Genomic DNA, 57,671 nt, shown 5'->3' with positions numbered 1-57,671 from the left:
AAAGTAGTTAAGTGCTTCAACGAATCACCGTTAGCAAAGGATAAGTAATATCTGGTTCGTCTGTGCACATACATCCTACACGTTAGAAAATGAACGATTGCTAAAAGACAAATCGTGATACACAATAACAGTGAGATCAATAATGTTCTATTATAATGGATCAGCTCATACATTCTATTGTATTGCAAAGTGAAGGTTGGGACTCCGAGTAAAGTGTAGTCATAAAATCCAGTTTCGTTTGCTATGGTTGAGAGCTGTTTTGTTAAGTAGTCTAGGCCTTTGTTTTGATCTATACTAATATCTCCATTTAACATGGCAAAATAGAGCATACCAACAAATTCCTTATTCTCCTTGGATACAGTACTTAATTTTTCAGGATACGGAAGAATAATATAGTCGTCCAAGTATTTGTTTAGGTCATTTTTGTAAAACACAGAGGTATTTTCTTTTAAAAAACCAATTATTTTAAAATCGAATGGCTTTAAATACAAACTTCCTTTCATCGTTTCGCCTACACTATAACTCTTTTTATAATTTGAACCTAATAATATCGGTAATGTATGATTCTCTATATCTAGGTCATCCCAATGGAATAAAGCTTTATTTTCTGTTTCAAGTTTATAGTAATCAAAGAAATTTTTGTTAACTTGAAAGCATTTGGCGTCAAAAACCTCTTTTTTGTTCATTGGGTCAATATAATTGCCAATAATCTCCATATCTGTACCATATGCTTCATTGAATTCTATGTCTCCTTTAAAATCTTCTATTTGTAGAGGTTGATCAAAGGAGGAGATAAAATGTAGATTCTCCTTTGTATTTAACTGTTCATAGAATGATTTCACAGTAGTTAACAATGTTTTTGATTGTCTGAAGTGATAAAAAGCATCAGGTTCCGTCAGTGTGTCGGTTAATGTAAATAATTTTTTATTGGACGATTCCTCAAGGTTGCTGGTTAGCTCTACATTGATGTTTACAGCAAACAATAAAAATAGATAGAGGAGAAAGAAAAAGACAGCAAGAATAGTGGTTTTTAATAAAATAAGTAAACCATTTTTTTTAAGATTATAAATTAACTCCATGTAAATTGCTCCTTTCTTCTTTAATAAAGAAGCATGTGAAGCTAAAACACATTAATAAAAGTTGCGTCAAAAAAAGTTTGTACATAAAGAAGTAATGAATGGAAATGAGTTGAAACAAAGGTAAAATCAATAAACAAAAAAACATAGGGATAATGCAAGTAGAGAGTAAATAAAATAGACTCGATTTATATTTTTTTAATGTAGATGTACCTAGTATATACTTGATGAAATTTTCCTTTTTTAAATCCGTAAAAATAAGATACGCGATCAAAACGGTACAGACAATTGCTATAAATAATGTCAGTGAATAAATAAGAGGAGAAAAATAATCACTATTTACTTTTCTATCTAATCCCATATTCTTTTGATAGGAATTGTTTTTATCGAATCGATCATAATAAATAGTATTGATTTTTTTTCCATCAATCGTTAAGTAGGTTGTTGGCATGTTGAAAAGAGAGGAATCGTTAATCAGCACAGATTCATCTAAAAAACTGGGCTTCGTAATTCCTAAATAACCGATAACTTTATATTTTTTGTTGTTGTACTCATAATAAGTGCAGTCATTTTCTGAAACCGTAGCAACCTCTTTTCCAACCAAAGCTTCTTTAGTATTCGATGTTGAAAAAAAAAAGCCATTGCTAAGTGGAAAATGGGTATCAGAATAATCCTTTGAAAAGTATCCTCGTACGTTGTCGTTGTTTTTACTTTCTAAAGAAATAAATACGCTAAGATTAGATGAGGTTTTAAATGTCTCTTTAATTAAGGTTTGGAACGTCTCTTTTACGAATAGATGATCTGTTGAATATAAATCATTGCTTTCAAAAAATAATGTATCCTGTTGTCTCTGGTATTCGCTAACAAATATGAGCAATAAATAAGTGCAGAGGATCAATATAGTTGAGACGAAGAATCTTTTCTTTTTCATTTGCCACCTCACTTGTGCTAATGGAAATAACTATCCTAACAGCAATAGCTCTTTTGAGAATCGTTAAATTGTCGTGAGGAGAAGCTTATCTTCCATAGTAAGTTCTTGCAGCAGCTGTATCTTCACCGTGTGACATTCTGTACCAAGGTGAAACAGCTTCCGTTCCATTCCAACCGTATTTTCGATTTGAAGTGGTTAAAACAATCCCACCACGGTGTTTTTCCATTCGAGCAGTAGTATAGTGATAAACGCCTTTCCAAGTTGTCCAACCATGAGCTCTGTACGCAGTATTTTTTGAGATAACTTTAGATTCTCTTTTACCTCTATGATTAACCGCCGCACGAGGTAAGAGTACATTGGGATTTAAGTAATTACCGTCTTCCTCTGACCAACCACCAACTTCTTCAGCATTCGCTAATGTAGGTATAAACGTCAGGACAATAGCCGCAACAACAACGAACGACAAACTAAATTTTTTCACGAGTAAAACATCCTTTTCTGTTTAATGTAAGAATAATATCACAAAAAGAATTTTAATGTCAATCGATTTTTAGATATTCTGCCTTTTTACCTCAAATAGGGAATGAACCAATCTGTTATGCCAAGATTGATTTTAGCTAGATTTCAGATAAATTTTTTTATACTATGTAAGAAGGAGGAAAATTTTAAATGGGCAAACGAAAAAGACGTTTTTTTGTCGTCGTTAGTTGTTTTATCTTAATTGTTATTGCCACAAGTATTGTAACAAATCGTTTCTTAGTTACAGAATACGAACCGTTTAGAAGTTGGAGGAGTGACGCTTTAATAAATAAGACTAGGGAGGAACTAAAAATAGCCGAAGTAATAAGAACATCTAAACAAATAAAAAAGCATGGCGATACATATATCACGTCCTTACCTAAAGAAGTAATCCAAGCATTGTCTCTAGAGAAAGAGGATAGACTAGATTTTATTGTTTGTGATGGACAAGTCTCGTTGGAAAAATCTCTAGCGATCAAACCAGAAAATAGTTCTAATGAATTTTCTGATGATATAAACTTTTTTATGAATAAGCATGATAAGGCATTTAGAAATTTGGTTGAGAAATAAGAAAGTATTTAATATATAGAAGGAGTAATTACAATAAATTATGTATTCATTAAGCGTTATAGTTTATTTGAGATTATTTGGCAGAGCATAAATAACTACAATTTAGGGGCTAACTTATAGAGCCCCTTTTATTATATAAGTGATTATAGTGTACCAATTTCTTGAATTTTCGATAATTGTTTTTCGGCAGTCAAATTGAGCTTTTCAAATTCTGCGTTAAATGTTTGAAATAGTTTTGAACATGCATAATAATCTTTCACAACCTGTTTCTTATTAATCGGCGTATTTGGATTCGTAAAATACTTCTCCAAAACCGTCAATGGTTCTTGCCATGATTGCAAACGTTCAACCGTATCTCTAAGATCAATAATATCCTGATAAGGAACAGCTTTAATACAACGTGCTGAATTTTTCATAAGTAAGTTCTCCTTTTTATTGTTTAGTTAAGCAACAATCAACAATTGAGAAAAAGAAAAAACGATAGAGATTGCCGCCTCTATCGTTGGGATGACTAACAGACTATAGCGCGTTTCTTAGCCCAATTTGAAGAAATTTCAAAAACTGTCTAGAAATTCTTACAAAAATTAGGTACAATAAAGAAGCTAGTGCTACGGTACTAGTAATCAGGCAACTTGGATAGATAGGTTGTGATGTCTATTCCGGGCTTCATTTACAGGGTGGTACCAGTAAATGAAGTGCCTATTTTGCTTTGAATCACTGCGATTGGCAATAAGACAGAGCAGATGATAAAAAGTACAAGGTGAATAAAATGAACGTTGTCACCATATTGTCAATTCTTTTTCTCAAAGTCTATAGGATAGCAACAAAAAAACGATTACAGTTACACCTGCAATCGTTGACAATAGGCACGTCAAAAAACGGTTATTTTTACGCATTTGTACTTGGAAGGAGAAGAATTGCGGTCTTCTGGTAGACAAAAGTATGTAAAAATAAGAATATGACTTACGCTATTGGCGATTTGCTTAAGCAGGTTGCACTGTTCAATCAAAACTTCTCTAGTTTGGTTGGTAGCCAGATCAGGAAGTGCCAATTATTTAGTTTTATCGTTAGGAGCAACAGCCTTACCATACACTTATTTCTGGCTAAGTATATAATCGCTGTTCTCACTGTTAATTATTTCTATCCTATAGCTATTAGTATACCGAAAAAAACAGCTGTTCGCAATAAAAAATCTTACATTCCTCAATTAAATAACACCTAAAACCCTCTCCCTTATATATAAGAAAAAATAACAAAAAAATTTTTTCTATGCTCTATTTTCAATCTAACGAAAGAGAGTTAAAAACTAAACAAAAGCTATTTTATATTCAAAAAGAAAGCCCCCATATTGAGGACTTTTCCATTAAATCATGATGTTAGTGATTCGATTATTTTCAAGCGTCAACTCGACACCAAAAAGTTGAGTTTCCCATAACCCAAGTAGCTTTAATGATGCCTTCTTTATTTTTTCTCATGTTATTTGGAATACCAAAGATATTGATTGCCTTTTTTAAGGAATCCCCTTCTTTAATTTTCCAAATTGTTTCATCATTCACAGTCGAAAGATGTTCTGGATCAGTAATAGAAAAAGTCAGGATTTCCCAATCTTCTTCTGAACTATCAAAATTTAATTGAGTAAATGTTGAAAGATCATTTTCTTTTTCCAAATTAGTCAATGTAATCGTTCCTTCTTGCTTATTTGGGATAATACTGGAATAATTATTTTTTTCGCCAAACCGTTGCAATGCCTGGATGTTCTTATTACTATTGTTATCAGCAAGATCGATTTTTAGAAATAGCTCCTCGACAGAGTGATAAGTACTGTAATAATGTGCAAAAAGGCTAGTGGCTATTATTACAAGCAAACCAATAATGATGGAAACCTTTTTCCTTTTTAGTTTATCGTTCATTTTCATCCTCCTGATACATAGTATAAACGATTACTATGCTATGTGCTTTATTTTTTTAATGATCCATTTGACACCCACCACTTCATCTGCTATTATAATTAAAAATAAATAAAAAAACACGTAGAAAAAGAAAGTAAAATTCTGTGGAATTTCTAAAAGAGAGCCTTGGTAGCTGAAAAGAGGTGAAAGAAAACGAATTTGAAAATGGCTTTTGAGTGGGCATTTCGAGATATTAATTTAGAGATGCACGGTTATTCCCGTTAGCAAGAATCCTAATATAAAGCGTTTGCGGCGTATTAGAGTAGAGGCAAAAATCGTAGGATTTTTGTGAATTAAGGTGGTACCATGTATGTTTAATACATCCTTAGAAGAGTCTTTGACTGTTCTAGGGATTTTTTTGTTTTCTATTTAAATAAAGAGGGGGAATTTAGTTATGTGTAAAAATTCAGTACATCATTATGAAATCGTAGGAAGTTTTTTACGTCCGGAATCGTTGAAAAAGGCAAGGGAAGATGTTGCTTCTGGTGTGATTTCAGGAGATGAATTAAAAACAATCGAGAATCAAGCGATTCGTGAGCTAGTTGCAAAGCAAAAAGAAATTGGATTAAAAGTGATCAGTGATGGTGAGTTCCGTCGTAGTTATTGGCATCTTGATTTTTTTTGGGGCTTTAAAGGTGTCGAACATAATGTGATGGATCAAGGCTATTTATTTCATGGAGAAGAGACACGCGCAGATTCAGCTCGCCTAACAGGAAAAATCGAGTTTAATCCAGATCATCCAGTTTTAGAAGAATATAAATTTTTAACAGAAATTGCTGATGGGACACCAATTCGCCAGAGTATTCCAGCACCTGCCCAGTTAGTAGCGGAATTAGTTCGTGGTTCTAACGAAGAGAAAGTCGATGAATTTTATCCAGACCGAGAAGCGTTTTATCAAGATATTGCAAAAGCATATCGCGAAACGATTTTGGCTTTGTATGATTTAGGGTGTCGAGATGTAAAATTAGATGATTGTACTTGGGGCATGTTAGTAGATAAAAATTTTTGGACAACGATGACCAATGGCGAATATGATACGCAAGCATTACAAGAGTTATATTTGCGTTTGAATAACGATGCTATTGTTGATTTACCGGAAGATTTACATGTAACAACTCATGTATGTCGTGGAAATTACCATTCAACTTGGGCCACTTCTGGTGGATATGAACCTGTTGCAGACACATTATTAGGGAATCAAAATGTTGAAGCATTTTTCTTAGAATTTGACGATGAACGTTCTGGAGATTTTGAGCCGTTACGTTTTGTACCAGAAGAAAAACATGTGGTCCTTGGATTAGTAACAAGTAAAGATGGGCAATTAGAAGAGAAAGAAACAGTAGTAAAAAGAATCAAAGAAGCAAGTAAATATGTGCCTTTGGAACGCTTGAGTTTAAGTCCACAATGCGGATTCGCTTCAACAGAAGAGGGAAATATTTTAACGGAGGAGGATCAGTGGAAGAAACTGAAATTAGTGATTGATGTGGCTGATGAAGTTTGGGGTTGATGAAATGATTTCTTGGAAGCAATCAGTCTCTTTGGATGTCAACGAAGAATAGTCTAGATGAAAGCATAGGAGGCTAGTATGAAAAAGTGGATTGGTTTTGGTATTATTTTGGCATTATTTTTAGTAACGGGTTGTAGCAATCAGAATAAAAATGATGCAGATGAGAAAAAGAATAAGACCACTAAAGTTGTTTTAGGCTCAGTCGACAGTGATGCGGATATTTGGCGATTTATTGCAAAATCAGACTTAGCGAAAAAGGCAGGTTTAAAAATAGAAGTCAAAGAGATCAGTGGTGGACCTCAGTTAAATAATGCGACGGTTGAAGAACAAGTTGATGTGAATGCTTTTCAATCGTTGGGGTATTTAAGCAGTTTTAATCAAGACAGCGACCAAAAATTAGTACCGATTGCGACAACCTATATGGAACCGATGGGTATCTATTCGTATAGATATCAATCTGTTGGGGACATCAAAGATGGCGCATTAGTTGCAATCGCTAATAATCCGGCAAATACTGCACGTGGATTAAGATTGTTGGAAACAGCTGGTTTGATCAAACTAGCCAAGGATTTTGACAATGGAACAGGAACGCCATCTGATATCATTGAAAATCCCCAAAATTTAGAGTTTAAAATGATCGATGATACGACTGGACCGAGAGTGTTACAAGATGTTGATTTAGCTTTGATTAGTAATACAATTGCGTTTGAAGGTGGTTTAAATGTTTTGAAAGATGCTTTGTTTAAAGAAGAAATTGATAAAAATACGCAGCAAAGTATCAATGTTTTAGTCACAACAGAAAATCGCCAACAGGATCAAGCGTTAAAAAAATTAGCAGAGCTCTATCATAGTCAAGCAGTAAAAGACTACATCCAAGAACAGTTTGGTGGGACAAAAGTCGATGTCCAAGAAGAGATTGGGAAGCTGTGGGAGGCAGATAAATGATTATTGTTATAGCAGCAGCAATGCAAGAAGAATTAGTGCCGTTTCGTGATACTTATCGAATACAATCCATTTTGAAGCGGGGTAAAACTGTGATTGAGGAAGTTTTAGATCAGCCTGACTATTCTTTATTTTTGGTGGAAACAGGGATTGGAAAAGCCAATGCAGCAGCTTCGGCAAGTCTGCTTTGCGAGATGATTCAACCTGATGTGATTATTAATACTGGCTCGGCGGGCGGTTTTTTGGGTGAGGTTGAAATTGGTGATGTTGTATATGGAACAAAGCTCGCTTATAGTGATGTGGATGCAACTGGGTTTGACTATACGTTTGGGCAAGTACCTCAAATGCCAAGAGACTACCGTTTAAGTCAAAGATGGTTGGAAATTTTTAACTCTTTGGAGAAGCCAAGCAATTATGATTTGTATAATGGATTGATCGTAACGTCTGATTCTTTTATGAGTGAGTCGGCATTCGTGACAAAGGTAAAAGAACATTTTCCAGAAGTGAAAGCCTCTGATATGGAAAGTACGGCAATCGCACAAGTTGCGAGTTTCTATGATATTCCTGTCCTAAATATTCGTGGCATTTCCGACATTGTAGGGAGTGAAGCAGCTGAGTCTTTTGAGATACATTTAAGGAAAGCTGCGCTACATGCATTTCAAGAAACGAAGCGCTTAATTCGTGTATTGGTAGAAGATAAGTAGTTGATTCTAAAGATGTTTGAGCTTCAAATAGCTGAACATCTTTTTTTGTTGCTGCGTTAAAGAAATTGTCGTAATGATTTGTATCAGTCAAAAAAAGTCCCCTAAAGAATCCGCACTCTTCAGATGTTTGGTGTATATCGTATGCTAAAGTCATTTGTAGTGTAATTGTGTTGTTTTTTGATGCAACCATACTAGTGCTCTCGATAAAAACAAATAATTCACTTTTTGTCAATATAGACAACGTATCGTCAGAATAAGAAAATAAGTTTTATTTTTAATGGAAAAAGAGATATATTTTTACAAAAACTTTCGCTATGATAAAGACAGGAGGGATCATATGTTAAAAGAAAAACTGTTAAACTATCTAAAAAACCAAACATCTTTTTTCAATCCTGAAAATGTAAGCGATATTTTTTCGGCATCTGATATTGCTGAAAAATTTTCAATCAAGCGAAATACTGCGAGCCATTATTTGAATCAGCTTGTAGACGAAGGGATCTTAGTCAAGGTCAATACACGCCCTGTCTACTTTTTTCATAAAAAAACATTTGAATTGCAAAACTATCCATTAACAAATTCGTTTTATCCAAACGTATCAGAGATTGAAAAAGAGAAACCGATTTTTGATAAAAAGATTGATTTTTTCCAGAATGTAATCGGTAATCGTGGTAGTTTAGCACAAACGATTCAACAATTGAAAATGGCGGCATTTTATCCTAATGGCGGGTTGCCGCTATTGTTAACAGGAGAAAGTGGTACGGGTAAAAGTTATCTCGTTCAATTACTCTATCAATTTTGTTTAGCGAATGACCTATTAGCGAACGACGCACCTTTTATCACAGTAAATTGTGCACAATATGCAGATAATCCTGAATTATTGACCAGCTATTTATTTGGTCATGTAAAAGGAGCATTTACTGGTGCAGATACTGAGAAAATGGGTGCTTTTTGAAGCAGCCGCAGATGGTTTTTTATTTTTGGATGAAGTTCATCGTTTAAGCGCTGAAGGACAAGAAAAATTATTCACATTTTTGGATCAAGGAGTTATTTATAAAATGGGTGAAAGCAATCATCCAATTGCTGTTAACTGTCGTTTAGCGTTTGCCACAACGGAAGAGGTGAATAGCACCTTTTTAACGACTTTTTTAAGACGAATTCCAGTACAAATCAAAATTCCAGCGCTTAATGAACGGACTCAGGCAGAACGAAAGCAGTTGATTATTCAATCTTTCTTTGAAGAACAGCAAACCATTTTAAAACCGCTACTCGTCTCACCACAAGTCATTAAAATGTTAGAAAATCGTTCATACAAAGGAAATGTTGGGGAATTGAAAAACCTGATCAAGATTATTACAGCTAAAAGTTTTACTGTAAATCACGAAAAAGAGCAAATTCCGATTACCTTACATTCATTGCCTACTTATTTACTAACAGAAAATTATGAATCCACTTTTTCAGAAGCCGAATCACTTTTGAGAATCGATGGTCAAAGTAGTTTGGAGTATTTACTTGAAGAAAGTGAACCAGAACAAAAAAGAATTATTCAAAGTTATGAAAAAATCTTGCTAACCTATCTAAATAATCAATCAGATATCAACACCTCAGTGGGCTTGATTTCAAAGGAAATCGATTATCTCTTTGATTATTTATTATTTGAAACAAAAAGAGACCAACAGCATGAAATGTTGCTATTCATTACACAGCACGTCCGACAGATGCTAGAAAAAATTGAATCTGCTTATCAAATTAGTTTTAATGGTAGTTTGGTTTATGCAATCAGTCATTATCTGTTTCAACGACGTTACGTGGAATGGCTACCAGAAAGCGAGATGATTCAGTTGATTGAGACCTTTTTAATGGATATCAAAGCCAAGTTACCAAATAGTTATCGATATGCAGAACAGATTTTAAACTTAGTTAAGATGTCATTGGACATTGAAGTTTCTAGTATGGATCGGATTATTCTATCTGTTTATATTGATAATCTAGGTTATACCAAAGAAACGTCTTATCCTAAAGCGGTGATTGTGGCACATGGTTACGCCACTGCTAGCAGTATTGCTAATGTGGCTAATCGGATGTTGAATGAATTGTTATTTCAGTCTTTTGATATGCCACTAGATGTTACGCCGAAGAAGATTGCTGAGAAACTGATACAATACATCGAGCGGAATGATACGTCAAATGGGTTGGTTATTTTATTTGATATGGGTTCTTTAAAAGAAATCCATCGTTATTTTTCAAAAGAAAGCGCGGCACCTATCTTATTGATGAACAATGTAACAACTAGTTTAGCGATTGCGGTGGGTGAAGCAATTCAAAAGAAACAACAACTTGGTGAAATTCCAGCTAATGCGATATGCAGCCATCCGTTTCAATGGGAGATGATTAAGCCAGAAACAACAAAAGAAAAAATCATCCTCACGACCTGTGCCACGGGTATTGGAACGGCTGTACAAATTAGTAATCTACTTGAAAAGAGTTTACCAGGTACGACTTCTGTCAAACTTATCCCATGTGAATTCCGTCAGTTACGTGATCCTGTGGAATTTGAAAAAGCTTTTTCGTTTTATGATGTGCTTGGTATTGTTGGTACAGCCAATCCAGTCGTAGAGAATGTTCCTTTCATTTCTTTAGAGGACTTAATTGCAGGAATTGGGATCGAAGAGTTGCTAGAGTGGTTGAAAAAAGAGTTAATATTGGATTCGAAGGAAGAATTTAGTAATCAATTGATTCGTAATTTTTCATTGGATCGTGTAATTCAATCTGTAACGATTTTAGATACAGAAAAAATCATTGAACAAATCGAAGGCTTTATGAAACAGTTAGAAGAACGACTAGGTCAGCGGATTAGCAATGATCGAAAGTTAGCTTTGTATGTTCATGTTAGCTGTTTGGTAGAACGATTGATCCGAAATGTGCCAATCGAAGTCTATAGTGGTTTTGACAGGTTGCAGGAGTGTCATGAAAAAGAGCTACGGGATATCAAAGAAGCATTTAGTGTCATAGAGAAAGTCTATAGTGTCAATATCCCAGATTCAGAACTTTCTTATGTTCATGATGTGTTAGTTGAAAACACCGAGTATATCAGTGATGAAAGTGATTTTTAATAAGCAAATGAAGGGTGCCACTAAAGTTGGCATCCTTTTTGCTATTAATAAAGTGTAAGTGAGGTGAACAGGATGGCAAGAAAAATTATTTTAGCGACACATGGAAATTTTGCGCAAGGGATTAGAACATCTTTAGAACTGATTTGTGGGAAATCAACAAATGTAGAAGTTATTTGTGCCTATATAGAAGAAGAGTTTGATTTAGGTCAAACAGTTGAAACGACTATTTTTGAAAATCAAAAAAATGAATTACTGGTTATCACAGATATTTTTGGTGGTAGCGTGAATAATGAATTTTTTAAGTATGTTGAACGACCGAATGTACATGTAGTTTCGGGATTAAATTTGTCTTTATTGATTGAGCTTTATACCCAATTGGAAATCACAGACTCCTTGGAGAAGTTGATTATACAAGCAATAAAAACGTCTCAAGAAACGATTCAGTATTGTAACGTATTGAAAGCAAAAGACGAAGAAGAAGAATTTTAAAAGAGAAAGGAAATCAATCATGATTAAATTAGTAAGAGTAGATCATCGTTTATTACACGGACAAGTTGCATTTTCATGGACCCAAAGTTTAGGGGTAGATTGTATTTTGATTGCGAATGATGATGTGCCGCAAAATGATATCCGCAAAACGACAATCAAGTTAGCCAAACCGGCAGGAGTTAAGCTGGTGATTAAAACTATTGAAGAGTCAATCAGTGCTTTACAAAGTGGCGTAACGGATAAATATAAGTTGTTTATCGTCGTTGAAAGTGTAGCGGATGCGTATAAATTAGCGAAAGTATGTCCAGAAATCAAACATATCAATCTTGGTGGAATGAAAGTGAGAGAAGGAACTAGAAATATCTCTAAGGCGATAAATATTACGCCTGATGAAGAACAGTTGGTCAAGGAATTAGTAAATGAAGGAGTCAATGTAGAAATCAGACAAGTACCCAATGATAAAAAAGTTGCTGCTTTAGATGCATTTTAGAAAGGAAGATCGAAATGATTGTACAAGCAATTTTGTTAGGTGTTATCGCATTTATTGCTCAGTCTGAGTATGCCTTAGGTACGTCACTTTTATCCCGACCGATTGTGACAGGATTGTTTACAGGGATTGTTTTAGGGGATATTAAAACGGGTATTATTATGGGGGCAACATTGGAATTAGCATTTATTGGTTCTTTTTCAGTAGGAGCATCAATTCCGCCAGACGTAGTAACAGGTGGGATTTTAGGAACGGCTTTTGCAATTACTGCGGGTGCTGGAACGGAAACGGCACTAGTTTTGGGATTGCCGATTGCAACCTTAACGCTGATTTTGAAGAATGTCTATCTAGGTTTGGTGATTCCAACAATGAGCCAAAAAGCAGATAATTACGCAGATGATGGGAATTATAAAGGGGTAGAACGAATGCATTTGGCGGCAGGTTTTGGGTTGTCTCTGATGTTAGCACTCATAGTTTCGATTTCATTTGCTGTAGGGAGTAACACGATCAAGGGATTATTAGATATGATTCCTGAGTTTGTTCAACACGGTTTATCCGTTGCGACGGGTATTATTCCAGCTCTAGGTTTTGCAATGTTGGCGCGTTTATTGATCAATAAACAAGTAGCACCATACTTCTTTTTAGGTTTTGCTTTAATGGCTTATTTAGAAATTCCAGTTACAGGAATTGCAATTTTAGGGGCGATCACAGCTGTAATCGTGGTCAATATCATGAATCACAATAAAGGCAAAGAAATGATCCAAACATCAAATGGGGAGGTTATTGACGATGACGAAGACTTCTAAAGAACAACCTGAAAAGTTGATTACCAAAAAAGAATTGAATAGTGTTTTCTGGCGGTCTTTCCAAATGGAATTTTCTTGGAACTATGAGCGTCAGATGAACATGGCGTATGTGTTTGCGATGATTCCGATTTTGAAGAAATTGTATCCCAAAAAGTCTGATATGGCGCATGCGTTGAAACGGCATTTAGCCTTTTTCAATACTACTCCCCATATTGTGACCTTGATTTTGGGGATCAATACGGCGATGGAAGAAGAGAATGTACTAGATGAACAATTTGATGTTAGCACGATCGACAGCATCAAAACATCATTAATGGGGCCTTTAGCAGGCTTAGGAGATTCATTTTTCTGGGGCACGTTACGTTTGATCGCAACCGGAGTTGGAACATCTCTGGCGTTACAAGGAAATATTTTAGGCCCGATTTTATTCTTGCTGATTTTTAACGTACCACATATTATTTTGCGCTACCTATTTACTGGTTGGGGCTATAAATTGGGAACTGGGTTTCTGAAAAAGATTCAAGCAAACGGGATGATGGAAAGCTTGACGTTAGGCGCTTCGATTATTGGATTGATGGTGGTTGGCGCAATGACGGCTTCGATGATCGATATTTCGATTCCAGTCACAATCAGTGGCAGTGGTGAAACAGCGGTAACAGTGCAGAGTATTTTTGATGATATTATGCCTAAATTGTTGCCATTAGCAACTTTTGGAGCAGTTTTCTATCTTTTAAAGAAAGAAGTAAAACCTCTAGCGATTCTTGGAGGAATGGCTATTGTTGGGATTTTGGGTTCTTTAGTGGGAATTTTTTAAGCAAATCCATAGTGAGGTGAGATTCAGTGGAAACAATGTTGGATTATATTAATCAAGAACAAGAAACATTGGAAAGCATTATTGAATCATTTGATGTTGCGCAAACCGATGTGAAGCATGTTAAACACTGCTTGATTTTAGCGACGGGGTCTTCTTATAATGCCTGCTTATCTGCAAAAAACTATATAGAAGAGACGGCGCCAGTCTACGTTCAAATAGAAGAACCGTTTAATTTTCTACATTATGGAAAAATTGATCCGAACATTGATTTGATCATTGCGGTTTCACAAAGCGGTAAAAGTACGTCTACCATTCAAGCAGTAGAAAAACTAACTCAGACGAGATCAATCAAAACAATTGCATTAACCAGTGATGCAAAAAGTCCAATCACAAAAGTGGTGGATGAAGTAGTAGAGTTAAATATGGGTATTGAGATGGTCGGGTTTGTCACAAAAGGTTATTTAGCAACTGTGTTGAATCTAATGTTGTTAGGGTTACGTATAGCGTATCAAAATGAATCAGTCGATCAAGTGAAATTAAAAAGTGAATTATCGGAATTAAAGAACGCTATTCGTCAAATCAATCTAGTTATTGAAAAAACGAACGAATTTTGGTTAAAGAATCAAGCAGATTTACTTGCTGGCTCCCGTTTTATTACGATTGGCTATGGACCAAATTTAGGGACGGCTAAAGAATTTGAAACCAAATTTACGGAAACGGTCCGTTTACCATCGCAAGGATTTGAACTTGAAGCGTATATGCATGGCCCTTATCTAGAAGCAAACGGTAACCATTCGCTATTTTTTATTGAAAATGACAATAGACTGCATGAAAGAAGCCACATATTAAAGACTTATTTAAGTGAATATGTTGCTGCCTGTTACACGATTACAACGAGTGCAATATCAGAACCTAAAACACTAAGTCTATCTATTGAAACACCTGAAAAAATCAGTCCACTTTTATTAGTGATTCCCTTCCAATACCTCGCGTATCAAATTGCTACAGGTAAAGGAATCGATTTAAATAAACGAATTTTTGATGATTTTGACCAAGTATTAAAAAGTAAAATTTAAGGAGCGTAAACCATGTTAAAATTTAACGAAACAAAGCAAATAGAAGATATCAAAGGGGCTTTAGCACTACGTCCACAAGTTGAAAAAATGGTGGATGAAGTTTGGGAAAAAGGGTTTGATTCTATTTATTATCTCGGCATTGGCGGAACCTATGCCTCAGCGATGCAAGTAGTGACGTACATTAATGGAAAAAGTAATCTACCTGTTTATGTACAACATGCTGCTGAATACTATACAACTGGTAATCGCCGCTTAACCAAAGACTCGATCGTTATTTTGTCTTCTGTAACCGGCACAACTCAAGAAGTTGTCAAAGCGGTGGAAGAAATTAAAACAGTTGGCGCAACATTGATCGGTTTTATTGATGCAAAAGGAAGTATTCTAGCAGAAAAATGTGATTATGTTGTGACGTATCCAGCACCAGGAACGGAACAAATCAAGTTCTTTATGCTAGCAGATCGATTGATGAAAAATAATGGCGAATTTGATGAGTATGAAGAATATTATCAAGAACTAGAAGAACATCTTCCAGTTGGTTTAGTTGAAGCTGAGAAAAAAGCGGATGACTTTGGGTTAAAATTTGCCCAAGCGCATCGTCACGATGATATGCATTATTTCATCGGGGCTGGTAATCAATGGGGCGCAGTCTATTCTTATGCAATGTGTTACTGGGAAGAGCAAAGTTGGTTGCCTTCAAAATCAATTCATGCGGCTGAATTTCTACACGGAACGTTAGAAATCGTGGAGGAAACAACAGCAGTCACTTTATTTATTGGTGAGGATGAACAACGTCCATTGTCTGAAAGAGTAGCGAATTTGTTACCGCGTATTTGCGCTAACTATACGATTATTGATTCAAAGGATTATCCAGTTGCGGGGATCAGTGAAAAATATCGTGGACGAGTTTTGTCATTCTTGTTGATGCATTGTGTAACACAACGTATTGATGCTCATGTTGAACAATTGAATTGCCATCCGTTAGATATTAGACGTTATTATCGTCAGTTTGATTATTAAAATGAAGGAAACGACCTGCAGCTAGAAAGTTGCAGGTTTTAGTGTATTTTGGATTATAAAAAGCTCTTACTTTTGTTTACTATTAAAAAAATCTATGAGACAATATCTGAAAGATTTTTAGGAGGTAAAGTGGTGGCTGATGGTTTACTAGTCCCGAATAAATGCAAGGCATGTGGTGGTCAATTGAACGATTTAGATGCCAAATATTGTCCGCATTGTGGGAGATTATTAGATGAGATCCAAGAAGCAATGAATAGAAAAAATAAATCTGGTGAAACTTGTCTAAACTGTGGAGCTTCGATTGTGTTTAATATTGAAAAGCAGCAATTTGAGTGTAACCATTGTAAGTCGACTTTTTCAACGAAGAAAGAGTTGGATGCTAGTTCTCGTTTTTATCAAGCAGATAAAGTTATCCCTTTTCAAGTGGAAAAAGAGCGGGCAAAGATGCATTTTTATGAGTGGATTGGCACTGACCAGGAGAGTCCAATAGATATAACGAATATCACGTTAAAACAAATTTATATGCCATTTTCAGTTGTTACAATAAGCTATGAATGTAATTGGGGAGCTGAAATCTGTTATAGTAACAATCAAGACAATACTATGGAAAACTGGTCATACAGTGATGGAAGTATAACAGGAGAATGTTTTTCGTTTTTTTCTGTCTCAGAAGAAATGAATGCACAAGCAGATAAACTGTTTTCAATTTCATCGTTCAAACCTTCGATTTCAAAAATGGTTCCGTATGATGACCATTATTTAAGTGGGACAAACCAATTTAAAATTTCCACTAATGAAGTAATGAAAACGCAAAGCTTGTTTCACAGTGTCGTTCAATATGCAGCTGAAAGTGAGATGCAGAAAGTATTACCTGGGGATAGGAACAGAAATGCAACGGTAACAAATCTAAAATATGAAGTTTTTTCGGAATTTGTTTACGTTCCTATTTGGAATCTTGAGTACCAATCAAATGAGGTTATGCACGAAGTTTTAATTACTGCTACAGATAAAGAAAATGTAAAAGTTGTTGGCGATAAACCGTCTATACATAATTTTCCAGATGACGAATTTTCTAAAATAAACAGGCACTACAAGAAAAAATACCGTTCAGGTATAGTAGCTTTTTTAATGTCACTGATTCTATTGATGATGTCTGATCAAAATGATGAACCTGGTTTTTTTGTTTCAATTATTACGCTGTCACTTTTGATCGGTGGAGTAGCTTCTTGGCTATACTTTGGTGTAAAAAGCAAACTTGTCAAAAGAGCCTATCTTAAGTTAAAAAAGAAAAGTTCAAATAATTTAGAGATCCATAATGAGTATTTAAAATTAGCCGAAAAATATAAAAAATAGGCAAGTTAGTCTAGTTCGTTTATGAAGTAATTCATTTTACAATTCAAAAAATCAGTTTATTTCCCTTCTTCTCACCTAAAATGTTTACATTTAACCAGTGATAGTGTACTATTTAAAGGTATGCATAACATAAATTCATGTATAAAATTAAGTTATTCGGAGGGAAACAAATGTCTGCGAAATTTGAAAAAAAAGGCACCAATGATGGTGTGTTAACTTTTTCAGTTGATCAAACTCTAATTGAAAAAGGCTTGAAACAAGCATTCGATAAAGTCAAAAAAAATCTTAACGTCCCAGGATTCCGTAAAGGAAAAGTGTCACGTCAAGTATTCAACCGTATGTATGGTGAAGAAGCATTGTATGAAGATGCTTTGAATGCAGTATTACCAGAAGTATATGAAGCAGCTGTGAAAGAAGCTGGAATCGATCCTGTCTCTCAACCTAAAATTGATGTTGAAAGCATGAATAAAGGGGAAGATTGGGTTGTAACTGCTGAAGTGACTGTAAAACCTGAAGTTAAATTAGGCGAATACAAAAACTTAACAGTTGAAAAGCAAGACCGTGAAGTAACAGACGAAGACTTAGATGCACGCATCCAACGTGACTTAGATGCACAAGCTGAATTAGTAATCAAAGAAGATGAAGCAGCTGTTGAAGGCGACACTGTCGTAATCGATTTTGAAGGATTTAAAGATGGCGAAGCTTTTGAAGGTGGAAAAGGCGAAAACTATTCTCTTGAATTAGGTTCTAACTCTTTCATCCCAGGCTTTGAAGAACAATTAGTTGGTAAAAAAGCAGGCGAAGAAGTTGAAGTAAAAGTAACATTCCCAGAAGATTACCAAGCTGAAGATTTAGCAGGTAAAGAAGCTGTTTTCCAAGTGAAAGTTCACGAAGTGAAGGCATTAGAATTACCAACATTAGATGATGAATTTGCAAAAGACGTTGACGATTCAGTTGAATCATTAGACGAATTAAAAGAAAAATACCGTAAAGAATTAACAGAATCTAAAGAAGCTGCTGCAATAGAAGCAAAAGACGAAGCAGCTATCCGTCAAGCTGTTGATAATGCTGAAATCGTTGACCTTCCACATGTAATGGTACATGACGAAGTTCACCGTTCAATGGATGAATTCTTAAACAACATGCAACGTCAAGGAATCGCTCCAGATATGTATTATCAATTAACTGGAACAACTGAAGCTGACTTGCACAAACAATTTGAAGCAGAAGCAGAAGTTCGTACGAAAACAAACCTTGTGATCGAAGCAATTGCTAAAGCTGAAGATATTGAAGTATCTCAAGAAGATATTGACAATGAAATCAAAGAATTATCTGAACAATACAATATGCCAATCGATCAAGTGAAAAAAGTTTTAACTGAAGATATGTTGAAACATGATATCCGCATGAAACGTGCAGTAGAAGTTATTACTGAAACTGCAACTGAAAAATAAAGATACTACAAAAGACATTCCTGAATAATCGGGAATGTCTTTTTCTAGATTAATAGAAGGAAATAATTATGTTAAAATCAAGCAGTAGATACTAGGCTATCTAACCATTTAATTAGAGCATTATAAGTTTGAAGTCCTTCATTTTTAGTAATGTCACCATCGAAATCATGGGGGAGATGCTCAACTTCTTCGTACGTTACATTGGAAAGTTTTTCACTGGCAATACGAGAAACTTCAACGGGCACATCTTGATCGGCTGCACTATGGGCTAAAAATGCAGGAGGAAGTTTAGCAAGTTCCACGTCCGTTAGACTAAAGGTTTCTTTTTCACTAGGAGTTTTGACAAGATAACTTAACCAATTGCCAAACTGTCGACCAGATAAATAAAGTGAGAACCGTTCATTAATAGAAACTTCTGTAATGGGGTTAGGATAAATCAACTCTTGGGCCGTCAGAGGGGCTATTTTTGGAAATTGATTATAATAGCTGCTAGGCTGATTAAATGCCGAATTTGTTAAATCATAATAGCCGTAAAAACTAATTAAGCCTTTTTGTTTTGGACAAGGATAGCGAGCAGATAGTAAATAAGAAAGAAAACCACCCGCGGAACGTCCAAATAAGAAATAATCAGAATTTTCTAGACCTAATGCTGTTTGATAATGTTCCAAGAACCAATTAATTGCTTCTTTTATGCAAGTAATAATAGTTGGCAGTTTTACTTCAGGAGCTAATGGATAATCGACAGTCAATAAGTTATAATCATTTTCTACCAAAAGTTTACAATAAATTTCTGGCAAATCATCCTTGGTTCCGTAAAGAAGTCCACCACCATGGAAGTAGAGAAGAGTCGCTTTTGCAGAAGACCCGTTTGGATTTGAGTAAAAAGTCATGGATAAATCTAACTCATCTAGTTTACTGTAAAGAAATGTTTGTTTTATCATTAAAAGTCCTCCTTGAATTTTATGTAACAACGCACCGCTCTACTAGACCGTGTACCAAGTCCTTTGGTGCAAGAACAATCTCAGGCGCAATCAATAGCAATTTTTAATTACATTGTGTTTTTTACACGTTGCAAAGCAAATGAGTAGCATGGTAACATTTTCTCAAAAATGACTGAGATGCTTTTTGACTTATCTGCATTCTACCATTTTTTGAAGAGTTAGTTTACAAATCTAAATAAATTTCACTAACTTATTTCTATTTTAACCCAAATAGCCCCAGTCTTTATGTTTAATGCGCACAAAGATGGCGGTTAATTTGTGAAATATGGATAGTGTGTGAAAACGGGCAACCGCTTACAATGAATAGGATAATAAAAGAGGGAGATGTATCAAATGGATTTAAAAAACGTTTTACAAGAAAATATTGATCACTTATCAAGTATTGGCAACGATCCAACGGGTGGAATGACACGATTATTGTATTCAGATTCTTGGTTGGAAGCGCAAAAATTTGTAAAAGAAAAATTAGAAGCTATTGGTATGACAGCTTCATTTGATGAGATCGGCAACCTCTTTGGTAGAGTAGAAGGTACAGAACATCCAGAAGAAACGATTTTATCTGGTTCGCACATCGATACCGTCGTGAATGGTGGGAATTTAGATGGTCAATTTGGTGTAATCGCAGCGTATGTTGCAATCCAATATTTATTAGAAACACATGGTAAACCGAAACGTTCTTTAGAAGTTATTTCAATGGCTGAAGAAGAAGGCAGTCGTTTCCCAACAGTATTCTGGGGAAGTAAAAATTTCGTTGGCGAAGCGAAAAAAGAAGATGTCATTGATATCGCTGACTTTGAAGGATTGAAGTTTGTTGAAGAAATGAGACGTCATGGTTTTGATTTTAGAGATGAGACTAAAGCATCTAGAGAGGATATCAAAGCATTCGTAGAAATTCATATTGAGCAAGGAACGGTTCTTGAAAAAGAACAATTGCAAATTGGTGTCGTGAATAATATTGCAGGTCAAAGACGTTATACGATTGTCTTGAAAGGTGAAGCCAATCATGCTGGAACAACACCAATGGGATACCGTAAAGATGCTGTTTACGCTTTCTCTAAGATTTGTTCACAAGCGATCGATCGTGCATTAGAAGTTGGCGATCCTCTTGTATTGACATTCGGTAAAGTTGAACCGAAACCGAATACAGTTAATGTAGTACCAGGTGAAGTTCTGTTTACAATGGATTGTCGTCATACAGACAGTGGAGAACTTCATTCATTTACGGCAGAAATTGAACAACTAATGAAAGATATTGCGGCGAAACATGGCTTAGAAATCGATATCGACCTATGGATGGACGAAGCACCAGTTCCAATGAACGAAGAAATTGTAACAGCAATCGAAACGGCAGCTATTGCTGAAAATATGAAATACAAAGTAATGCATAGCGGAGCTGGACATGATTCTCAAATTATTGCGCCAAACTTCCCAACAGCAATGATTTTTGTACCAAGTATCAATGGGATCAGTCATAATCCTGCAGAAGCGACAGATATTGATGATTTAGTGAACGGTGTTAAAGTTTTGGCGAGCACATTATATGAATTAGCTTATAAATAAAAGAAAGTAGGAGAAATAAAAATGGGTTATAAGAATAATCAAACAGGTTATTTAGATGGTTTATTATCCTCTAGAGCTGTTATTAAAAAAAATAATTATGCATTGATTCCTCATGATGGTTTAGTAAATAACGTGATTCCTGGATTTGAAAATTGTGACTGCTCGATTTTAGGTTCTAAACAATTAGGAGCAAACTTTGTTGATTATATCATTACAATGCATAAAGATGGAAAAAACCAACGTGGTTTCGGCGGAGAAGGTGTTGAAACAATCGTCTATGTAATCGATGGTATTTTAAAAGTCAATGATGGTTCTGAGACACATGAACTAACAAAAGGTGGTTATGCATATCTTCCTGCAAGTACGTTGATGTACCTAGAAAATGGGCAAGATGCAGATACTGAAATTTTCTTATACAAAAAACGTTATCAACCATTGGAAGGCTACGAAGCGCATAAAGTAGTCGGTAATGTGAATGATATGGAACCAATCGAGTACGAAGGCATGAAAGACGTACTTTTATGGGACTTCTTACCTAAAGATTTAGGCTTTGATATGAACTTCCACATTCTTTCATTTGAACCAGGAGCAAGTCATGGTTATATTGAAACACATTATCAAGAACATGGTGCGTATTTACTTTCTGGACAAGGAATGTACAACTTAGACAATGAATGGATGCCAGTCGAAAAAGGGGACTACATTTTCATGAGTTCATATGTTCAACAAGCAGCGTATGCTGTAGGTCGTGACGAGCCTTTAATGTACGTTTATTCAAAAGATTGCAATCGTGATCCAGAAATTTAATTTGAAGAGGAAGTTTAAGAATGAATGAAACTGTTTTAGTGAAACCAGAAGAATTGCATGATTTAATTGAAAAAAAATTGACAACAGCTGGTTTAAAACAAGAACATGCAGACGAAGTGGCAAGACATTTAGTATTTGCAGATGCATGCGGCATCCACTCACATGGAGCTGTTAGAGTAGAATATTATGCAGAACAAATCGATAAAGGCGGCGTAACGCTTGAACCAGAAATAGAATTCGAAGAAACTGGACCAAGTTCAGGAATCGTCCACGGTAAAAATGGAGCTGGACAATTCGTTGCGGATGTCGGATTGGGTTATGCTATTGACATGGCAAAAAAATCAGGAGTTGCAGCAGTCGGGATTTCTAAAATCAGCCACAGTGGCGCGTTATCTTATTACGTGAAAAAAGCAGCGCAACAAGATTTGATTGCCATAGCAATGTGTCAATCCGATCCGATGGTTGTACCATTTGGTGGCAAAGAAAATTATTTTGGAACCAATCCAATTGCTTTTGCAGCACCTAGAAAAGGTCATGAGCCAGTGGTTTTTGATATGGCAACAACGGTCCAAGCATGGGGTAAAGTTTTAGATGCTCGTTCTAAAAATAAAGATATACCCGATACATGGGCAGTTGATAAAGAAGGGAAACCAACAACTGATCCTCACAAAGTCAATGGATTATTACCGATTGCAGGACCAAAAGGCTATGGCTTGATGATGATGGTAGATATTTTATCAGGTATGCTTTTAGGCTTACCATTTGGAAAACACGTTTCTTCAATGTATGACGATATTAGTAAAGGACGTAATGTTGGCCAAATGTATATTTTGATTGATCCAAAACGCTTCACTGATTTAGAGATGTTTAAAGAATCAGTGGACGGTATGGTAGAAGAGCTACATGAAATTCCAGCAGCTGATGGATTTAAGCAAGTGTATTATCCAGGTGAGATCAATCAAATCAATTATGAAAAATCAATGTCAGAGGGTATCGAAATCGTTAAGAATATCTATGACTACTTAAAGAGTGATACACTTCATTTTGATCGATATGAAAATACGAATGCTTTTGGTGAGAAAAAATAAAATTTTTTGAACTATGATGCTTCACAAAAGTGTTGTTTGGTTTTATAAGTATTAGCGGAGCGGAGAATTGTTGTCGTATGGTATCTAGCTACGCGGGCTAGCTTCTCGGAAAAAAGATAAAAATTGAATGAGGCGAAAAGCACCTCAGTCAATTTTTCCTATTTTTCTGTCGAAGCTGAACGAGCCCGCTTCGCTTTAAAATAAGGAGGCGTTTTAAAATGAGAGTAAAAAAAGCGGATTTACATCAACTAATCAAAGAGAAAATACAAAAAGCTGGTTTGTCAGAAGAACATGCAAGAATCGTAAGTGATGTTTTAACCTTTGCAGATGCAAGAGGAATTCATTCTCACGGTGCGATGCGCGTGGAATATTATTCGGAAAGAATTGTAAAAGGCGGTATCACCAACGATCCTACTTTTTCGTTTAACCAAACAGCTCCTAGTTGTGGTATGTTTGAAGGTGACAATGGTTCTGGGTTTGTTGCAGCAGAAAAAGCAATGGATCTAGCAATCGAAATGGCAAAGAAAAATGGGGTAGCTGTTGTTGGAGTCCGTAATATCTCTCATAGTGGAGCGCTTGCCTATTATGTTGAACGAGCAGCAAAACAAAACATGGTAGCTCTTTCTGTTTGTCAATCTGATCCAATGGTTGTACCATTTGGAGGAAGTGAACCTTATTTTGGAACCAATCCAATTGCTTTTGCTGCCCCAAGTAATGATGACCGTGTAATTACGTTTGATATGGCGACAACTGTTCAGGCTTGGGGAAAAATCCTTCACGCTCGTTCAAAAAAAGAAGCAATCCCAGATACATGGGCAGTTGACGCCAAAGGAAATCCGACAACTGATTCAACAGCAGTCAATGCATTACTTCCAATCGCTGGACCAAAAGGCTATGGGTTGATGATGATGGTAGATATTCTATCTGGGATTTTACTAGGAGTGCCATTTGGTAAACATGTTTCGTCTATGTATCATGACCTATCAAAAGGGCGTGAATTAGGTCAGCTCCATATTGTAATCAACCCAGATTTCTTTATTGGAATAGATGTTTTCAAAAAGAATATTTCGACAATGTTAGACGAATTAAAAGAAATTAGCCCAAGTCCTGGTTTTACAGAAGTCAATTATCCTGGAGAACGCGGACGCGCACGAGAAAAAAATTATGAAGAAAATGGCATTGAAATCGTAGATGATATCTACGAATATTTGATCAGTGATGCTATTCATTATGATCGTTATGATCACAAAAATAAATTTGCGGAATGATATTTTGTTAAAAAAATTATCTAGCTTCACACTCGAGTCACTACGCTCCGCTTCAGTCTCGTCAATTCCTATTTTTAGTTGAGACATGGCGAGCTCACTACACGTTTACTTTGAACCATAATGAATGAAATGAACGAATGGTGAAAAGTACAAAGCGGAACATTGTTTCATATAATTTAAGGAGGAATTTCAATGCTGCACACAATTATAAAAGCAAATAGCTATCAAGATTCAATCGTATTGATGCTATTGACGAACAAATTAAATACAATCGATGGCGTTCATAATGTTTCCGTTATGATGGGGACACCTGCAAATAAAGATATCTTTAAAACGGGTGGTTTATACACAGACGAGTTAGAAAAAGCTTCATCAAATGATATGGTAATCGTATTAGACATTGAAGATGATTCGCTGATCGAACAAGTCTTAACAGAAATCGATGTATTTTTAGAAGAACAAACAAAAGGTGGCGGCGACGCTTCAGGCGAAGAAGTCGTAAAAACTTGGGATAAAGCATTTGAGCTTGGTAAAGATGCTGGTGTAGTTGTCTTCTCGATTCCTGGTACGCATGCAGCACTTGAAATTGAGAAAGCGTTAGATGAAGGCAAACATGTTTTTTGTTTCAGCGACAATGTTGCGATAGAAGATGAAAAACGCCTCAAAGAAAAAGCACATGATGCAGGTCTATTATTGATGGGCCCTGACTGTGGTACTGGTATCATCAATGGTATTCCTGTGGCCTTTACAAATGCTGTTCGTAAAGGAAAAATTGGTGTTGTAGGTGCTTCTGGAACTGGTATTCAAGAAGTAACGACAATTATCCACAAATTAGGGGGCGGAGTAACGAATGCAATCGGTACTGGCGGACGTGACTTAAAAGCTGAAATTGGCGGAATCACTTTAAAAGACAGCATTATTACATTAGAGAAAGACCCTAATACTGAAGTGGTTGTGGTGATTTCTAAACCACCTGCACCAGAAGTTCGTGATGAAGTTTTAAATCTTTTAAGAAGTATCTCGAAACCTGCTGTAACGATTTTCCTAGGCGAAAAACCAACGTCTCACGAAGAAAACCTTTATCGTGCTTATACATTAGAAGAAGCGGCTCAAACAGCAGTTCAATTATTGAATAAAGAAGCTGTTACAGCAGTGAAAGAAACACTATCTGTACCAACACATTCTTTCAAACCAGAACAAAAATATGTTAAAGGTTTATACTCTGGTGGAACGCTTGCTTATGAAGCGGCAATGTTGATCAAAGAAGGTTTAGCATTAACAGGTGACGAACATGCGCCTGAAGGTTTTATCTTACAAAATCAAGGTCATGAAATCATTGACTTAGGGGACGATGTTTATACTCAAGGAAAACCTCACCCAATGATCGATCCAACAAAACGCAAAGAAATGTTAGAAGAAGCTGGAAAAGATCCTAAAACAGCAATCATTCTTTTAGATGTTGTATTAGGCTACGGTTCTCATGCTAACATGGCGCAAGAACTAGCACCAACTATCAAAGAGATCAAAGCTAAAGCGGCTTCTGATGGCAGAGAATTATTTGTGATCGGTACGATTGTTGGAACGGATGAAGATCCTCAGAATATTCATGAACAAGAAACAATTATGAAAGAGGCGGGTGTGATCCTTTGCGATAGTAACGCGCAAGCAGTACGTTTAGCATTAGCTATTTTAGATCATCCATTGACTCAAACAGAAAAAGCAATCGAAGCAGCACCAGCAGTGAATCCGATCGCGATTGAACCAACAGAAGCGATGTTAGCATTATTGACGAATCAAGGATTTATTAATGTTGGTTTACGTAGTTTCTCTGAAGCAATCATCAATCATGGTGGTAAGGTTGTTCAATACGACTGGCAGCCAGTTGCTGGAGGAAACATTACACTGCAAAAAGCATTACAGTTCTTAAATAAAGTAGCGTTAGCTAAATAAATTATCCAGCTTACTGAGCTAGCTCCTCAGAAAAAAGATAAAAATAGATTGTGGTAAAAAGCACCACCTTCTATTTTTCCTATTTTTCAGTCGGAGCTGATCAAGCTCATTCAGCTTTTAACGGAGGAAAATCAAAATGGCATATAAAACAATCGATGAAGCAAACCAAGCGGTAGCAGCAAAAATCGTTGCTGGTTCTCCTTTCTTATTAGATGTAGTACCAGCAAAATCAGTAATTCCAGAATTAAACGAAGGAAAAGTATTACTTCATGCAGGACCTCCAATCACTTATGATAAAATGGTTGACCCGATTCAAGGCGCTTGTGTTGGAGCAGCATTATTTGAAGAATGGTGTGAAACCGAAGAAGAAGCTAGAAAAATGCTGGAATCTGGTGAAGTTAAATTAATTCCATGTCATCATGTAAATGCGGTTGGACCAATGGGTGGGATCACATCAGCGAATATGGCAGTTTTAGTTGTTGAAAACAAAACAGACGGGAATCGTGCATTCTGCACAATGAACGAAGGGATTGGCGCAGTATTACGATTTGGTGCCTATTCTGATGAAGTAATTACTCGTTTAAGATGGATGAGAGATACTTTAGCTCCTGTTTTAAGTGCGGCATTGAAAACAAAAGAAGATGGCTTAAACATCAATGTATTAGTTGCAAAAGCAATTGCGATGGGGGATGAATTCCACCAACGTAATATTGCTGCATCTCTCGCTTTCTTGAAAGAAATGGCACCAATCATTGTTGGGTTGACAGAAATCGACCAAACGAAGCGTGAAGAAGTTGTTCAGTTCTTAGCAGATACCGATCAATTTTTCTTAAACATCATGATGGCATCAGCGAAAGCTGTCATGGATGGCGCAAGACAAATTCAAGAAGGAACAATTGTAACGGCAATGTGTAGAAATGGCCATGAATTTGGTATTCGTATTGCTGGAATGGGGGATGAATGGTTTACTGGACCAGTTAACACGCCTCAAGGCTTATACTTCTCAGGGTTTAGCGAAGCTGATGCTGCACCTGATATGGGGGATAGTGCGATCACTGAAACGTTTGGTGTCGGTGGTATGGCGATGATCGCAGCCCCAGCTGTTACTCGTTTTGTTGGTTCAGGCGGCTTTTATGATGCGTTGAATACAAGTAATGAAATGACTGAAATCTGTATTGATACTAACCCTAATTTCCCAGTTCCAACTTGGGACTTCAAAGGAATTTGTTTAGGAATCGATGCGAGAAAAGTGGTAGAAACAGGAATTCTTCCCGTAATCAATACAGGGATTGCAAATAAAAAAGCAGGTTTAGGCCAAATCGGAGCAGGTACAGTAACGCCACCGATCGACTGTTTTGAAAAAGCAGTCTTAGCTTATGCGAAAAAATTAGGTTTTACAGAATAAAAGGTGAAGATATTGTTCGTTAATGCTTGTTTTATTGATCAGTTTCTTTTAACCGATAACTTTGAAGAAAAAAAATGGCATGTTCACAGTAAGTATAAGAATAGTTTCAATATTCAAGATGAGAGGAAACAACAGTTAGTGGTCATCACGACCACTAACTATCCTTTTATGCCAAACGGTATTTACTTACAAGCCGATTCTTTTTCACAAATGTTATCCACAATTGAAATTGGAGAACAAATTACATGGAACCATAACTGCGTGCATTTTTCTAAAAACCATTTATTACTGATACACGCAAAAACATATTCATCTTTAGTAGATACAGGACCGAGTAGCCTGATAGAAACTAGTAAAGAAAACTTGTTATCCTATTCAGACTCACTCGTAAAAGAAACTGGGAGTCAGCAATCAATCGCTCAGTTTTTAGAAGATGCAAATCCATTTAAAGAATCAATTGTTGCGCTGTGTTCTGAAAATCAGTCACAACAAAAATCAGGGCTGGATTTTCTGATGGGTAGAGGGATGGGTTTAACCCCGTCTGGAGATGACATGATCGTTGGACACCTTGCTGCAAGGTTTTTATTGAATGAAAAGAGTTCTCTATTAATGAATTTACTACTTACTAATCTGTTAGCAGAACAGTCTGTGACAACAGATATCAGTAAGCATTATTTGTTATGCGCACTATCAGGGCGATTTAGTGAACCTGTTCTTAAATTAATTGAAGGATTATCAACAACTAGCAGTGAAGAAAAAATTGAACAAATAGTTAAAGAAGTCATCTCGGTAGGGCACACATCAGGTGTTGATTTATTGGCAGGCTTCATAACGACCACTAAAATACTAAGCAGTAAATGAAGGAGGATTTTTATGGCAAATCGTGTCGTAATCGCATTGGGAGGCAATGCAATTTTAAAACCAAACCAGGAAGCCACACTTGAGGTACAGCTAGACAATGTCAAACTAAGTGCAGAGTTGGTTGCAAAGATAGAAGAAATTGATTATGAAATCGTTTTAACTCACGGGAATGGTCCGCAAGTTGGGAATATTCTAAGACAAAATGAAGAAGCAAAAGATGTAGTTCCACCATTTCCTTTGGATGTATGTAATGCTGAATCACAAGGTTTTATTGGATATATGTTAGAGCAAAGCTTAAAAAATTCATTAGAAACGAAAGGGTTAACGAGTAATGTTATTACACTATTAACGCAAACGGAAGTTTCAGCTGAAGACGAAGCGTTTAATAATCCAAACAAACCAATTGGGATTTTTTATACAGAAGAAGAAGCGAAACAAATGGAACAAGAGAAAAATTGGGTAATGATGGAAGATGCTGGTCGTGGTTACCGTCGTGTTGTACCTTCTCCACAACCAAAAGCGATCCATGGTGTAGATGCAATTGTTAATTTATTAAATCGGAATACAATCGTTATTGCTGGTGGCGGTGGTGGAATTCCAGTCGTTCGTGATCAAAATGGATTATTAAAAGGAATCGAAGCTGTTATTGATAAAGACCGTACCGGTAAAAAATTAGCGGAGCAAATCGATGCAAATGTCTTCATGATGTTGACGGATGTCAGCAATGTGTATATCAACTACGGAAAAGAAAATCAAGAAAAATTAGAAACTATTTCTGTAAAACAAGCACAACAATACATGGACGAGGGTCATTTTGCTGACGGTAGTATGGGACCAAAAATGGAAGCTGCTATCGGATTTGCATCACAAGGAAAAACAGCAATCATTTGTTCTTTAGAAGATGCTGACCAGGCTTTATTAGGAAGAGCAGGAACAAGAATCGTAGGTTAAATCACTAAAAGAGAAGTTGAAAGAAACGCTACGTGTTTCTTCCAACTTCTCTTTTTATTTATTGATGTTGATTCGATCGTTCTGATAACTCTAATGCTAAACGCAGATTTAAACTATTTGTCGGATCTTGAATGCTTTTCCCAAGTATCTTCGCACAATGATCAATTCTATATTTGATCGTATTACGATGTAGATACATCTCTTTGGCTGTTTTTGAGATTTCGCATTGAAAACTTAGATAACATTGAAGTGTTTTGCGAAGCTCGATAAATGAATCTTCAACAGGATAGGCAAGTTCTTTAAGCGTTGTTTCGCAGAAGTAATGAATATCTTCAAGGCTCATTTTTTCAAATAAACTTTTCATTCCTTTAGGATGATAGCCATGGGTAAGCACAACGTCAGTCATTGTTAGCATCTCTTCATAAGCAGTTTTGGCTTCGATGAAAGAACTTGCGATTTGTTCAACCGTTTCATATGAATTTCCCAACGCAAAAGTCAAAGTGATCGGCAGCTTTTCAGTTAATTCTAATGACAACTCAGTTAAAATTTTTTCTAAATCATCCACTTTACTTTGAATCAAAATGGCTAAGTGGTTCGTGTTCTTCACTTTAAAAATACTAATATTTTTGATTCTAGGAGGTAGTGCTTCAGATAGCCATTGAAAAGCAATATCACTTTCTTCTTGTTGATACTTGATCTTTGTTGCAGTGGTTTTTGTTTGACTACAAACGGCGTAGACGACTTGATATTGAGTACTTTTCTTTAACCCATAATTTGTACCTAGATCAAGCCAATCTCGTTTTGACTGGTGAGGCGCTTGTTGGTATTCTACTAGTTGACCTAGAAAATCACTTTTAAGAAAATCAAGCGATTCTTGCACTTTTTGATTTTTATACAACATAAATGACAAGACCAAACAAGCTTGTTCTACTGCGAATTCTGACATTGGATATGGAACTTGTTGCGGATTTAAAACCAATAAGTAGTGTGGGAAATAACTATTCACAGTCACAGGGAAACCAGCAATCTGCATCGGCTCTCGATTTAAATCATCGATCATAAATGAAGTGTTGCTATCTTCATTCCAATTAGCATATTTAGTAATAAGTTGCTCAACATAATATTCAGCTGGTTTTGACGTCTGAGTAAAGTGTTTAGAGTGGGCAATGACCTTACGATAAGGGCTTAATAAAATCACTGGAGTATTGATCATTTTACCGAAATCAGCGACAAAGCGTGCAATGCTCACATCATGAATCAACAAATTAGAAAATCGTTTTTGAATGTCTAAAGCGTAGCTTAATTGCTCTGTTTTAGTATCCCATAAATAATTTAATAATTGATGCAAGACAGCACCTAAAGGTTGAGTACTAGACACTTGAACAACAGGAAAGTTGATTTTATTTGCATAAGCCACGACCTCAGGATCAATGGTTTCAATAAAACGGCCAACTTTAATACCGATTCCAGCAGCTTCTTGTTCTTTTAACGAATCAATTAAAGTAATCAATTCTTGTTGATTATCTTTATAAACCATTGCAGTTGTCAAAAGGAAGATCTTTTTTGGAATAAAATTTGCTACGTCAGGTGTTTCAGAAATTTCGATACTCTCAACAATAGTATTCGCTTTTGTAGGATTTGTTAATAATTTTAGATCAGAAAATCTTGGTATTTTTAATAAATCTTCTAAAGTTGTCATTGGATTCCCTCCTAATAGTAAAAGTGGAACAAATCGATTAATTTCCTAGCTCTCCCAAGGAATGATTTGTGCAACTAGTTAAAGTTAAAAGTCAAACAGGCTTGTTCAGTCTGAACAGAGAAATTAAAAACTAGCAGTATGCTACTTTTGGCTACAAGCAAATTTTAATTTTTTCTGTTAAGCTAGGTAGTGTAAGGTAAAATAGTTTTTTATGATAAATCTTTAATGATGTTGTATTTATTTACGTATCTCTATTCTAAATGATAGTGTATTTACATTCAAGAAAGGTTTGTACATAATGACTGGAAATTCTATTTTTTTATTCAAAAGTGACAATGACTTTTTCGAATATAAGGGTAGGATAAAATTAAAACGGAAAAGAGGAAATAATTATGTTTTCAGAAATATCAGTGCCAAGCAGAACAATCATGACGCCAGGGCCAGTTGAGGCACATCCAGTGGCTTTGAGAGCAATGTCTGCTTCTATTTTGGGTCAATTTGATCCAGCTTTCTTACAAATTATGAACGAAGTCAAAGAAATGATCAAAATTCCTTTCGGTACAAAAAATGAGCAAGCATTTGCGGTAGATGGAACATCTCGTTCTGGCCTCGAAGCGGCATTGATTGGATTGATCGAACCAGGAGACAAAGTTTTGATTCCAGTATACGGTCGGTTTGCTTATCTTTTAGGAGAAATCTGTGAACGTGCGAAAGCAGAGATTCATTACCTTGAAAAAGAATGGGATGCACCATTTGAGCAAGAAACAATAATTGAAGAAATCAAAAAGGTTCAACCAAAAATAGTGGCTATGGTTCATGGTGAAACAGCTAACGGACAAATGCAGTCAATGGAAAAAATCGGACAACACTGCCAAACAAATGATATTTTCTTTGTTGTAGATATGGTTGCAACATACGGTGGGGTTCCTATAGAAGTAGATGCGTGGGGAGTCGATATTGCAATTGCAGGAACACAAAAATGTGTGAGTGTCCCTTCAGGTTTATCTTTGATTACTTACAATGATCGAGTAGAAAAAGTACTTACTAGTCGTTATCAAAAAGAATTAGGGTTAAGTAAGGATGTTCGTAATGAAAACCATATCAGTAGCAATTATCTTGATTTAAGCCAGTTGCAGCGTTATTGGAGTGAAGAGCGAATCAACCATCACACAGAAGCGACAAGCATGGTCTATGGACTTCATGAAGGCCTTAGAATGATGATCAAAGAAGGAATGGATAATGTTTATGCACGACATGCTCAAAATGATCAAGCAATTGTTGCGGGGATAAAAGCGATGGGCTTAGAGTTTTACGGTGATTTGACGACTAAGATGCCAACTGTTACACCAATCATGATTCCTAAAGGAATTGATGGTGAAGAAGTTCGTGCTCTTATGTTAGACGAGTTTGGTGTGGAAATTGCGTCATCATTTGGTGCACTTCAAGGGAAAGTGTGGCGTATCGGGAATATGGGCTACAGCAGTAGAAAATCTAATGTTCTCCATGTATTATCTGCCTTAGAAGGCGCCCTTAATTACTATGGTGCAGATATCAATAAAGGCGAGGCTGTAAAAGCAGCATTAGCGATTTATAAAAAATAAAAAAAATTAAAATTGTTTGTGTGAAAGAACAAGTGATTGTTCGTTTTGCACAAACTTTTTAACAAGTTTGTGAAAAATAATGATGCGTGAAAGTTTGCTACCGCTTACAATTAAAACGAATAAGAAGTTATTTTTTTGATGTTTAATTCCGAAATTGCACAAACTTTTTTGGCGTCAAGCATACAAAAAAATAACATATGGAGGAAATGACATGGATGTAAAAAGTAAGGGTTCAGGAATGGATTATTGGAAAAAAATCGTTATTTTGTTATGTGCTGGCTGGGTAACAATCTGGGTATATCGTTCAGCTTTATCACCGGCGTATCCACAGATTAATGAATCACTTGGCGGCAATATTACGGATACAGCATTAGGTTTTATTTCTACATGTTACTTTTTTGGATATGTAGCAATGCAAATCCCAGCAGGTTTCTTAGTAGATAAAATTGGGAAGAAAAAAGTACTGATTCCAGGCTTTATTGTTTTTGGATTAGCAGCTCTATTGATTTCTCAAGCAACGAATATTCAAATGATATACGTTGGTAGTGTTTTTGCAGGTTTAGGGTGTGGCTCTTTCTATGGATCAGCTTATTCATTAACTTCTCAAAATATTCCACGTGAAAAAAGAAGTTTTTCTACTGCAATTGTAAACAGCGGATCAGCTGTTGGTTCTGGTTTAGGTTTGATTTTATCTAGTTTTTTAGTTGTTCAATTAAAATTCCCATGGCAAACAATGATGTATATTTCTGTAGCATTGATTGCTGTGATGTTAGTGGCATTTGTTGCAATTATTCGTAATAATAAAGAAGATGCTGAATTTTTAGCACAATCTGAAGCGGCAGAGGCAGCTGAAGCAGCGGCTGCTGCACCAGAAGCTCCTGTTGTTGAAAAAGAACATGTTTCAATCAAAAAATTATTTTCACCAAAAATGCTATTTGCCTACATTTTATACTTTGCTACTTGTTATGCGTATTATATGACGGTTACTTGGTTACCAAACTTCTTAGGAACAGAACGTGGGTTTGAAGGAGCAGCAATTGGATTTTCTGCTTCTCTTGTAGCCTTCGCATCAATTCCAGGTGCGCTTTTCTTTAGTCGTTTAGCAGATAAATTTATGCACAAAAAAGTACAATTTATTGTTATACTAGAATTTTTAGCAGCAGCTATGTTATTATTAACTGTACAAGCAACAAGCTCAACGCTGTTATTAATTGGTTTGATTTTATACGGATTCCTAGGGAAACTTGCTGTAGAACCAATCATTATTTCATGGCTTGGGGAAAATGCACCTAAAGTTGGTATTGGTACAACCCTTGGTGTATTTAACTTTTTCGGAATGATGTCTTCAGTTATTGCACCAACATTGACTGGTTCTATATCTGATGCGACTGGTTCGAAAGAGATGGGCTTTTACATTTCAGTTATTTTATTAGTAGTTGGAACGGCATTATTCTTATTAGCAAACTTGAACAAAAAGAAAGCAACTGCTGAGTAAGCATTTTTAATCTTAAGAAATAAATAATGGATGTGTTTAGCTTCTGAAACTAAATATAGTGGATAGAAACTAAGCGCATCTTATTTTTTTAAAGGGATATAGGTAAAGAGTGTGCTGTTTTAACTATAGTGTATGGAAGCGCTTAGAAGGAGGCGAAACGATGGAAAACCAGGATTATCAAATTACCGAAGAAGAACTTCAACGTTTTCAAGAACGGGGCTATAATGAAGATCTGCTTCCAAAACCGTTATCAAAAAGAATGATGGGAAAGTTGAACTATTTCACGCTATGGATGGGTTCAGTTCATAATATCCCCAACTACACAGCGGTCGGAGGATTTTTATTTCTAGGACTTTCACCAATCAATATTATGTTGGCTTTGGTGATAAGTGCTTTGGCTGTTGCTTTTTTTATGACCTTTAACGGTCGTGCTGGATCAAAATATGGCATTCCTTTTGCCATTCATTTACGCTCAACTTACGGAGATATTGGAGCAAAGTTACCAGGATTTCTTAGAGGGTGCGTAGCTGCGATCGCTTGGTTTGGGTTACAGAATTATACGGGTTCGTTAGCGTTGCTGATTTTGATTGGTAAGGTTTGGCCAGGATTTTTAACGCTTGGCGGAAATACGATGATCTTGGGAATTTCTATTCCAGGGTTAATTTCTTTCACGATCTTTTGGGCAGTGAATATGTTGATTGGCTTCGGTGGAGGAAAGATTCTGAATAAGTTTACAGCAATTTTAAGTCCTCTAATTTATATTGTGTTCGGTGGTATGGCAATTTGGGCAATTGGAGCAGCAGGTGGTTTAGGACCGATTTTATCTTATGATGTTGCGGGAGCATCACATAGTATTTCGCCTGTTTTTGTTTATTTTATGATTATAAATTCAGTTTTAGCAGTCTGGGCAGCGCCTGGTGCGAGTGTGTCAGATTTTACCCAAAATGCAAAATCTACCAAAGATCAAACGATTGGCCAAACAGCTAGTTTCCTAGTCGGTTATGGCATATTTGCTTTTTCAAGTGTTGTGATTTTGATTGGGGGTTCTATTCGTTATGGAATTCAAGAATGGAATATTTTGAATATCGTTGATCGATGGGATAATTCATTTGCAATTATTGTTGCAATGCTTGTCTTCTTATTAACAACGGTTTCTACTAATGCAACAGGGAATATCATTCCTGCTGCTTATCAGTTATGTGCATTATTTCCTAAGAAAATCGATTATAAAAAAGGTGTCTTAATTGCCAGTGTAATAAGTTTTCTGATCATGCCTTGGAAACTAATGGAAAATGCAGATAGTATTTTTATTTTCTTGAATACGATTGGTGCCGTATTAGGTCCAGTAGCTGGAACGATGATTGCTAATTACTATTTTGTTCAGAAACAAAAAATTGACTTGAATCAATTGTATATGGATCCAAAAGCTGATAATAGTCATAATATTTACAAAGGTCTGAATAAGCCAGCTTATATTGCTACGATTGTGGCACTAGTTATTTGTTTAAGTGGTAATTTTATTCCTGCTCTAAAAGTGATTTCTGATATTTCGTGGATTTCTGGTTTTGTATCTGCTTTTGGTTTATATTTAGGATTAAGAAAAGTATTTGATAAAAACTAAAGTAGAACAAGTTTTTGTAAAATAGAAGGTCGTTACTTTATATTACGTAGCTTAAAGAGCTTGCCTTTGGGAAAGCGAAAAATAAAATGAGAAAAGCAACTCCTTAGATATTTTTCTGTTTTCTTGTAAAGGATAGTTAGGTTCTTTTGGCTTTAAAATTTAGGAGGAAAGCAAATGGGATATGATTTATTGATCAAAAATGGTTTAGTTATTCTGGAGTCGGGAGAAGTTAAGACAGATGTTGCCGTAAAAGATGGATTGATTGCAGCTATCGGGAATGATCTTGGTGAGGCGGATAAAGTCATTGATGCAACAGGTCTAGTTGTTAGTCCAGGTATGGTGGATGCGCATGTGCATATTACAGATCCTGGCGGTGGTTATCGCGATCAATGGGAAGGGTATATCACGGGAACAGCCTCATGTGCTAAAGGCGGAGTGACATCATTTATGGAGATGCCTTTGAACCAAGTTCCAGCAACAGTGGATGGTGAATCATTAGAAATAAAATATACTGCTGGAAAAGGCAAATTGAAATCAGACGTGGGCTCATTTGGTGGTCTAGTACCATTTAATCTTAAAGGTGGTATTCAAGAATTAAATGATGGCGGAGTTGCGGCGTATAAATGTTTTATGGCGACTTGTGGAGATCGTAGCATTGATGGTGATTTCATGAATGTCGATGACTATTCTCTATATGAGGGGATGAAACAAGTTGCTAAAACAGGTAAGGTTCTAGCAATTCATGCGGAAAATGCTGCAATTACAGATAAATTAGGTGAACTTGCTTATAAAAATGGAGAAACAACTTTAAAAGCTTATGTTGCAAGTCGTCCAGTTTTCACTGAAGTGGAACCTATTCGCAGAGCAATAGTATTAGCTAAAGAGACTGGCTGTCGCATCCATATTTGCCATATTGCTTGTCCGGAAGGTGTGGAAGAAGTAACGAAGGCAAGAGCAGCTGGTGTTGATGTGACGTGTGAAACGTGTACTCATTATCTTTACTTTGATACAGATGAATTAGATGCAATTGGCCCTGTGGTAAAATGTTCACCGCCAATTCGTGATAAGGAAAATCAAAATGGCATGTGGAAAAAAGTACTATCAGGGGAAATCGATTTTGTGACTTCTGACCATTCTCCATGTACACCTGATTTAAAAGACAAAGAAAATGCTTTTGAAGCATGGGGTGGAATCTCTGGAGTTCAAAATAATGTTGATGTTCTTTTTGATGAAGGGGTTCAAAAAAGAGGTATGTCGTTAACACAATTTGCAGATATTATTGCTACAAATCCTGCTGATCGTTATAATTTGGATCAAAAAGGACGAATCAGTATTGGCAAAGATGCTGACTTTGTCTTGATCAAACCGAATGCTCCTTATACATTAAAAGCAGAAGATTTGGAGTACCGCAATAAAATCAGTCCTTATATCGGGCGTGAAATTGGAGCGCAAGTTGTACAAACGGTTTTAAGAGGTCATGTTATCTATTCGAAAGATACTGGCGTTTCGAATGAGTTTGTTGGGGACTTTATCAAGAAATAAACAAGTGAATAGAATGAAAGTGAGATCAGACATGAAAATAGTTGTTTTTAATGTCTGATCTTTCTTATTTGTGATGAGGACTCGTATAGTGGCTTAGTTTAATCAAGGAGAGTGAACTATGGAGGGACAAAAAAAACTGAACAGACAAATGCCATATTGGAAACAGATTATTTATATATTAACGATTGGTTGGATTGTTATTTGGATTTATCGAACAGTTTTGACGCCTATTTATCCGATTATTAGTGAATATTTTGGTGGTGCGACGGATGCTCAGCTTGGTCATATTTCAAGTTTCTATTTTTTAGGCTATGTTTGTATGCAAATACCTTCAGGAATATTAGTAGATAGAGTAGGAAAAAAACAAATTCTGATTCCTGGTTTTTTATTATTTGGTCTAGGTGCATTGGTTGTTGGGGTAGCACAAAATATTGGTCTGGTCTTTATTGGAAGTGTTTTTGGTGGATTAGGTTGTGGTACCTATTATGGTGTAGCGTATTCATTAACTTCTGAATATGTACCGGTATCGAAAAGAAGCTTATCGACAGCAATCGTCAATAGTGGAACAGCGATAGGGAGCGGTCTAGGTCTGGTTTCATCTAGTTATCTAGTTGGAACGGGTGTCTTGCCTTGGCAAGCGTTGATTTTTGTAACCGTTATGTTGATTCTGTTAGCTACGGTTATGTTTTTCTATTTTATTCGAATAGAAAAACCAAAAACTATAAACAATACAAAAGCAGACGTGAAAAAACAAACATCACTCAAAGAGCTTTTTAAACTGCGTATGATTTCAGCGTATATATTGTATTTTTCAACGTTGTATACTTACTATTTGATTGATACGTGGCTACCCAACTTTTTAGAAACGGAAAAAGGGTTTTCTGGTACTTCTGTCGGTCTAGCTTCTTCATTAGTATTTTTTACAGCAATCCCTGGTGCGCTTATTTTTAGCCGGATCGCAGATGGTATACCTAAAAAGAAAGTCCAATTGATTATCTTGCTTGAGATAGTAGCGGCTAGTGTGCTGTTGATCACTGTGACGACAACAAATCAAACGATTTTAGTAGTTGGTATTATGGCATACGGATTTTTTGGAAAGTTAGCAGTTGAGCCAATCATTATTTCTTGGTTAGGAGAATCAGCACCAAAAGGGAGCATTGCAACAATGTACGGCGTGTTTAATTTTTTTGGTATGTCAGCTTCAGTCATTGTTCCATCTTTAACAGGAAAAATTTCTGATCTCACTGGATCAAAGATTTATGCATTTTACTTAGCGATTCTCATTATAGGAATTGGCACTAGTTTATTTTATTTGATTAATTGTTTTATGGGAGAGAAGAAAAAAATCCTCGATTGATCACACATAAAAAAAGACATCTTCTTTCTATCGTTTCCCCAGACGAAAGAAAAAGATGTTTTTTTGCTATTTAGAGGCAACTTTTCGATTCTTCAAGTATATTAGATGAAGTCTGACTTTATTTTCGTTATACTTAATGAAAGGAATGAGGTGGAGCAAATGGAGAAAACAGAGAAAATATATATGGTATTCGCTCGGGCTGATTTTTCTTTAGAAGAATTGAAACAAGATATTTTTGATTGGTTAAGTTTTTTGCGTATCGTGACAAATCCTGAAAGTTATCGCTTTGGTGAGGAAGAATCGCAAAAATTTGATCTACAAGCCTTGATTTATCAAATTCAGCAACTTACAGAAGAAGAAAATTTATGGCTCAAAGTGAACAGCCGAGGGGGAGAATTCCAACTCCATATTTCTAAGTTGGCGCTTCATGAACGGACGATTTTAGATGGCACAATTTTTATCGAGAATCAAAAAATGATTGAAGATTATTGTGAAACTCGTATGGTTAAAAATGGCCTCTATGGGTATATTAGGTCATTGGATGACTATTTATATAATAATGTTGAAAATATCGAAAAAAGGACATTCGAAACAGATAGTGAAATTGCTAAACTACCGAAACGATACGATAGTAAAAAATCTATCATTGTTGATTGTAATCAACTTGCTGGTTATGATATTTATTTCAAAGGTTTGTGTTTAACTTCATGTTGGAAAATGTATTATTCAAGTTTGTACTATCAAATTATTCCTAAACCGATTTTTTTGGAAGTGCAACAAGTTCATTCCGTTGAGGAAATAGTGAATCAAGTCATCAAAGTTACTTTATTCAAAAATCCATTTAACTGGAATATGCCCGTTAATTTAAAGTATCAACGTTTATTCAGAGATCAGCTAGGGTATGACCAATTGGCTTGGAATAATGGAACGGGTGTTTTACGTGCTCCATACATTGAATATGCTTTTGTTAAAGAGGTTACACAGACGGTTCAATACCAAAATAATTACTATCAACCAGTTGAAAAGAAAAATGCAACGTATTTTGTAACGAGAAGTTACGATCTGCTTCATCAAAAATATAGAGTAAACCGTACAAAAGGGATATTAAATGCGCAAGCCTATTTCCCTTGGATCGACGAGAAAAGTCGCAAGATGATGAATTATCGTGTGTTGAATCCTGAAATGGCAATTGATGATGGACTTTCCGCGTATGAATTTTATATACGACAATTTTTAGAAATCGATGTTTTGGATAAAAAATATGATGAGTTTGTTTCGGTCTTGCGTTTTTATCTGCCAAAAGAAGCGATTCAGCAAGTTCCACTCGAAGAGCTGTGGGAGAAATTATGTGATGTGAATATAAGTAATTTAAAGAAAAAAGAAGCATCGACACGTTTTGATTTGCAAAAGGCTAAGAACCATTTGCGTGTTGTATTTTTGGATTCGAGTTATTTAGAAACACTTAATCAGACAATTGATATCAGTGAGTAGTTTTTTTAATAGGGGCTGTCATATAACGAAAAAAGTTATATGACAGCCCCTTAAAATTTGAATAAATAATGTGAAAAGTCTAAAGACGAATTTGTTCGGTTTTGTTAATTTACAAAATAGAGGTGTGATTTACATTGTAATACGGTCTCCGTCTATCACCAATTCAGCACCAGTTACAAAACTAGCTTCATCACAGGCTAAGTAAATAACACCATTTGCGAAATCTTCAGGTTTTCCTATATAAGGAAATGGAACGGACTTTTTATAATTTGGACTGATGGCTGGAAAAGTAGTTTCAATCATAGGCGTATAAATAACTCCAGGACAAATTGAATTTACCCGAATATTATCTTTAGCATATGCAAATGCTGCATCAAGTGAAAGTGAGCGAATAACATCTTTGGCTGCTGCGTAAGGATTGTTATCCGATAAATTTACTAATCCTTCCAGAGAAGAAATCGTGATGATCGAGCCACCACCATTTTTTATCATAGGTGGAATTACTGCTTGTAAACCAAAAACAAGACTATTTATATCAACAGCCTGAATTTTTTCCCAGTCTTCCTTCGTTAAATCTAACAACATTTTCGGGGAGGAAACCCCAGCGTTGTTGACTAAAATATCGATTTTTCCGTAGTTGTTTATTGTATTAGAAATGACTTTTTGCCAGCTGCCACTAGAGCTAACATCGTGTTTGAAAGCAGTTGCGATGCCACCCGATTGCGTTATTTCTGAAATGACGGTTGAGATCTTGTCTAAACGTCTAGCTGTACAAACTACAATTGCTCCTTCTTTTGCAGCGGATTTAGCAGTTGCAATACCAATACTACTTTGGGCGTCTGTAAGCAACATTACTTTACCTAATAATCTATTCATAATAAAAACCGCTATAATGTAAAATCATCATAGTTATCCTCTCTTGATTATTTTAAAAATAGTGTCCTTGTTAAAAATGAACTAGTTAACTTGTAAAGAATGTGCACTTCTTATTTATAAGTTTAATATAGAATTTTTTTTAAAGCTAATGATATAGACCAAAAAATGATAAGTTTTTCATCAAGAAAAAAGCCTCAAATGAATGCGACCGAAATCTACATTATTTGAGGCTTGAGTAGTTATAAGAAATTTATTGAGCGACTGGTTTTTTTACAATACCTAAAATCACTGCAGAAACGACTGCACCAATGGCAATAAACAATAGATATAAGAGTGGGTGACTTAACAATAGGGCTACGAAGATACCGCCATGAGGAGCCAACAAGCGAATACCAAACCCTCCAACTAACCCACCAGCTAATGCAGATCCCACGACGAAACTTGGAATAACACGTAATGGATCAGCTGCAGCAAAAGGAATCGCACCTTCAGTTACAAAAGATAAGCCCATCACTAAGTTGGTCAAACCAGCGTCTTTTTGGTCTTGTGTAAATTTATTTTTAAAGATCAAGGTTGAAATAAAAATAGCTAATGGAGGAACCATACCACCGGCCATAACGGATGCCATGATAATACTTCCACCTTCAGTAACTGTGGCAGCAATCGATGCTGTACCAAATACATAAGCTGCTTTATTGATCGGACCACCAAGGTCAATGGCCATCATACCACCAAGTAAGGCTCCTAAAAGTGCAGCATTAGTTCCATCTAAACTTAATAAGAAATTATTTAATCCATCATTGATAACTTTCATTGGAACATTGACTAAAAGCATTAAACCACCAGTAATCAGTAAACCAAATACCGGATAAAATAAAATGGTTTTGATTCCATCAAGAGATTTAGGCAATCCTTTGAACAGTTTTTTCAAGAAAATAATGACATAACCGGCTAAGAAACCACCAACCAAAGCACCTAAGAAACCAGCACCACCTGTATTCGCTAACGCACCAGCAGCAAAACCGACGATCAATCCTGGACGATCAGCAATACTTGAAGCGATGAATCCTGCTAAAACGGGCAACATGAAACCAAATGCAGCGGCACCGATTTGATTGAACCAAGAGGCTGCTTGATTATAATTACCAAGCATACTTAATTGGTCTTGTGGAACACCAATAAATTGGTCGATCATGAATGAAAGGGCAATGGCAATTCCACCACCGATAACGAATGGCAGCATATGTGAAACACCATTCATTAAATCTTTGTAAATTCTTGAACCTACTGAACCGTCAGCTGATCCATCCTCTTCACTTGTATCTGATTCAGAACTATGGAAAGTCGGTGCTGTCCCACTAGTTGCTAACGTAATTAATTCTTCTGTTTTACGAATCCCATCACTAACGGGACGATTGACTAATTCTTTACCATCAAAACGATTCATTTCAACTTTTTTATCGGCTGCAACGATAACACCATCAGCACGAGCAATATCTTCAGCGGTTAGTCGATTTTTGATCCCTTCAGATCCGTTCGTTTCAACTTTGATGTCAACGCCCATTTCTTTCGCTTTTTTCTTTAGCGCATCTTCTGCCATATAAGTATGAGCGATTCCAGTTGGACAAGCAGTAACAGCCACAACGAATTTACGATCTGTATTGTGATTAGTATTGGAAGCTTCTTCTAATTGTTCTTGTTTTTCTTCAGCTTCTTTTGCTTCTTCAGCGGATTGAAATAAGTTTTGAACATCTTCTGGCGTTTTTGTTTCTTTTAGTTTCGCAACAAAATCAGGATCAATCAATAGGCGAGATAGGGCAGCTAAAGCTTGCAAATGAGTATCATTTGCGCCTTCTGGAGCCGCAATCATAAAGAATAAATAGGTTGGCTGTCCATCTAATGCCTCGTAATCAACGCCTTTGTTACTTTTGGCAAATAAAACAGTAGCTTCTTTGACAGCACTATTTTTGGCATGGGGCATCGCGATACCGTCTCCAAGACCAGTTGATGTTTGTGCTTCGCGAGCTAGAATTCCTTCTTTATAGATGTCAATATCAGAAATTCTACCGCCATCATACATTTTTTGAACCATTTCATCAATGGCTGCTTTTTTATCAGTAGCTTGCAGATCCATGATCATAACGTCTTTGACTAGTAAGTCTTTGATGTTCATTGTTTTTCCTCCTAAATATATAAGTAACAGTGTTCCGTTTCACTTCAGCTTGTACTTTTCACTATCATGTTTCAAAGCAAAAGCTGAATGAGCTATTTCTATAGTGTAGCCAATGTAGCGAAATAAGAGTAATCCTATTTGATTTTTTCTATTTCTACTTCTGAGATTAATTCATTGATTAAATCGATAGATGCTAAGTCATCTGAAAAAGCAGTAGCACTTCCGCAGGCAACCCCCCATTTAAATGCCTCAATCGGATCTTCTTTTTTAGCAAATGTTCCTACAAAACCAGCAATCATTGAATCTCCTGCACCAACAGAGTTTTTTAAGGGACGTTTTAGCACGTTTGAACGATAGATACCGTTTTTAGTGAATAACAAAGCACCATCACCAGCCATTGAAATGATCGCATGCTGTGCCCCGTCTTCTAATAAACGTTCACCAAAGGGTAAGATATCTTCCATAGTTTTAAATTTTACATCAAACAGTTCAGCTAATTCGTGGTTATTTGGCTTGATCAGCAAAGGATTTTGCGGTAGAGCATTTAATAAGTCTTTACCAGTGGTATCAATGACAAAATCAGCCCCTTTGTCTTTGATAATTTGAATTAGCTCTTCGTAAAAACCTTCTCGAAGTGTAGCCGGTGTACTTCCTGATAAAACGACAATGTCTCCAGCTGAAATCATACTTAAAGTTTGTTTTAAGTCTTGCATTTCTTCGTTGCTGATAGCTGGCCCCAAGCCGTTGATTTCAGTTTCGGATTCTGATTTTAATTTGATATTGATTCGAGTGTCTTCTTGAACTGTGATAAATTTTGTCTGGATTTTTTCTTTTTTCAGCCAGTCGGAAATGAAATTACCTGTAAAGCCACCTAAGAATCCGAGTGCCGTTGATTCAGCTTGAATTCTTTTTAAGATTCTGGATACGTTGATGCCTTTGCCGCCAGGTAGTTTAAAATCATTGTTCATACGGTTTAGGTCACCTAGTTTAAGTCCGTTCACATGAACGATATAGTCGATGGAAGGATTTAAAGTTACTGTGTAAATCATTGTATTGCCTCCTTGATCGTTGTTTTTTTCTGGAATTGTTCAAATAATTCTGGTGAACAATGATTCGTGAGAATGATTACATCCTCAAGTTCGGTTACTTTTGTGAATGTTACTTTATTTAATTTTGTTTGATCGATCAGGACATATGCTTCTTCAGCTTGAGCAATAGCCAAACGTTTTAGAGCGGCTTCTTCAGGATCTGGTGTTGTTAAACCAAATTCAAGATGAGCACCATTCATGCCCATGAAAACTTTGTTGAAACGGAAATGACTAAGCTGCTCCATGCCAGTTGCGCCTGTGATTGCTTTTGTTGAAAGTTTTAGCGATCCACCAAGAATAACGGTATTGATATTTAAATCACCAAGTTTTGCAGCATGATGGACTGAATTTGTAACAACTGTGATTGTTTTGCCCGATAAAAATGGCAACATCTCCAAAGTGGTCGATCCTGCATCCAGATAAATAACGTCACCATCATGAACAAATTGAGCGGCTAATGAAGCAATAATCTGTTTTTCTTGCGTGTTTTTGACTGTTTTTTCAGTCATATCTTGTTCAAAGCCTAAATTTAAAATTCGTTTTGCGCCACCATGAACGCGTTCTAATAATTCTGCATTTTCTAATTCCTGTAAATCACGACGTATAGTCGATTCAGAGGCATTTAATATAGTAGATAATTCTTGAGATTTGACGACAGATTGTTGATCTAATAAACGTAAAATGGCTTGATGTCTTTCCTCTGTAAGCATTTTCACACCTCTTTTCATTGATTATAATAGCACACTTAATTTGTAGATGCAATCTAAAACGGTCAAAAACATTCATTTTCAAATAAAAACAATCAATCTAGGTGTTTCAAACTTAGAGTTCTATCATTTGACTAAGATGATTATTCTTTTGCCTAACGAGTGGAGGTAAGATTATAGAGATAAGTATGAATATTTGCAGAATAGTGCAAGAATTTGAATGGTATTTTCCAACTGATGGCAAGCATTGGTAATATTTGACTGGAATAGTAAAAAATTGCATAAAATAAAAGGAAAGAAACGGATTTATTGATGGTCGGTGACTATTGGAATGGTGAGCTTGGAAAATGGATGCATTACATCGATAGCTTGGGGACATTGATTTCATTATTTTATGATTCTTTGAATAGACAATTATAGAGAAAAGAAGATAATTTTTTGAAATTAACCGTGACTTCTGTTACTAGAATACTTATAATTAGAGAGAGAGTTTATATATAGTTCAAGTGCGAATAATAAGTGCACATGAAATCGCTAGGGGATCCGCACCAATTTCTTGGTAATAATGGAATGGAAAAGCGATTATTTCTCATTGAATTCACATTTTTTACTATGATTATGGTTGGAAAGTGACAGATATGTATATATTTCGTCCCTTTTCACGGTCTCACTCTTTATTGAGTGAGTGGATTGAAATACTGTAGATGCTCTACTAACATTCATCCTACTTTTACGTCTCACTCTTTATTGAGTGAGTGGATTGAAATAATCTCCAATTGATGCCTGTCAGCTACCGGGAAGGTCTCACTCTTTATTGAGTGAGTGGATTGAAATAATGGAATTAACTAATGAAGACGGAGATACCTGTTTGTCTCACTCTTTATTGAGTGAGTGGATTGAAATAATATGTGCGTGGGGGAAAATCGTTTCGGCGACGTCTCACTCTTTATTGAGTGAGTGGATTGAAATCTCTTGTAATTTGTCATTCATTAGAAAGATATCCAGTCTCACTCTTTATTGAGTGAGTGGATTGAAATCAACTTATCATAAAAGCGAATCATAACGTCAGACTGTCTCACTCTTTATTGAGTGAGTGGATTGAAATATACGCCGTTATAGAGCGTTTAACAGATAAATCTAGTCTCACTCTTTATTGAGTGAGTGGATTGAAATATTGTACACAGCGCTAATGAACAAGAAATGATTGTGTCTCACTCTTTATTGAGTGAGTGGATTGAAATATTAAAAATAGTCTTAAACCAATAAAGAAAACCGTCTCACTCTTTATTGAGTGAGTGGATTGAAATGTTTTATCATATTTAGACCGCCTTCTTTTGATGGGTCTCACTCTTTATTGAGTGAGTGGATTGAAATAGGCTGAAAGTGATGCAATTGCTTTTGAGTTAGAACGTCTCACTCTTTATTGAGTGAGTGGATTGAAATAAAACAAGGACCAAGAGCTTAAACAACAAAATCAGGGTCTCACTCTTTATTGAGTGAGTGGATTGAAATTCAATCATAGTGAAATGCTTATCAGTCATTTTTGTCTCACTCTTTATTGAGTGAGTGGATTGAAATGGAACTAACATCCAAATAAAGGAAGTTACTTTTAGTCTCACTCTTTATTGAGTGAGTGGATTGAAATTTTTAAAAACATTTCCGGATTAAATTCTTCGTTTGTCTCACTCTTTATTGAGTGAGTGGATTGAAATAACTTCCGCTCTAGCTGTTCTTGCAGCTTATCTAGGTCTCACTCTTTATTGAGTGAGTGGATTGAAATTGGGGGCGCTGGACATTCCAGCGAGGCTATAAGTCGTCTCACTCTTTATTGAGTGAGTGGATTGAAATTGCCATAACATTACTTTTTAGCAGAAATTGAAACGGTCTCACTCTTTATTGAGTGAGTGGATTGAAATGGGAAAAAATGGCTACATAGGTCATTATGTAGTCCGTCTCACTCTTTATTGAGTGAGTGGATTGAAATAACAATTGGCAACACCAAAACTTCGCTTTTTTGAGTCTCACTCTTTATCGAGTGAGATTTTTTCTTCAATCATCTATTTACCAATCGTTAAAACAGAACGATTTATCTTTCCCGTTTATCAAAAGATACTCGTCAAATCAAAAAGAAATATTGTTCTACAAAATTCCATCATTATTAAAGAATTTTCTTCCTATTTTTGGTATAATGTATAAGATTGAAAAAAGAGAGAGGACGTTGATGATGGCACAAGAAAACGCCTTGATCCAAGGTATGAACCCGAGACAAAAAGAAGCCGTTCTACATACAGAAGGGCCTTTATTGGTTATGGCGGGAGCAGGCAGCGGAAAGACGAGAGTTCTAACACACCGTATTGCCTATTTAATTGAAGAAAAAGATGTGAATCCATGGAATATTTTAGCAATCACATTTACTAATAAAGCCGCAAAAGAAATGAGAGAACGGGTTGGGAAATTATTAGAAGTCGGTGGAAACGATGTTTGGGTTTCGACGTTTCACTCGATGTGTGTACGAATTTTACGTCGCGATGTTGACCATATAGGTTATAATCGTAATTTTACGATCATCGATACGTCTGAACAAAGAACGTTGATGAAACGTATTTTAAACGAACTAAATATCGACATAAAGAAATACGATCCTCGCTCGATTCTGGGCACGATCAGTAATGCTAAAAATGAGTTGCAGACACCTGAAAAGGTTGAAGAATTGCAAGGCACACCGTATGAAGAAGTTGTTGCAAAATGCTATAAAATGTATCAAAAAGAATTAAGAAACAATCAGTGTATGGACTTTGATGATTTGATTATGAATACAATACGTTTGTTTAACGAACATCCAGATTCATTGAATTATTATCAAAATAAGTTTCATTATATCCATGTAGATGAGTATCAAGATACGAATCATGCTCAATACACCTTAGTCAATATGCTAGCGGAGCGCTTTAAAAATCTATGTGTTGTGGGCGATGCCGATCAAAGTATTTATGGCTGGCGTGGAGCAGATATGCAGAATATTTTGGATTTTGAAAAAGATTATCCAAATGCGTCTGTCATCCTGTTGGAACAAAATTATCGCTCAACTAAGAAAATTTTAGATGCAGCGAATAATGTGATCAAAAACAACCGTAATCGTCGTGATAAACAATTATGGACAGAAAATAATGACGGCGAAAAGATTGTTTATTATCGAGGCGACAATGAACGAGATGAAACACAATTTATCGTAGGCCAAATCCAAAAAGAAATGCGTGAAAACGAACGCATTTATGGAGATTTTGCTGTTTTATATCGTACGAATGCCCAATCACGGGTAATGGAAGAAATGTTACTAAAATCAAATATTCCATATACGATGGTCGGCGGACATAAATTCTACGATCGCAAAGAAATCAAAGACATTTTAGGCTACTTAAATATTATTTCTAACCCTATGGATTCACTTAGTTTTGAGCGTGTAGTGAATGAACCAAAACGTGGTATTGGCAAAAGCTCTGTTGAAAAATTAAGAAGCTTTTCTCAGATGCACGGCTGGTCGTTACTCGAAGCTTCTCAAAATGTGGATTTAGCAAATATTTCAGGAAAAGCAGGAAAAGAGTTAGGCAGCTTTGGCATGATGATTCAAGATTTGACACAAATGATTCCGTATTTAACTATCACTGAACTAGTGAAAGAAGTGCTCGATCGTAGTGGGTATCGTGAAGAATTAGTGAGACAAAATAATTTAGAATCTCAAGCACGTTTAGAAAACTTGGATGAATTTTTAACGGTTACCCAAGAATTTGATAAACGATATGAACGTCAAGGTGAAGAAGAAGCAGATGCTCCAGAAGAAAAACTAGCAGTATTTTTAAACGATTTGGCGTTAGTGTCTGATTTAGATAATTTAGAAGAGAGCACGTCTCAAGTGACCTTAATGACATTGCATGCAGCAAAAGGACTCGAGTTTCCAGTTGTTTTCTTGATTGGACTAGAAGAAGGTGTCTTCCCATTATCACGTGCGATGTTAGAAGAAAGCGAATTAGAAGAAGAACGCCGACTTGCATATGTGGGTATTACTCGTGCAGAAGAAACATTATTTATCACCAATGCGTTTTCAAGAACCTTATATGGGAAAACACAATATAATCGTCCAAGTCGTTTCTTAGATGAAATCGATGAAGAACTATTAGATTTACAAGGATCGATTGCAGCACCAAAAACACCATCAAGAACGTTTGAACCCAAAGTATTTAAACCGGCCTATGCCCAGCCTACGAAACAACCTGTAACAGATAAAGTTGCCAGTGGTGGAGAATCAATGGCGTGGCAGGCAGGGGATAAAGTCAGACATAAAGCGTGGGGAACAGGCACAGTTGTTCGAGTTGGCGGTAGCGCGAAAGACTTAGAACTAGACGTCGCTTTTCCAGAAAAAGGTATTAAGCGCTTATTAGCAGCATTTGCTCCGATTGATAAAATATAAAATGTGAAAGAGGCAAAAAGAAACTCAGTCTTATTTTCTTCTTTTTAAACGAGACTGAATAAGCCCACTACGCTTTTAATGTTATCTTGCTTCACAGGCTAGCCGTTCGGAAAAAAGGCAAATTATGATTAAGGCAAAAAGCGCCTTATTCATAATTTCCTGTTTTTCTGTCAAGGCTATATGAGCCTGTTATGCTTTTAAATTAGGAGGAGTTATTATGGCAGAAATACCGTTAACATTAGCCGAAGCGACAGAGAAAGCAAAAGAACTACGGACACAGTTAAATCAATACGCTCATGAGTATTATGTAGCAGATAAACCGACCGTAGAAGATTATGTTTATGACCGGCTTTATAAAGAATTATCAGACATAGAAACCGAATATCCAGATTTAATCACTTCTGATTCACCAACGCAACGTGTTGGCGGGAAGATTTTACAAGGATTTGAAAAAGTGACACATGAAGTGCAGATGTATAGCTTGAATGACGGTTTTAGTAAAGAAGATGTTTACGATTTCGATGAACGTGTCCAAAAATTAGCTGGAAAGCCTGTCAGTTATTGTTGTGAGTTGAAAATCGATGGACTAGCTATTTCATTAAGATATGAGAATGGCAGATTCGTTCAAGGGGCAACCCGAGGTGATGGAACAGTTGGTGAAAATATCACTGAAAATCTAAAAACAGTGAAGTCGATTCCTTTAGAGTTAAAAAAACCAATATCAGTTGAAGTTCGCGGTGAATGTTACATGCCAAAACAATCATTCGTCAATTTGAATAAAGAGCGCGAAGAAGCTGGACAAGATGTCTTTGCAAATCCAAGAAATGCTGCAGCAGGTAGTTTGCGCCAACTAGATACAAGTATGGTTGCGAAAAGAAATCTAAGCACATTCTTATATACAGTGGCAGATTTTGGACCAATGACGGCACAAACTCAGTTTGATGCGTTAAATGAATTATCGGAAATTGGTTTTAGAACCAATCCTGAAAAGAAACTATGCCAAACGATTGATGAAGTTTGGGCGTATATAGAAGAATATCATGAAAAACGATCAGAATTACCATACGAAATTGATGGGATTGTAATCAAGACAAATGAATTCACGATTCAAGATGAATTAGGCTTTACTGTTAAGGCTCCGCGGTGGGCCATTGCGTATAAATTTCCACCTGAAGAAGCTCAAACAATCGTGGAAGAAATCGAATGGACGATTGGACGTACAGGCGTTGTAACGCCAACTGCTGTGATGCAGCCAGTTCGTGTAGCAGGTACAACAGTTAGTCGAGCAAGTTTGCATAATGCTGATTTCATTGCAATGAAAGATATTCGGTTGAATGATTCAGTAATTATTTATAAAGCTGGCGATATTATTCCAGAAGTCGCACATGTCTTGACCGAAAAGCGGGATGAAAACAGCCAGCCGTATTTGATTCCAACCCATTGCCCAGTCTGTAATAGTGAATTAGTGCATCTGGATGAGGAAGTTGCTTTGCGTTGTATCAATCCAAAATGCCCAGCTCAAATCAAAGAAGGACTTAATCATTTTGTATCTAGAAATGCGATGAATATCGATGGTTTAGGCCCTCGTGTACTGGAACAAATGTATGATAAAGAGTTAGTCGCTGATGTAGCTGACCTTTACTTTTTAACACAAGAGCAATTGATGACATTGGAAAAAATCAAAGAAAAATCTGCGAATAATATTTACAAAGCAATTGATGCAAGCCGGGATAACTCTGTTGAACGGTTGATTTTTGGATTAGGTATTCGCCATGTTGGTTCTAAAGCTGCAAAGGTTTTAGCCGAACATTTTGGAGATCTACGGTCGATCAGTAAAGCAACTAAAGATGAAGTCGTAGCACTAGATTCGATGGGTGAGACGATTGCGGATAGTTTAGTCACGTACTTTGAAAATGAAGAAGTCCATGAATTAATGGATGAACTGACAAAAGCTGGCGTGAATTTTGATTATAAAGGGATTCGCACCTCTCAGTTAGACGCTGTAGAATCACCATTCAAAGATAAAACAGTCGTTTTAACAGGAAAACTTACCCATTATAATAGAGAAGAAGCAAAAGAGAAAATCGAAAATCTAGGTGGAAAAGTGACGGGCAGTGTTTCGAAGAAAACGGACATTGTTGTTGCAGGTGAAGATGCGGGTAGCAAACTGACTAAAGCCCAAGACCTTGGTATCGAGGTATGGGACGAACAACAAATGGTGACTGCATTGGATAATAGTTATACAAAAGAAACAAACGAATAGCCTAAAAAGCATAATAAAATGGGTTTCAGCGCTATTTTTACATTTTCAGTCTATTTTCTTCAATCTCTTTCAAAAATTCTTAGAAATTTATGATAGAATAAGAAAAAAGCTGTTTTTAACGTGAACTATCGTGTAACAGTCATAAAAAATGAACTAGTGAACTCTTGATTGAGTTTTTCTAAAGGAAAGAAGGGTATCCATGGCAATCAGTGAAGAAAAAGCAAAACATGTAGCCAAATTGTCTAAACTGTCTTTTTCAAATGAGGAGTTAAAAGACTTTACTGATCAATTAGGCAAAATCATCGATATGGTGGAATTATTAGAAGAAGTAGATACAGAGGGGGTTCCATTTACCTCTAATGTGGCACAATCAATCAATGTAATGAGAGAAGATGTAGCAACGCCAGGTATGGATCGCAGTGAATTGATGAAAAACGTACCAGAATCAGAAAATGGCTATATCAAAGTGCCAGCGATTATCGACAATGGGGAGGCTGGTGCATAATGGAAAAATTATATGATAAGTCACTAACAGAACTGCATGATTTACTCGTTTCAAAAGAAATCACTGCAACTGATTTGACTCAAGCGACATTGAGCCGTATCAACGAAACGGAAAAAGATGTGGATTCATTCATTACAATCAATGATGAAAAAGCACTTGAATTAGCAAAAGCAATCGATCTTAAAGGGATTACTGAATCAAATCCTTTAGCAGGTATTCCAATCGGGATCAAAGACAATATTGTAACGAAAGACATTTTAACAACTGCAGCATCAAAAATGCTTCATAACTTTAAGCCAATTTACGATGCAACTGCTATGGATAAAGTTTATCAAGCAGATATGATTCCAGTAGGAAAATTGAATATGGATGAATTCGCGATGGGTGGAAGTACTGAAACATCCTACTTTAAAAAAACAAAAAATGCGTGGGATCATACGAAAGTTCCTGGCGGATCATCTGGTGGATCAGCTGCGGCGGTTGCTGCTGGTCAAGTTCCCGTTTCTTTAGGAACAGATACAGGTGGTAGTATTCGCCAACCTGCATCATTTAACGGAATCGTTGGAATGAAGCCAACCTATGGACGTGTGTCTCGTTTTGGATTGATCGCATTTTCATCTAGTTTGGATCAAATTGGTCCTTTGACAAGAAATGTTAAAGATAATGCATTAGCCTTAAGCGCAATCAGCGGCTATGATGAAAAAGATGGGACTTCTGCTGGCGTTTCAGTTCCTGATTTCACTGCTGAATTAACAGGAGATATCAAAGGGATGAAAGTTGCTTTGCCAAAAGAATATCTTGGTGAGGGTGTCGATGCTGGCGTTCGTGAAGCAGTTCTTAAAGCAGCAGAAACATTTAAAGCTCTTGGTGCAACTGTAGAAGAAGTGAGCTTACCACATTCTAAATATGGGGTAGCTGTGTATTATATCATCGCTTCATCAGAAGCAAGCTCCAACTTACAACGTTTTGATGGGATTCGTTATGGCTATCGTTCTGAAAACGTAAAAAATCTTGAAGATGTTTATGTAAATTCACGTTCTGAAGGGTTTGGTATAGAAGTAAAACGCCGTATCATGCTTGGGACATTCTCATTAAGTGCTGGACATTATGATGCACACTTTAAAAAAGCTGGACAAGTTCGAACATTGATCAAACAAGACTTTGACAATGTCTTTGAAAAATATGATATCATCATTGGCCCAGCTTCACCGACAGTAGCCTTTGGATTAGGTGAAAATATCAATGATCCAATCACAATGTATATGAATGATTTACTAACGATTCCAGTTAACTTAGCTGGATTACCTGGTATGTCAATACCAGCAGGATTTTCAGAAGGCTTACCAGTTGGTTTACAAATCATTGGGAAAGCATTTGATGAAAGCACGATGTATAAAGCAGCGTATGCGTTTGAACAAGCAACTGATTTCCATACGAAAAAACCTGTGATCTTAGGGGGGAATGACTAATGAACTTTGAAACTGTCATCGGACTTGAGGTCCATGTAGAATTAAAAACAAACTCTAAAATCTTTTCACCTGCACCAGCACACTTTGGAGCAGAACCAAACAGCAATACAAACGTGATCGACTGGGGTTACCCAGGCGTATTACCAGTTATGAATAAACAAGCGCTTGAATTTGGGATGAAAGCAGCACTTGCATTAAATTGTGAAATCTCTAAAGATACACATTTTGACCGTAAAAACTATTTTTACCCAGATAATCCCAAAGCTTACCAAATTTCTCAATTCGATCAACCAATTGGTCATGATGGCTGGATCGATATTGAAGTGGAAGGCAAAACAAAACGCATTCGTATCGAACGTGTGCATTTAGAAGAAGATGCTGGGAAAAATATTCACGGTGATGGAGGTTACTCATACGTTGATTTAAACCGTCAAGGAACACCTCTGATCGAAATCGTTTCAGAAGCGGATATGCGTTCACCAGAAGAAGCCTATGCTTATCTAGAAGCCATTCGTTCAATCATCCTATTTACTGGCGTTTCAGATGTAAAAATGGAAGAAGGTTCGATGCGTTGTGATGCCAACATTTCTTTACGTCCGTATGGTCAAGAAGAATTTGGAACAAAGGCAGAACTTAAAAATTTGAACTCAATGAGTTTTGTTAAAAAAGGTCTTGCCTTTGAAGAAAAACGTCAAGCGAAAATGTTATTATCTGGTGGCGAAATCCAACAAGAAACACGCCGTTTCGATGAAACAACGAATAAAACATTATTGATGCGTGTTAAAGAAGGATCAAGTGACTACCGTTACTTCCCAGAGCCAGATGTTCCACGTTTTGCAATCGATGATGAGTGGATTGAGCGTGTTCGCCACAGCCTACCAGAAATGCCAGCTTCACGTCGTGCCCGCTATATCAAAGAATTAGGATTGCCGGAATACGATGCAATGGTTCTAACGTTAACAAAAGAAATGTCAGATTTCTTTGAAGCAGCATTAACTGAAGGTGCAGATGCAAAACAAGTGTCTAACTGGTTGATGGGTGAAGTTTCAGCTTATTTGAACAGTGAAAAAATCGAATTACCGGATACAAAATTAACACCTGCAAACTTAGCAGGCATGATTACGTTGATCGAAGATGGTACGATTAGCTCTAAAATCGCTAAAAAAGTGTTCAAAGAATTGATTGAAAATGGTGGCGATGCGAAAGAGGTTGTCGAAGCAAAAGGCTTAGTTCAATTATCTGATCCATCACAATTGTTACCAATCATCAATGAGGTTTTAGATAATAACCAACAATCTGTCGATGATTTCAAAAACGGAAAAGATCGTGCAGTGGGCTTTTTAGTCGGTCAAATCATGAAAGCAACGAAAGGCCAAGCTAATCCAGGTGTTGTGAACAAATTGTTACAAGAAGAATTGGCAAAACGCTAGAAAGCAGCAGATGATTATGAAAAAAGCAAGAGTCATTTATAATCCCACTTCAGGTAAAGAGCTAGTCAAAAAAAATCTAGCTGATATTCTTTCTATTGTGGAAGAATGCGGATATGAAGCAAGTGCTTTTGCCACAACTCCAGAAGAAAATTCCGCTAAGAACGAAGCTCGCCGAGTTGCAGAATTAGGTTTCGACCTAATTGTTGCGGCTGGCGGTGACGGAACGATCAATGAAGTCGTTAATGGTATTGCTCCTTTAGAAAAACGGCCGTCTATGGCAATCATTCCTGCTGGAACAACCAATGATTACGCAAGAGCTTTAAAAATTCCAAGAGATAATATTGTCAAAGCAGCAGAAGTTATCAAAAAAAATCAAACGGTCAAAATGGATATCGGCAAAGCAAAAGACAGTTATTTCATCAACATAGCGGCTGGTGGTCATTTAACTGAATTGACTTATGAAGTCCCGTCAGAACTTAAAAGTATTTTTGGTTATCTTGCTTATTTAGCGAAAGGTGCAGAAATGCTACCTCGAGTGAAACCAGTTAAAATGCGAATGGAGTATGACGAAGGTGTTTATGAAGGAAATGCTTCTATGTTTTTCTTGGGCTTGACTAACTCTGTTGGTGGCTTTGAAAAGATTGCACCAGACGCAAAACTTGATGATGGAAAATTTTCATTGATTATAGTGAAAACAGCCAATGTTTTTGAGATTTTGCATTTAGCTGCACTAATGTTAAACGGTGGTAAACATATCGAAGATAACCGACTGATATACACGAAAACGAGTCATTTACGTGCAGAGACGCTTGAACCGAACAGTAGAATGATGATCAACTTAGATGGCGAATATGGTGGTGATGCACCAATGGAATTCACAAATTTACATCAGCACATTGAAATGTTTGCGAATGCAGATGCGATTCCATCGAATGCAATCATGGGCTCCATCTTGGATGATTATGATGAAGAAGATGAGTATCTAGAAACGAGTAAAGAGTTCGTTAAAGAAGTCGAGCGTTTGACCGATGAAGATATCGATCATAATGGAAAAATTGGCTGATCATTAAAAGCACCAAAAAAGTATCTAAGACAAGATTGTCTCGGATGCTTTTTTGGTGCAGCAGCTAGATAGAATAACAGTATAAAAATCAGCTTTGGCTGAGTAGACTTAAAATACAAAAATTGAAAGCATCATTGCAATTTCTTTATACTATATATAGATGTAAACTATTAGGAAACACAATATATTGTATAAAAATGTCTCATAATCAATAATTGGATAGAATTCAGATTGACTTGATCTTGAAACAGAGGTAAATTTAATAAGTCGTCATCTCATTAGAAAATGATAAATACTGGCAAATGAAAGGTTTGTTTGATTTGGGTTTAAATGTTATTATAAATGATTTTAAAGGCTGGCAAAGAAAAAACTATCTTTTTTTGTTCGCGATGATTGTTGTACAATTAGTAGCGTTCATTTTCAATCCTTCTAGTTGGATTACATTAGTAGCTGGGATATCAGGTATTGTTTGCGTCAATTTAATTGCTCAAGGCAAGGCTGGCAATTACCTATTTGGGTTTATAAGTGCATTGATCATAGGTTATTTTGGGTTTAAAACACGAGTCTATGCTGAGGTTTTACTTCAAAGCTTTTATGTAATTATGGATATTGCAGGCTTGTATACATGGTTAAAAGTCAGCGAAGATGGGTCAGGTAATGTCACAGAGGTAAAAACGTTGAAAGGAATTCAATGGTTATATGCGTGTGTCGTGTGGTTAGGAATTGGAATGGTTGCTTATTCAGTTTTAGGGTTTGTCAATGATGCACAACAAATGCTTGATGCTATCACTTTCAGCGTTTCCGCCACAGCGATGTTATTGATGATCAAAAGGTACCAGTCACAATTTATTTTTTGGTTGTTAGGTAATCTTTTTTCCATAGTATTATGGTTTAGAGCAGGAACCCATGCAGGGGGAGATTATGCCTTATTTGTCATGTACTGCATGTATACTGTCAATTCTATTTTTGGCATGGTTCATTGGTTGAAAATCAAAAAAACAATAATTAATTAGGTAGGGAGTTCGATGGCAGTGATCGTTTTAGCAGGTACAATTGGTGCAGGGAAATCAAGTTTAACAGAAATTATTTCAGAACATTTAGGATCAGAAGCTTTTTATGAATCCGTTGATG

Annotated in this window: 45 protein-coding genes, 1 pseudogene, 1 CRISPR repeat array and 1 other annotated feature (2 of these 48 cut by a window edge); of the genes and pseudogenes, 35 read left to right on the top strand and 11 right to left on the bottom strand. The window is 36.2% G+C overall.

Features of this window, described 5'->3' with window-relative positions; translation table 11 throughout:
* From BCR22_RS14105 to BCR22_RS14095, 3 genes are all read right to left on the bottom strand, one after another.
* Positions 1–1,079 carry the 5' portion of a hypothetical protein gene (locus BCR22_RS14105; protein WP_069655522.1) on the bottom strand. 199 nt of this gene lie to the left of the window's left edge, so the window shows 1,079 of its 1,278 coding nt (coding positions 1–1,079); it begins with the start codon at positions 1,077–1,079; the stop codon falls past the left edge of the window.
* Complete coding sequence (locus BCR22_RS14100; protein ID WP_069655521.1) at positions 1,063–2,007, bottom strand: hypothetical protein; 945 nt, start codon at positions 2,005–2,007, stop codon at positions 1,063–1,065. Before BCR22_RS14100 ends, BCR22_RS14105 begins: the two co-directional genes overlap by 17 nt.
* A gap of 85 nt (positions 2,008–2,092) precedes the next feature.
* On the bottom strand, positions 2,093–2,488 hold the full coding sequence (locus BCR22_RS14095; RefSeq protein ID WP_069655520.1) for a hypothetical protein: 396 nt from the start codon (positions 2,486–2,488) through the stop codon (positions 2,093–2,095).
* Between the two features lie 188 nt (positions 2,489–2,676).
* Between BCR22_RS14095 and BCR22_RS14090 the strand changes: the two genes are divergently transcribed.
* Positions 2,677–3,096 carry an AbrB/MazE/SpoVT family DNA-binding domain-containing protein gene (locus BCR22_RS14090; RefSeq protein WP_069655519.1) on the top strand — a complete coding sequence of 140 codons (420 nt, stop codon included), beginning with the start codon at positions 2,677–2,679 and terminating at the stop codon, positions 3,094–3,096.
* Positions 3,097–3,239: 143 nt separating this feature from the next.
* Here BCR22_RS14090 and BCR22_RS14085 read toward each other — a convergent pair whose 3' ends face one another.
* Entirely contained in the window at positions 3,240–3,512 is a 273-nt protein-coding gene (locus BCR22_RS14085; protein WP_069655518.1) for a hypothetical protein, read from the bottom strand.
* Positions 3,513–4,490: 978 nt separating this feature from the next.
* Positions 4,491–5,006 (bottom strand): hypothetical protein, encoded by a 516-nt coding sequence (locus tag BCR22_RS14080; RefSeq protein WP_069655517.1) that lies wholly within the window; start codon positions 5,004–5,006, stop codon positions 4,491–4,493.
* A 112-nt stretch (positions 5,007–5,118) separates the two neighbouring features.
* Positions 5,119–5,375 (top strand) — a binding site (T-box leader).
* 64 nt (positions 5,376–5,439) lie between these two features.
* Here BCR22_RS14080 and BCR22_RS14075 point away from each other — a divergent pair.
* From BCR22_RS14075 to tig, 12 genes and pseudogenes are all read left to right on the top strand, one after another.
* Positions 5,440–6,552, top strand: a complete 1,113-nt coding sequence (locus BCR22_RS14075) for a 5-methyltetrahydropteroyltriglutamate--homocysteine S-methyltransferase (RefSeq protein WP_069655516.1) — start codon at positions 5,440–5,442, stop codon at positions 6,550–6,552.
* 78 nt (positions 6,553–6,630) lie between these two features.
* Positions 6,631–7,497 carry a MetQ/NlpA family ABC transporter substrate-binding protein gene (locus BCR22_RS14070; protein WP_069655515.1) on the top strand — a complete coding sequence of 289 codons (867 nt, stop codon included), beginning with the start codon at positions 6,631–6,633 and terminating at the stop codon, positions 7,495–7,497.
* Entirely contained in the window at positions 7,494–8,198 is a 705-nt protein-coding gene (locus BCR22_RS14065) for a 5'-methylthioadenosine/adenosylhomocysteine nucleosidase (protein WP_069655514.1), read from the top strand. Before BCR22_RS14070 ends, BCR22_RS14065 begins: the two co-directional genes overlap by 4 nt.
* A 337-nt stretch (positions 8,199–8,535) precedes the next feature.
* A pseudogene (locus tag BCR22_RS14060) lies at positions 8,536–11,308 on the top strand (sigma-54-dependent transcriptional regulator).
* A 72-nt stretch (positions 11,309–11,380) separates the two neighbouring features.
* The gene (locus BCR22_RS14055) at positions 11,381–11,797 is read left to right on the top strand and encodes a PTS sugar transporter subunit IIA (RefSeq protein WP_069655513.1); all 417 of its coding nucleotides are present in this window, start codon (positions 11,381–11,383) and stop codon (positions 11,795–11,797) included.
* A 19-nt stretch (positions 11,798–11,816) separates the two neighbouring features.
* Positions 11,817–12,287, top strand: coding sequence for a PTS sugar transporter subunit IIB (locus tag BCR22_RS14050; protein WP_069655512.1), 471 nt, complete (start codon positions 11,817–11,819; stop codon positions 12,285–12,287).
* A gap of 14 nt (positions 12,288–12,301) precedes the next feature.
* A complete protein-coding gene (locus tag BCR22_RS14045) occupies positions 12,302–13,090 on the top strand; it encodes a PTS mannose/fructose/sorbose/N-acetylgalactosamine transporter subunit IIC (protein ID WP_069655511.1) in 789 nt (262 codons plus the stop codon).
* Positions 13,074–13,904 (top strand): PTS system mannose/fructose/sorbose family transporter subunit IID, encoded by an 831-nt coding sequence (locus tag BCR22_RS14040; protein WP_069655510.1) that lies wholly within the window; start codon positions 13,074–13,076, stop codon positions 13,902–13,904. Before BCR22_RS14045 ends, BCR22_RS14040 begins: the two co-directional genes overlap by 17 nt.
* Positions 13,905–13,930: 26 nt before the next feature.
* Entirely contained in the window at positions 13,931–14,980 is a 1,050-nt protein-coding gene (locus BCR22_RS14035; RefSeq protein ID WP_069655509.1) for an SIS domain-containing protein, read from the top strand.
* Between the two features lie 12 nt (positions 14,981–14,992).
* Positions 14,993–15,997, top strand: a complete 1,005-nt coding sequence (locus tag BCR22_RS14030; RefSeq protein WP_069655508.1) for an SIS domain-containing protein — start codon at positions 14,993–14,995, stop codon at positions 15,995–15,997.
* Between the two features lie 132 nt (positions 15,998–16,129).
* Complete coding sequence (locus BCR22_RS14025) at positions 16,130–17,350, top strand: zinc ribbon domain-containing protein (RefSeq protein ID WP_069655507.1); 1,221 nt, start codon at positions 16,130–16,132, stop codon at positions 17,348–17,350.
* Positions 17,351–17,520: 170 nt separating this feature from the next.
* Positions 17,521–18,804 (top strand): trigger factor, encoded by a 1,284-nt coding sequence (tig, locus tag BCR22_RS14020; protein ID WP_069655506.1) that lies wholly within the window; start codon positions 17,521–17,523, stop codon positions 18,802–18,804.
* A 77-nt stretch (positions 18,805–18,881) separates the two neighbouring features.
* Here tig and BCR22_RS14015 read toward each other — a convergent pair whose 3' ends face one another.
* Positions 18,882–19,745: an alpha/beta hydrolase gene (locus BCR22_RS14015; RefSeq protein WP_069655505.1), complete on the bottom strand. Its 864-nt coding sequence runs from the start codon at positions 19,743–19,745 to the stop codon at positions 18,882–18,884.
* Between the two features lie 393 nt (positions 19,746–20,138).
* Here BCR22_RS14015 and allC point away from each other — a divergent pair, with 393 nt between their 5' ends.
* The 8 genes from allC (at position 20,139) to arcC (ending at position 29,695) form a co-directional block, all read left to right on the top strand.
* Positions 20,139–21,365 carry an allantoate deiminase gene (gene allC / locus BCR22_RS14010; RefSeq protein WP_069655504.1) on the top strand — a complete coding sequence of 409 codons (1,227 nt, stop codon included), beginning with the start codon at positions 20,139–20,141 and terminating at the stop codon, positions 21,363–21,365.
* 21 nt (positions 21,366–21,386) lie between these two features.
* A complete protein-coding gene (gene allE / locus BCR22_RS14005; RefSeq protein WP_069655503.1) occupies positions 21,387–22,172 on the top strand; it encodes a (S)-ureidoglycine aminohydrolase in 786 nt (261 codons plus the stop codon).
* A gap of 20 nt (positions 22,173–22,192) precedes the next feature.
* Positions 22,193–23,260 (top strand): ureidoglycolate dehydrogenase, encoded by a 1,068-nt coding sequence (allD, locus tag BCR22_RS14000; RefSeq protein ID WP_069655502.1) that lies wholly within the window; start codon positions 22,193–22,195, stop codon positions 23,258–23,260.
* 218 nt (positions 23,261–23,478) lie between these two features.
* Complete coding sequence (gene allD / locus BCR22_RS13995) at positions 23,479–24,528, top strand: ureidoglycolate dehydrogenase (RefSeq protein WP_069655501.1); 1,050 nt, start codon at positions 23,479–23,481, stop codon at positions 24,526–24,528.
* A gap of 192 nt (positions 24,529–24,720) precedes the next feature.
* Complete coding sequence (gene fdrA, locus BCR22_RS13990) at positions 24,721–26,478, top strand: acyl-CoA synthetase FdrA (protein ID WP_069655500.1); 1,758 nt, start codon at positions 24,721–24,723, stop codon at positions 26,476–26,478.
* 136 nt (positions 26,479–26,614) lie between these two features.
* A complete protein-coding gene (locus BCR22_RS13985) occupies positions 26,615–27,883 on the top strand; it encodes a YlbE family protein (RefSeq protein ID WP_069655499.1) in 1,269 nt (422 codons plus the stop codon).
* A 12-nt stretch (positions 27,884–27,895) separates the two neighbouring features.
* Complete coding sequence (locus BCR22_RS13980) at positions 27,896–28,744, top strand: oxamate carbamoyltransferase subunit AllH family protein (protein WP_069655498.1); 849 nt, start codon at positions 27,896–27,898, stop codon at positions 28,742–28,744.
* A gap of 12 nt (positions 28,745–28,756) precedes the next feature.
* On the top strand, positions 28,757–29,695 hold the full coding sequence (arcC, locus tag BCR22_RS13975) for a carbamate kinase (RefSeq protein ID WP_069655497.1): 939 nt from the start codon (positions 28,757–28,759) through the stop codon (positions 29,693–29,695).
* A 58-nt stretch (positions 29,696–29,753) separates the two neighbouring features.
* Here arcC and BCR22_RS13970 read toward each other — a convergent pair whose 3' ends face one another.
* A complete protein-coding gene (locus BCR22_RS13970; protein WP_069655496.1) occupies positions 29,754–31,394 on the bottom strand; it encodes a PucR family transcriptional regulator in 1,641 nt (546 codons plus the stop codon).
* Between the two features lie 392 nt (positions 31,395–31,786).
* Between BCR22_RS13970 and BCR22_RS13965 the strand changes: the two genes are divergently transcribed.
* The 6 genes from BCR22_RS13965 (at position 31,787) to BCR22_RS13940 (ending at position 40,501) form a co-directional block, all read left to right on the top strand.
* Positions 31,787–32,995 (top strand): pyridoxal-phosphate-dependent aminotransferase family protein, encoded by a 1,209-nt coding sequence (locus tag BCR22_RS13965; protein WP_069655495.1) that lies wholly within the window; start codon positions 31,787–31,789, stop codon positions 32,993–32,995.
* 211 nt (positions 32,996–33,206) lie between these two features.
* Positions 33,207–34,490 carry an MFS transporter gene (locus BCR22_RS13960; protein WP_069655494.1) on the top strand — a complete coding sequence of 428 codons (1,284 nt, stop codon included), beginning with the start codon at positions 33,207–33,209 and terminating at the stop codon, positions 34,488–34,490.
* Positions 34,491–34,650: 160 nt separating this feature from the next.
* On the top strand, positions 34,651–36,111 hold the full coding sequence (gene allW / locus BCR22_RS13955; protein WP_069655493.1) for an allantoin permease: 1,461 nt from the start codon (positions 34,651–34,653) through the stop codon (positions 36,109–36,111).
* Between the two features lie 174 nt (positions 36,112–36,285).
* Positions 36,286–37,653, top strand: a complete 1,368-nt coding sequence (gene allB / locus BCR22_RS13950; RefSeq protein ID WP_069655492.1) for an allantoinase AllB — start codon at positions 36,286–36,288, stop codon at positions 37,651–37,653.
* A gap of 118 nt (positions 37,654–37,771) precedes the next feature.
* Positions 37,772–39,010, top strand: coding sequence for an MFS transporter (locus BCR22_RS13945; protein WP_069655491.1), 1,239 nt, complete (start codon positions 37,772–37,774; stop codon positions 39,008–39,010).
* Between the two features lie 159 nt (positions 39,011–39,169).
* Positions 39,170–40,501: a hypothetical protein gene (locus BCR22_RS13940; protein WP_069655490.1), complete on the top strand. Its 1,332-nt coding sequence runs from the start codon at positions 39,170–39,172 to the stop codon at positions 40,499–40,501.
* A gap of 129 nt (positions 40,502–40,630) precedes the next feature.
* On the opposite strand, the gene BCR22_RS13935 is transcribed toward BCR22_RS13940, so the two are convergent.
* The 4 genes from BCR22_RS13935 to BCR22_RS13920 all read right to left on the bottom strand — a co-directional run bounded on the left by BCR22_RS13935 (position 40,631) and on the right by BCR22_RS13920 (position 45,348).
* Complete coding sequence (locus tag BCR22_RS13935; RefSeq protein ID WP_069655489.1) at positions 40,631–41,377, bottom strand: SDR family NAD(P)-dependent oxidoreductase; 747 nt, start codon at positions 41,375–41,377, stop codon at positions 40,631–40,633.
* Between the two features lie 250 nt (positions 41,378–41,627).
* Positions 41,628–43,550, bottom strand: coding sequence for a PTS fructose transporter subunit IIABC (locus tag BCR22_RS13930; RefSeq protein ID WP_069655488.1), 1,923 nt, complete (start codon positions 43,548–43,550; stop codon positions 41,628–41,630).
* Between the two features lie 134 nt (positions 43,551–43,684).
* Complete coding sequence (pfkB, locus tag BCR22_RS13925) at positions 43,685–44,599, bottom strand: 1-phosphofructokinase (RefSeq protein ID WP_069655487.1); 915 nt, start codon at positions 44,597–44,599, stop codon at positions 43,685–43,687.
* On the bottom strand, positions 44,596–45,348 hold the full coding sequence (locus BCR22_RS13920; RefSeq protein WP_069655486.1) for a DeoR/GlpR family DNA-binding transcription regulator: 753 nt from the start codon (positions 45,346–45,348) through the stop codon (positions 44,596–44,598). Before BCR22_RS13920 ends, pfkB begins: the two co-directional genes overlap by 4 nt.
* A gap of 661 nt (positions 45,349–46,009) precedes the next feature.
* A CRISPR array of direct repeats spans positions 46,010–47,329; the repeat unit is 33 nt; unit sequence GTCTCACTCTTTATTGAGTGAGTGGATTGAAAT.
* Between the two features lie 240 nt (positions 47,330–47,569).
* On the opposite strand from BCR22_RS13920, the gene pcrA reads away from it, so the two are divergent.
* From pcrA to BCR22_RS15315, 8 genes are all read left to right on the top strand, one after another.
* Positions 47,570–49,810 carry a DNA helicase PcrA gene (gene pcrA / locus BCR22_RS13915; RefSeq protein WP_069655538.1) on the top strand — a complete coding sequence of 747 codons (2,241 nt, stop codon included), beginning with the start codon at positions 47,570–47,572 and terminating at the stop codon, positions 49,808–49,810.
* 217 nt (positions 49,811–50,027) lie between these two features.
* The gene (ligA, locus tag BCR22_RS13910) at positions 50,028–52,073 is read left to right on the top strand and encodes an NAD-dependent DNA ligase LigA (protein ID WP_069655485.1); all 2,046 of its coding nucleotides are present in this window, start codon (positions 50,028–50,030) and stop codon (positions 52,071–52,073) included.
* Between the two features lie 199 nt (positions 52,074–52,272).
* On the top strand, positions 52,273–52,578 hold the full coding sequence (gatC, locus tag BCR22_RS13905) for an Asp-tRNA(Asn)/Glu-tRNA(Gln) amidotransferase subunit GatC (protein ID WP_069655484.1): 306 nt from the start codon (positions 52,273–52,275) through the stop codon (positions 52,576–52,578).
* Positions 52,578–54,047, top strand: coding sequence for an Asp-tRNA(Asn)/Glu-tRNA(Gln) amidotransferase subunit GatA (gatA, locus tag BCR22_RS13900; RefSeq protein ID WP_069655483.1), 1,470 nt, complete (start codon positions 52,578–52,580; stop codon positions 54,045–54,047). The genes gatC and gatA overlap by 1 nt, the downstream gene beginning before the upstream one ends.
* The gene (gatB, locus tag BCR22_RS13895; RefSeq protein ID WP_069655482.1) at positions 54,047–55,477 is read left to right on the top strand and encodes an Asp-tRNA(Asn)/Glu-tRNA(Gln) amidotransferase subunit GatB; all 1,431 of its coding nucleotides are present in this window, start codon (positions 54,047–54,049) and stop codon (positions 55,475–55,477) included. Before gatA ends, gatB begins: the two co-directional genes overlap by 1 nt.
* Before the next feature lie 16 nt (positions 55,478–55,493).
* The gene (locus BCR22_RS13890; RefSeq protein WP_069655537.1) at positions 55,494–56,540 is read left to right on the top strand and encodes a diacylglycerol kinase; all 1,047 of its coding nucleotides are present in this window, start codon (positions 55,494–55,496) and stop codon (positions 56,538–56,540) included.
* A gap of 302 nt (positions 56,541–56,842) precedes the next feature.
* Positions 56,843–57,553 carry a nicotinamide riboside transporter PnuC gene (gene pnuC, locus BCR22_RS15320; protein WP_069655481.1) on the top strand — a complete coding sequence of 237 codons (711 nt, stop codon included), beginning with the start codon at positions 56,843–56,845 and terminating at the stop codon, positions 57,551–57,553.
* 12 nt (positions 57,554–57,565) lie between these two features.
* Positions 57,566–57,671: the beginning of a deoxynucleoside kinase gene (locus BCR22_RS15315; protein WP_069655480.1), read on the top strand. 536 nt of this gene lie beyond the right edge of the window; only the first 106 of its 642 coding nucleotides appear in the window; the start codon lies at positions 57,566–57,568; its stop codon lies off the right edge, out of view.

Origin of the sequence: Enterococcus plantarum, from assembly GCF_001730295.1 — a bacterium.
In the GTDB taxonomy this organism is placed as follows: domain Bacteria; phylum Bacillota; class Bacilli; order Lactobacillales; family Enterococcaceae; genus Enterococcus_L; species Enterococcus_L plantarum.
This window is presented reverse-complemented; position numbering and strand designations above follow the sequence as displayed.

Coding starts and splice junctions, on each gene's coding strand:
- BCR22_RS13945 (WP_069655491.1), top strand. CDS start 37,772: ATGGAGGGACAAAAAAAACTGAACAGACAAATGCCATATTGGAAACAG.
- BCR22_RS14030 (WP_069655508.1), top strand. CDS start 14,993: ATGTTAAAATTTAACGAAACAAAGCAAATAGAAGATATCAAAGGGGCT.
- BCR22_RS13890 (WP_069655537.1), top strand. CDS start 55,494: ATGAAAAAAGCAAGAGTCATTTATAATCCCACTTCAGGTAAAGAGCTA.
- BCR22_RS13940 (WP_069655490.1), top strand. CDS start 39,170: ATGGAGAAAACAGAGAAAATATATATGGTATTCGCTCGGGCTGATTTT.
- allC (WP_069655504.1), top strand. CDS start 20,139: ATGGATTTAAAAAACGTTTTACAAGAAAATATTGATCACTTATCAAGT.
- allD (WP_069655501.1), top strand. CDS start 23,479: ATGAGAGTAAAAAAAGCGGATTTACATCAACTAATCAAAGAGAAAATA.
- BCR22_RS13935 (WP_069655489.1), bottom strand. CDS start 41,377: ATGAATAGATTATTAGGTAAAGTAATGTTGCTTACAGACGCCCAAAGT.
- allB (WP_069655492.1), top strand. CDS start 36,286: ATGGGATATGATTTATTGATCAAAAATGGTTTAGTTATTCTGGAGTCG.
- BCR22_RS14065 (WP_069655514.1), top strand. CDS start 7,494: ATGATTATTGTTATAGCAGCAGCAATGCAAGAAGAATTAGTGCCGTTT.
- pnuC (WP_069655481.1), top strand. CDS start 56,843: ATGAAAGGTTTGTTTGATTTGGGTTTAAATGTTATTATAAATGATTTT.
- ligA (WP_069655485.1), top strand. CDS start 50,028: ATGGCAGAAATACCGTTAACATTAGCCGAAGCGACAGAGAAAGCAAAA.
- BCR22_RS13985 (WP_069655499.1), top strand. CDS start 26,615: ATGGCATATAAAACAATCGATGAAGCAAACCAAGCGGTAGCAGCAAAA.
- BCR22_RS14070 (WP_069655515.1), top strand. CDS start 6,631: ATGAAAAAGTGGATTGGTTTTGGTATTATTTTGGCATTATTTTTAGTA.
- BCR22_RS14085 (WP_069655518.1), bottom strand. CDS start 3,512: ATGAAAAATTCAGCACGTTGTATTAAAGCTGTTCCTTATCAGGATATT.
- fdrA (WP_069655500.1), top strand. CDS start 24,721: ATGCTGCACACAATTATAAAAGCAAATAGCTATCAAGATTCAATCGTA.
- BCR22_RS14015 (WP_069655505.1), bottom strand. CDS start 19,745: ATGATAAAACAAACATTTCTTTACAGTAAACTAGATGAGTTAGATTTA.
- BCR22_RS14045 (WP_069655511.1), top strand. CDS start 12,302: ATGATTGTACAAGCAATTTTGTTAGGTGTTATCGCATTTATTGCTCAG.
- BCR22_RS13965 (WP_069655495.1), top strand. CDS start 31,787: ATGTTTTCAGAAATATCAGTGCCAAGCAGAACAATCATGACGCCAGGG.
- BCR22_RS14075 (WP_069655516.1), top strand. CDS start 5,440: ATGTGTAAAAATTCAGTACATCATTATGAAATCGTAGGAAGTTTTTTA.
- BCR22_RS14040 (WP_069655510.1), top strand. CDS start 13,074: ATGACGAAGACTTCTAAAGAACAACCTGAAAAGTTGATTACCAAAAAA.
- gatB (WP_069655482.1), top strand. CDS start 54,047: ATGAACTTTGAAACTGTCATCGGACTTGAGGTCCATGTAGAATTAAAA.
- gatA (WP_069655483.1), top strand. CDS start 52,578: ATGGAAAAATTATATGATAAGTCACTAACAGAACTGCATGATTTACTC.
- BCR22_RS14050 (WP_069655512.1), top strand. CDS start 11,817: ATGATTAAATTAGTAAGAGTAGATCATCGTTTATTACACGGACAAGTT.
- tig (WP_069655506.1), top strand. CDS start 17,521: ATGTCTGCGAAATTTGAAAAAAAAGGCACCAATGATGGTGTGTTAACT.
- BCR22_RS13920 (WP_069655486.1), bottom strand. CDS start 45,348: ATGCTTACAGAGGAAAGACATCAAGCCATTTTACGTTTATTAGATCAA.
- allE (WP_069655503.1), top strand. CDS start 21,387: ATGGGTTATAAGAATAATCAAACAGGTTATTTAGATGGTTTATTATCC.
- gatC (WP_069655484.1), top strand. CDS start 52,273: ATGGCAATCAGTGAAGAAAAAGCAAAACATGTAGCCAAATTGTCTAAA.
- BCR22_RS13930 (WP_069655488.1), bottom strand. CDS start 43,550: ATGAACATCAAAGACTTACTAGTCAAAGACGTTATGATCATGGATCTG.
- BCR22_RS14080 (WP_069655517.1), bottom strand. CDS start 5,006: ATGAACGATAAACTAAAAAGGAAAAAGGTTTCCATCATTATTGGTTTG.
- BCR22_RS13960 (WP_069655494.1), top strand. CDS start 33,207: ATGGATGTAAAAAGTAAGGGTTCAGGAATGGATTATTGGAAAAAAATC.
- pcrA (WP_069655538.1), top strand. CDS start 47,570: ATGGCACAAGAAAACGCCTTGATCCAAGGTATGAACCCGAGACAAAAA.
- pfkB (WP_069655487.1), bottom strand. CDS start 44,599: ATGATTTACACAGTAACTTTAAATCCTTCCATCGACTATATCGTTCAT.
- allW (WP_069655493.1), top strand. CDS start 34,651: ATGGAAAACCAGGATTATCAAATTACCGAAGAAGAACTTCAACGTTTT.
- allD (WP_069655502.1), top strand. CDS start 22,193: ATGAATGAAACTGTTTTAGTGAAACCAGAAGAATTGCATGATTTAATT.
- BCR22_RS14100 (WP_069655521.1), bottom strand. CDS start 2,007: ATGAAAAAGAAAAGATTCTTCGTCTCAACTATATTGATCCTCTGCACT.
- BCR22_RS13970 (WP_069655496.1), bottom strand. CDS start 31,394: ATGACAACTTTAGAAGATTTATTAAAAATACCAAGATTTTCTGATCTA.
- arcC (WP_069655497.1), top strand. CDS start 28,757: ATGGCAAATCGTGTCGTAATCGCATTGGGAGGCAATGCAATTTTAAAA.
- BCR22_RS14090 (WP_069655519.1), top strand. CDS start 2,677: ATGGGCAAACGAAAAAGACGTTTTTTTGTCGTCGTTAGTTGTTTTATC.
- BCR22_RS14055 (WP_069655513.1), top strand. CDS start 11,381: ATGGCAAGAAAAATTATTTTAGCGACACATGGAAATTTTGCGCAAGGG.